We start from the raw sequence: 53,791 nt of genomic DNA on the forward strand, positions 1-53,791 counted from the left end.
CGGCCCACACCGCACCCCCAAAGCCCCCCACCCCCGCTTGGCCCTGTTATGGGTGCAATTACATCTATGCCCCCCCCCCACATCGCACCCCCCCGGTGCAGTTGGGCCGCGCCCCTTGGCGGAGCGCGCCACGGTCAGTTCAGGTCCTCAGTGCCCCAGCAGGTCGGGGGCGATCTTCTTGCAGGCGTCGACCAGGCCCTGCACGGCGCCGACCGACTTGTCGAACGCCTCGCGGTCCTTGCCGGCCAGTTCGATCTCGACGATGCGCTCGACACCCTTGGAGCCGATCACCACCGGCACGCCGACATACATGTCCTTGACGCCGTATTCGCCGGTGAGGTGCGCCGCGACCGGCAGCACCCGCTTCTTGTCCTTCAGATAGCTCTCGGCCATCTGGATCGCCGAGGCGGCGGGCGCGTAGAACGCCGAGCCGGTCTTGAGCAGGTTGACGATCTCGGCGCCGCCGTTGCGGGTGCGGTCGACGATCTCGTCGAGCCGCGCCTGCGAGGTCCAGCCCATCTTCACCAGGTCGGGCAGCGGAATGCCGGCGACGGTCGAATACTTCACCAGCGGCACCATGGTGTCGCCATGGCCGCCGAGCACGAAGGCGGTGACGTCTTCGACCGAAACGTTGAATTCGTCGGCCAGGAAGTAGCGGAAGCGCGCCGAGTCGAGCACGCCGGCCATGCCGACGACCTTCTTGGCCGGCAGGCCCGAGGCCTTCTGCAGCGCCCACACCATGGCGTCGAGCGGATTGGTGATGCAGATGACGAACGCGTCGGGGGCGTACTTCTTGATACCGGCGCCGACCTGCTCCATCACCTTCAGGTTGATGCTGAGCAGATCATCGCGGCTCATGCCCGGCTTGCGCGGCACGCCGGCGGTGACGATCACCACGTTGGCGCCTTCGATTGCTTCGTAGGAATTGGCGCCGGTCAGATTGGAGTCGAAGCCGTCCACCGGGGAGGATTCCGCGATGTCGAGCGCCTTGCCCTGCGGCACGCCCTCGGCAATGTCGAACATCACCACGTCGCCGAGCTCTTTCAGCCCGATCATGTGAGCCAGCGTGCCGCCGATCTGACCAGAGCCGATCAAAGCAATCTTGTTACGCGCCATGGGGAAACAGTCCTTTGAGCCCGAAGGAGGGAGGGGGTGGGAAATCCGCTTGGGTGGTTATCTCTTTCGACCGGAGCGTTCAAGTCGCGCTGCGTTCATTTCTTGGCCAGCCGCCCTGCCAGAGCCGCTCCTCATGTCTCGACGAGGCCGGTGGTCGCGCCGGTGGCGGCTGAGTCACTACGCCCGTGCGGCAGCGCCAGATACGATTCCGAACCCATTTCGATCAGCCGCGAGACAGTGCGGTTGAATTCCATCGCCTCGTAGCCGTCGGTGGCGCGGTAAAGATCAGCCGGCTCCGCGGCCGCCGAGGCCATCAGCTTGACGGCGTTATCGTAAAGCGTGTCGATCAGCGCGATGAACCGCTTGGCGGCGTTGCGGTCGGCATAGTCCATCACCGGAATGTGGTCGATGATCAGCGTGTGGTACTCATGCGCCAGCCGCAAATAATCCGAAGCGCCGAGCGGCTTCTGGCATAGATCGGCGAAGGTGAAGCGCGCGACGTGATGATCAGCTTTGGGAATGTGTAGCAGCCGCCCCTTGATCGAAATGTCGCGCGGCGCACCGGGCGCGTTGCCGGTGATGCGGTTCCAGGCGCGGTCGAGCGCCGCCGTCGCCTCAACGTCGTCAGGCGTCAGCCAGACCTTCATGCCGGCGAATTTTTCCAGCCGGTAATCGGTTCGCGCATCCAACCGGATCACCTGCATGTGCTGCTTGACCTGACCGATGAACGGCACGAACAGCGCCCGGTTGAGGCCGCCTTTGTAGAGGTCGTCGGGCGCAACGTTGGAGGTCGCCACCACCACGGTGCCGAGTTCGAACAGTTTGCCGAACAGCCGCGACAGGATCATCGCGTCGGCAATGTCCGTGACATGGAACTCATCGAAGCACAGCAGCCACGCCTCGTCGAAAATCGACGCGGCCGTCAGGGCGATGACGTCGCCGTCGGGGATTTCGCCGCGCTTGATGTTCTGCCGGAACGCGTTGATGCGCTCATGCGCTTCAGCCATGAATTCGTGGAAATGCGCCCGGCGCTTGTGCACCACTGGGCTGGCGTCGAAGAACAGGTCCATCAGCATGGTCTTGCCGCGACCGACTTCGCCGTAAACGTACAGCCCTTGCGGCGGCTCGGACTCGCTTCCGCCGAACAGCCGGCCGAGAAAACCCTGCTTTTTCGGAGGCTTATAACTGGCCAGCAGGATGTCCAGCGCCGCGAAGGCCTCGACGGCGCGGGCCTGGGCCGGATCGGCCTCGATGGCGCCGGAAGAGACCAGCGATTGATATTGGTGGCGGAACGAGCGCGGGGCGGACATGGACGTTCTTACCGCCCCACCGCGCTGCAAAAAGCAAGGACTGAATGTTGCTGAGAGCTATGCGGTGCGCAGGACCCGGCTGTCTTCGGCGGATTTCAGTTCGTAGGGCGCCTCGACCACGTACGGCCCGCCGCCGGTCGACGCACGCGACGAGAACAGCACGAAGCGCTCCGCGCGAAACGCGCGGGTGGGGAAATAGCCTCGGATCGACAGATATTGAGCGACGTCCTGGCAGGAGACGTCGCGCAGCCGCGCCAAGGTGACGTGCGGGGTGAATTTGCGCCCCTCCGGGTCGAGCCCGACCCGCTGCATCAGTCGCTCCAATTCGGCCTGCAGTTCCAGCAGGGGCCGGGACGGGACCACTGAAGCCACCACCGCACGAGGTTTGCGGCCGCCGAAGCTCGAGAGACCCTGCAGCTGCACCTCGAACGGCTTGCGATTGACCCGGAACAGCGTCGAGGCGATCTCGTTGGCGGTGGCGCCGTCGATATCGCCGATGAACCGCAGCGTCAGGTGGTAATTTTCCGGCTCCACCCAACGGGCGCCAGGCAGGCCGCCGCGCAGCATCGCCAGCGTCTGAGTGATGTCGGTGGGGATCTCCAGTCCAGTGAACAGGCGCGGCATCGGAACTCCCCTTTTTGGGCCCGATCGCGGCGGCGGCTGTCCCTGACGTCCGGGACTTTGCACTCCGCAATCGTCCGGCGAATCAACTGACCAATTGTGTAGCCGGTTTGTGTAACAACGCTACCTCGACAACTTTGGGAGGCTGAAAAAGTTGAGGGCAGTCCGGCCCTTAGGCAGACTATGCCGATTTTTCAGCGTTTCTGCTCAGCCACCGTTCGGAGAAATGCCTCGACGCTGGGCAGAATGTTCTCGACCACCCGGTCGACGCCCGCCGCGGTCGGGTGCAGGCCGTCGGGCTGGTTGAGCGTCGAAACCGCCGCGACACCGTCCAGGAAGAACGGATAGAGCGGCACGCCGTACTGCTTGGCGAGGTCCGGATAGATCGCGTTGAACTCGCGGGCGTAGTCTGGTCCGTAGTTCGGCGGTGCCAGCATGCCGGCGAGCAGCACCGGAATGTTGCGGGCCTTCAGCCGCTTCAGGATCTCCTCCAACGCCTGCCGCGGTACCTTGGGATCGGTGCCGCGCAGCGCGTCATTGGCGCCAAGCTCGAGGATCACCGCGTCCGCGTCCGGCGGCACCGACCAGTCGAGCCGCTCCAACCCGCCGCTGGTGGTATCGCCGGACACGCCGGCATTGATCATCGTGGTAGCAATGCCCTTGGCGGCGAGCGCCTTCTGCAGCTTGACCGGGAACGCCGCATCGGCTGGTAGCCCGTAACCGGCTGTCAGCGAGTCGCCCAACGCCACCACCTTCAACGGAGGCGTCTCTTGCGCCCAAACGCCGGAGCCCGGCACTATCATCGACAGCATTCCGATAACCACCGCCCACGCAAACGTGCGGCCAAGCCTCTCGACCGCAACGAAACAATTGCCATATGCAGCAGCCATGGACAGCTTCATCGAACCCTCGTCACGGCCCGGCCATCAGCCTGACACCATCTCCATTTCGAACGTCAATCTATCGCTGGGCAGCGGCGCCGCGCGGGTCCACATCCTCAAGGATATCAGCCTGCGCGTCGCCCAAGGCGAAGCGGTCGGCCTGATCGGCCCGTCGGGGTCGGGCAAATCCACCCTGCTGATGGTCATGGCCGGGCTGGAGCGGCCCGACAGCGGTGAGGTGGTAGTGAACGGCACGGCTTTCAATGGCCTCGGCGAGGACGCGTTGGCGCGCTTCCGCGGCCGCGAAGTCGGAATCGTCTTTCAATCCTTCCATCTGATTCCGACCATGACGGCGCTGGAGAACGTCGCGGTGCCGCTCGAACTGGCCGGCGCCGCCGACGCCGCGGCGCGCGCCGCGCGCGAGCTCACCTCGGTCGGCCTCGGCGAGCGGCTGCATCACTACCCGTCGCAGCTGTCCGGCGGCGAGCAGCAGCGCGTCGCTTTGGCGCGGGCGCTGGCGCCCGATCCGGCGATCCTGGTGGCGGACGAGCCGACCGGCAATCTCGACGAGGCGACCGGGCGGCAGATCGTCGACCTGTTGTTCACCAAGCATTCCGAACGCGGCATGACGCTGGTGCTGGTCACCCACGACACCGGCCTGGCCGACCGCTGCGACCGGGTGATCAGGTTGCGCTCCGGACGCATCGACACCGCGCAGCCCGGCCGCGCCAAGCGAGCCTCGGCATGAGCGGCGGCTCTTTACGTCCTTGCACAGCGTCAGCCCCGTCATTGCGAGCGCAGCGAAGCAATCCAGCGCTACGCGCGGGGCATGGATTGCTTCGCTGCGCTCGCAATGTCGGAGAGGCTATTTTGAAGGCCAAGCATCGATGAGCGTCATTGCCGAACCGGTCACACGGCCTCGCCGCCTTGGCCTGCCGTTCCGCTATGCGCTGCGCGAGATGCGTGGCGGGCTGAACGGCTTCTACGTGTTCATCGCCTGCATTGCGCTCGGCGTGATGGCGATCGCCGGGGTCGGCTCGGTAGCGGCGAGCCTCGGCGAAGGGCTGGCGCGTGAGGGGCGCACGCTGCTCGGCGGCGATGTGGCGTTCTCGTTAATTCAACGCGAGGCGACGCCTCAGGAGCTGGCTTACCTTCGCGAGCGGGCGCCGGTATCGGTGGCGGCGACGATGCGCGGCATGGCGCGGACGGCGGCCGGGCAGTCGGCGCTGGTCGAGATCAAGGCGGTCGACAATCTTTATCCGATGCTCGGCGAGTTGAAGCTGGCGCCGCCGATGCCGCTCGCGGATCTGTTGGCGGAGCGCGACGGCGCGTTCGGCGCCGCCGCCGATGCGGCGCTGCTGGCGCGGCTCGAACTCAAGGTCGGCGACCGGGTCAGCGTCGGCAGTGCCAATTTCCAGATCCGCAGCGTGGTGGAAGCCGAGCCGGACAAGCTCGCCGGCAATGTCGGCTTCGGACCGCGCTTTTTGATCAGCGAGGACGCGCTGCGCGCGACGCAGCTGCTGCAGCCCGGCAGCCTGGTGCGCTGGATCTACCGGGTGCGGCTGCCCGACAACCGCGCCGACGATCAGGCGGCGATCCGCTTCGCCGACGCCACCCGGGCGGCGCTGCCGCAGGCCGGCTGGGAAATCCGCAGCCGCGGCAATGCCTCACCGCAGCTCGAACGCACCATCACCCGGTTCACGCAATTCCTCACCTTGGTCGGCCTCGCCGCCCTGCTGGTCGGCGGCGTCGGCGTCGCCAATGCGGTAAAGAGCCATATCGACCGCCGCCGCGACGTGATCGCCTCGTTCAAGGCGCTCGGCGCCACCGGGCGCGACGTGTTCGCGATCTATCTGACGCAGGTGCTGGTGCTGGCGACGATCGGCTCGCTGATCGGACTGGCGCTCGGCGCCGCGCTGCCGTTCGCCATCGTCGGCCTGTTCGGCAAGCTGCTGCCGCTGCCGGTGGTGCCGGCGCTGCATTGGGGCGAACTCGGCCTGTCGCTGATCTACGGCCTGCTCACCGCGCTGGCGTTCGGACTGTGGCCGCTGGCGCAGGTTCGCGACGTGCCGGTCGCGACGCTGTTCCGCGAGGCCGCTACCGCCGACGCGCACCGCCCACGGCTACGCTACATCATCGGCATCGGCGCGGTGATCGCGCTGCTGCTCGCGGTGGTGATCGGGCTGGCTTACGACAAGCGTGTCGCGCTCGCCTTCGTGGTCGCCTCGGTGCTGGTGTTCGTGCTGCTGCGCGGCGTCGCCGCGGCCGTGATGGCGATCGCGCGCCGGCTGCCACGCTCGCGCCTCACCATGCTGCGGCTCGCCGTCGCCAACATCCACCGGCCCGGCGCGCTGACGCCGTCGGTGGTGCTGTCGCTCGGCCTCGGCCTCGCGGTGCTGGTGACGATCGCCCAGATCGACGGCAATCTGCGTCGGCAGTTCACCGCGGCGCTGCCCGAAAAGGCGCCGGCGTTCTTCTTCATCGACATTCCGTCGAGCGAGACCGAGCGGTTCGGCTCGTTTCTGAAACAGGTCGCTCCCACGGCGACGCTGGAGGACGTGCCGATGCTGCGCGGCCGGATTGTCGCGGCGCGCGGCGTGCGTGCCGAAGATCTCAAGCCCGCCCAGGACGCCGAATGGGTGCTGCAAAGCGACCGGGGGCTGACCTATGCGACCGATCTGCCGGCCGGCTCCAAAGTCGTCGAAGGCCATTGGTGGCCCAAGGATTACAGCGGCAAGCCGCTGGTGTCGTTCGACAAAAAACTCGCCGACGGGCTTGGCCTGAAAATCGGCGATCCGGTCACCGTCAACGTGCTGGGCCGCGAGATCAGCGCCACGATCAGCAATCTGCGCAGTGTCGACTGGCAGAGTCTCGGCATCAATTTCGTGCTGGTGTTCTCGCCCAACACGTTTCGCGGCGCGCCGCACACCCATATCGCCACGCTGACCGAAGCCGGCAGCACGCCGGAGAGCGACGCGGCCTTGATCAAGCAGGTGGCGGACAAATTCCCGATGGTTACGACCGTCCGGGTCAAGGAGGCGCTGGAGACGGTCGGCGGCGTGGTCAGCAATCTGGCGCTGGCGGTGCGCGGCGCCAGTTCGGTGACGCTGATCTCGGCCATCCTGGTGCTGGGCGGCGCGCTGGCCGCTGGCCATCGCCATCGCGTCTACGACGCCGTGATCCTGAAGACGCTCGGCGCCACGCGCGCCAGGCTGATCGGCGCCTTCGCGCTCGAATACATGATGATCGGCCTGGCAACCGCGGTGTTCGGGGTCATTGCCGGCTCGATTGCCGCGTGGCTCATCGTCACACGATTGATGTCGCTGAGCTTCGTCTGGCAGGCCGGTTCCGCGGCCGGCGTGGTCGCTGCGGCGCTGATCGTGACGGTCGGGCTTGGGCTGATCGGGACGCTGTTGGCGCTCGGCCAGAAGCCCGCGACCGTGCTGCGGAATCTCTGATCACCCGTCCGGCGGAAGGCGTTCCGTCCATCATTGGACAGAGCCGGCAGCCGTCGCGAAGGCTGCGCCTGAACCCCTCAGGCTGCGACCAAAGTCGCTGCCTGAGGCTTAACCCTGATGCTGCGGAGCGACATTCAGCCGCGCATAAACCCTTGCCCCTATTGTGTTAGTTTCCCACATATCGGAATGGGTCGGGCAGCACGCCGGCGACTGGACGGGTAATCGGGTTTGGTGACCCGAACTTAACGTCCGCCGCGCATCACTGTCCGGATAGTTTTCATCGGTCTCCGCCACCCTTCGCGAGGCCGAACCAACGCAGGATCTCGACCATGTCGGACTTGGACCGTAACTACGCCTCTCCCTTCGGCCGGGCCGCCGGTCGCGTCGACAGCGCGACCGTGGATGCCGGTCTGCGCGCCTATATGCTGCGCATCTACAACTACATGACGATCGGCCTGGCCATCACCGGCCTGGCCGCTCTGGGCGTCTACATGGGCGCCGTGACTACCGACAGCACCGCTGCCGCGGCGCGGGTCGGCAACACCATGCTGACCTCGTTCGGCGTGGCGATGTTCGTCAGCCCGCTGAAGTGGGTGTTCATCCTCGCCCCGCTGGCGATGGTGTTCGCCATCTCGTTCGGCATCAACCGGCTGAAGCCGCAGACCGCGCAGATCCTGTTCTGGGTATTCTCGGCCCTGATGGGTATCTCGCTGTCGTCGATCTTCCTGGTGTACACTCACACCTCGATCGTGCGGGTGTTCTTCATCACCGCCGCCTCGTTCGGTGCGCTGAGCCTCTACGGCTACACCACCAAGCGTGACATGACCGGCATGGGCTCGTTCCTGATCATGGGCCTGTTCGGCGTCATCATCGCCAGCGTGGTGAACCTGTTCGTTGCCTCGTCGATGCTGCAGTTCATCGTGTCGGTGGTCGGCGTGCTGGTGTTCGCGGGCCTCACCGCCTACGACACCCAGCGGCTGAAGAACGACTACATCTACGGCTACGCGTCGCAGGGCGGCGAAGTCGCCGAGCGTGCGGCGATCACCGGCGCGCTGTCGCTGTACCTGAACTTCATCAACCTGTTCACGCTGCTGCTGCAGTTGCTCGGACAGAAGGAGTAAGCACCTCTCCGGTGCCGACCATCAAAGCCCCGGCCTCGTGCCGGGGCTTTTTTGTTGGGTGGGACCGACTTCCACACCAGCGGAAATGCACGGCGCCTCACAAGTTGAAGGCCGTCATCGCCGGGCTTGGCCCGGCGATCGATCTTTTCGAAGAAGATGGATACGCGGGTCAAGCCCGCGTATGACGGCAGATATTGGCGATCCGCTTCGAGTCAATTCTGCATGTCCAACCTTCTCGTCCGCCCGGCGACGCCCGCCGACCTTCTCGCCATCACCGCCATCTACGACGAGGCGGTGCGCACCGGGACCGCGACGTTCGAGCTGACGCCGCCGGACCTCGCCGAGATGACGCGGCGGTTCGAGACGCTGATCGGCGGCGGCTTTCCTTATCTGGTGGCGTTGCTGCAGGGCAAAGTCTGCGGCTATGCCTATGCGGGCCCGTACCGGCCGCGGCCGGCCTACCGGTTCACCGTCGAGAACTCGGTATATCTGGCGCCGGCCGCACATCGCCGCGGCGTCGGCACTGCGCTATTGCGCGAGCTGATCGTCCAGTGCGAGGCGCGTGGCTTTCGCCAGATGATCGCGGTAATCGGTGATTCCGCCAACGCCGGCTCGATCGGCCTGCACCGCAAGACCGGCTTCGAGCTGATCGGCACCCATCGCAACGTCGGCCTCAAATTCGGCCGCTGGCTCGATACCGTGATGATGCAGCGGGCGCTGGGGGATGGCGGGGGGAGCGTGCCGGAGCAGAGCGGAGTTTAGATTGCGGCGTCAGCGCCACTCTCAGCCGTCACCCTTCGCGAAAGCGGAGGGCCCAATATTCCAGGGCGTAAGCGAGTAACACGAACGCTCTGGGATACTGGGTCGCCCGGACGAGCCGGGCGATGACCGGCACTACTTGGGGCCGGCCTTCCAGACAATGTGGGCGCCGGTCCAGACAGACCTCAAACCAGCGCCAGCTTGCGGTCGATCACCAGCAGGACGCGATCGAGCTCGTGGCCGCGGCGGAGGATTTGCCCGCTGGCGCCGACCACACTGTAGGCGCCCTGTTTGCGCGCCAGGCGCGGGTCCTTGACGATGCGGTAGAGCGGTACTTCGGAGGCACGGCGGAAGATTGAGAACACCGCCTGATCCTTGAGGAAGTCGATGGCATAGTCACGCCACTCGCCCTCAGCGACCATCCGCCCGTAGAGGTTGAGGATGCGGTTGAGTTCGAGGCGATTGAAGGTCACGCTGGGCGGCAGCGGAGCGACGCCCTGGCGCTCCGCTGCACGGCTCTCGCTGGGATCGCCCTCCCCGGAAGTCAAGCTCATTGGCGCCTCCTGTCACTGGGGCGACATGATTGCGCCGACCAGGGTGCGCCGCAAGGGGACCGAAAGCAGGAAATAGCGTGTCGCCGGCATGGTGCCCGTCCGGCCGGCCACCCTCACGGCATCGTTAAAACGAATCTTATTACCGCCCGAATTTCGCCCAGCGTTAGCCCACCGGTGCTGCGAGGTTACGTACACTGCGTTGGCTCGGTTTCTTCGGCTTCGGATTCCTCAGCCCCCAGCCCCCCGAGGCAGTCGAGACCGAGCCTGCGCAGCAGCCGAATCCCCAACCTGGACCGACGAAAGTTGGTCCTTTTTGTTTTTCGGTATGTGGGTGATGCAGCCCCAGCTGCGAGCGAAACGCCCTCAGCGTAAAGACGAGAACGCCGCCCCAAGCATCGGGCCAGGCCGATCCCGACTGCCGTCCTGAACGTAGACGGCGGCCGCATCGACGCCCTCATGGGCGATATTCTCAAGCGGCACCGACCAGCTGCCGGCCGCGCCGGTCCAGTCGCCGACCTTCAAGAGATTGCGGACGACGTTGTGATAGGTGACCTCGCGGCCGCGGTTCTCGCCGCGGTCGATCGCAATCGACACCGCTTTGGACACCGCGCAGATCCACACCTCGCCCTGCTGGACGCTGGCGCCGTTCGGCGCCGCGGAGACCGAAACCTTGATCTCCTTGCCATTGACCGCCATCGTCACCGGCACTGTCATGATGCCGGCGCCGGTATGGGTGGTCTTGATGGCCTCCTCGATGCCGCTGCGGTTGCTGCCGACCAGATGCGCCGAGCCGTTGACCACGACCTGCGGGGTGTAGACGTCGCGGTCGCCGCGCATCTGCGAGTACGCTTTCTGGCGCGCGCTGAAGCGAGCATCCGCCAGCGTATCCTTCCAGCCGAGATAGTCCCAGTAATCGATCGGCAGGCTCAGCGCGATCACCGAGGGGTCCTTGGCGAGATCGCCGATGATCTTGTCGGCCGGCGGGCACGACGAGCAGCCCTGCGAGGTGAAAAGCTCGACCACTGCGCGCGGCGCGCCAGCGGCCGACGCATGCGTCGTCGCGATCAGGGCGCATGCCGCGAAAGCGCCGGACCATCGCGAAAAGCCAGGAACTTGGATCATCGTCGCCTTTACCGGGAGCAGGCGACGGCTATGCGCCGCCGCTCGGGAGTGCCTTGAAAACCAAAAGGCGGCCCTTTGCATAGGCCGCCTTCCGTTCACCCGCCACTCACTTCGCAGTGAGGCTTTTGTGCAACTTTGGTGGTGCGCTTGCGCCTCAGGCGGCGAGCTTGCGCAGCACGTAATGCAGGATGCCGCCGTTGCGATAGTACTCGAGTTCGTCGAGCGTATCGATCCGGCAGAGCAGTGGCACGCGCGACACCTTGCCGGCCGACGACTTGATCTCCGCCTCGAGCATCTGCCGCGGCTTGAGATCGCCCTGCAGGCCCTTGATGGTGACCGTCTCGTCGCCCTTGAGGCCGATCGACGACCACGAGGTGCCCTCTTCGAAGGTCAGCGGCAGCACGCCCATGCCGACCAGGTTCGAACGGTGGATGCGCTCGAAGCTCTGGCAGATCACGGCGCGGACGCCGAGCAGGCGGGTGCCCTTGGCGGCCCAGTCGCGCGACGAACCGTTGCCGTATTCGGCGCCGGCGAACACCACGAGCGGCACCTTCTCGGCCTGGTACTTCATCGCGGCGTCGTAGATCGACATCTGCTCGCCGTCCGGCCAATGCTTGGTCAGGCCGCCTTCCGGGATGTTGCCGTCGGCGCCCTTGAGCATGAAGTTCTTGATGCGGATGTTGGCGAAGGTGCCGCGCATCATGACTTCGTGGTTACCACGCCGCGTGCCGTACTGATTGAAGTCCGCCGGGCGCACCTGGTGCTCCGACAGATACTTGCCGGCCGGCGAGGTCAGCTTGATCGAGCCGGCGGGCGAGATGTGGTCGGTGGTGATCTTGTCGCCGAACAGCGCCAGGATGCGGGCGTCGACAACGTCGACGATCGGCTCCGGCTGCATCTTCATGCCCTCGAAATACGGCGGGTTCTGCACGTAGGTCGAGCTCATGTTCCACTTGTAGGTCTCGCTGTCGACCGTCTTGATCTTGCGCCAGTTGGTGTCGCCCTTGAACACGTCGGCGTAGCGCGACTTGAACACCTTCGAGGTCACGTACTTCTTGACGAAGGCGTTGATCTCCTTGGTGGTCGGCCAGATGTCCTTCAAATACACCGGCTGGCCGTCCTTGCCGGTGCCGATCGGCTCGACCGCCAGGTTCTTGGTGACGGTGCCGGCCAGCGCATAGGCGACCACCAGCGGCGGCGACGCCAGGTAGTTGGCCTGCACGTCCGGCGAGACGCGGCCTTCGAAGTTGCGGTTGCCCGACAGCACGGCGGCGGCGACGATGCTGTTGTCGTTGATCGACTTCGATATCTCTTCCGGCAGCGGGCCGGAGTTGCCGATGCAGGTGGTGCAGCCGAAGCCGACCAGGTTGAAGCCGACCTTGTCGAGGTCCTTCTGCAGACCCGAATTCGCCAGATACTCGGCGACGACCTGCGAGCCCGGCGCCAGCGAGGTCTTCACCCACGGGGCCGACTTCAGGCCCTTGGCGGCGGCGTTGCGGGCCAGGAGGCCGGCGCCGATCAGCACGCTGGGGTTCGAGGTGTTGGTGCAGGAGGTGATGGCGGCGATCACCACGTCGCCGTGACCGAGGTCGAAGTTCTTGCCGTCGACCTTGTAGCGCGTGCCGTCCAGCGCCTTCTTGTATTCGGTCTCCATCGCGGCGGCGAAGCCTTCGGACACGCCCGACAGCGCGATGCGGCCTTCGGGGCGCTTCGGACCGGCCATCGACGGCTCGACCTTGGCGAGGTCCAGCGTCAGCGTCACGGTGAACACCGGATCCGGCGACGCCGAGGTGCGGAACAGGCCCTGAGCCTTGGCGTATTTCTCGACCAGCGCGACGCGCGCCGAAGCGCGGCCCGTGGTCTTCAGATAGTCGAGGGTTTCGGTATCGACCGGGAAGAAGCCGCAGGTCGCGCCATATTCCGGCGCCATGTTGGCGATGGTCGATTTGTCGGCGACCGAGAGGTGGTCGAGGCCGGGGCCGAAGAATTCAACGAACTTGCCGACCACGCCCTGCTTGCGCAGCATCTGGGTGACGGTGAGCACCAGGTCGGTGGCGGTGACGCCTTCCTTGAGGGCGCCCTTGAGCTTGAAGCCGACCACTTCGGGCAGCAGCATCGACAGCGGCTGGCCGAGCATCGCGGCTTCCGCCTCGATGCCGCCGACGCCCCAGCCGAGCACGGCGAGGCCGTTGACCATGGTGGTGTGCGAATCGGTGCCGACCAGCGAATCCGGATAGGCGACTTCGAACGTGCCCTTGGTGCGGCCGATCGTCATCTTCTCCTTCTTGGTCCAGACCGTCTGCGCCAGGTATTCGAGATTGACCTGGTGGCAGATGCCGGTGCCGGGCGGCACGACGGAGAAGTTCGAGAACGCCTTCTGGCCCCACTTCAGGAACTCGTAGCGCTCCTGGTTCTGCTTGTATTCCTCGGCGACGTTTTTGCTGAACGCCTTGTTGTCACCGAAGAAGTTGACGATCACCGAATGGTCGATGACGAGATCGACCGGGACCAGCGGGTTGATCTTCTCGGCGTCGCCGCCGAGCGCCTGCATGGCGTTGCGCATCGCCGCCAGATCGACCACCGCCGGAACGCCGGTGAAATCCTGCATCAGCACGCGCGCCGGACGGAAGGCGATTTCGTGCTCGAGCTGCTTCTTCCGCATCCATTTGGCGACCGCCATGATGTCGGCCTTCTTGACGGTGCGGTCGTCCTCGTTACGCAGCAGGTTTTCCAGCAGCACCTTCATTGAATACGGCAGGCGGGAGATGCCTTTCAGGCCGTTCTTCTCGGCGGTGGGCAGGCTGTAATAGACGTAAGACTTGCTGCCGACCTTGAGGATCTTCCGGCATTTGAAGCTGTCGAGCGAGGTCATGTAAGGCGGTCCCAGGATTTTTCGTTGTCGATGGGCAGGCGGCGGGCCGACGCCAGAACGAGAAGCAGTTCGGCTTGCGAGCGTCGATGGTGTGCTGCATCAAGTTCCGGCTTATAGAACCTTTCCAGATGCACCGCCAGTTCGACAATGACTAGCGGCGGCATCGTTTATGAGCAAGACGAACCCGCTGCGAGATAGCGAATAGGCGAGCGACGAATGCGGCTGCGTGGACTGGGCCTGCGATGCATCCGAGGCGGCCGCGAGGTATTCGACGGATTGGGGTTCGAGGTCGCGGATGGCGAAGCGCTGGCGCTCGTCGGGCAGAACGGCGCGGGCAAGACCTCACTGCTGCGGCTGATCGCCGGCCTGCTGCAACCGGCCGCTGGTAGCATCACGCTCGACGGCGGCGAGGCCGACACGCCGGTCGCCGAGCAGGCGCATTATCTCGGCCACCGCGACGCGCTGAAGCCATCGCTCAGCGTCACGGAAAATCTGGCGTTCTGGCGCGAGTTCCTCGGCGGCGAGACCACGGATCTTGCGGCTACGATCGACGCGGTCGGGCTGGCCCATGCGGCGGAGCTGCCGGCCGCGTATCTGTCCGCGGGGCAAAGGCGTCGCCTGTCAATCGCCCGGCTCTTGGTGGTGCGCCGGCCGATCTGGCTGCTCGACGAGCCGACCTCGGCGCTCGACGCCAAGGGGCAGGAGCTGTTTGTCAGCCTGATGCAGCACCACCTCGCCGGCGGCGGCCTGATCGTCGCGGCGACGCATCTGCCGCTTGGAATCGCCGCGCGCGAAATGCGGATCGGGGGGCGGGTATGAGTTCGTTTCGTCACGGGTTGATCACTTCGCCAATGCAGTGCCTGGGGACCCCCACCCCCGACCCCTCCCCGCAAGGGGGAGGGGGGAAGAGGCGCCGTGCTCTGTCGCTGCGGGGTGATTCTTACTGCATCTCGACATCCACTCCCCTCGCGGCTCCTAGGCTCCCCTCCCCCTTGCGGGGAGGGGTCGGGGGTGGGGGTGCTGCGGGGGATAGCGCCAGTGCAAATCCACGCGGCGCCGGAGCGCAGCCATGACCGCCCTCAAAGCCATCATCCGCCGCGACATCGCGATCGCGCTCCGGGTTGGCGGCGGCGCGCTGATCGGGGTGCTGTTCTTTCTTACAGTCGTGGTGCTGATGCCGTTCGCGGTCGGGCCGGATCTGCAGCTGTTGCAGCGGCTCGGTCCGGCGATCCTGTGGCTCGGGGCGCTGCTCGCCAGCCTGCTGACGCTCGACCGGCTGTTCACTGCCGACGCCGAGGACGGCTCGCTCGATCTGATCGCGATGAGCCGCACACCCTTGGAACTGACCTGCGCCGCCAAGGCGCTGGCGCATTGGCTGGCGGCCGGGCTGCCGCTGATCGTTGCCACGCCGGTGCTCGGCCTGCTGCTCAATCTCGATGGCAGCGCGTCGCTGGCGGTGATGGCGACGTTGCTGGCCGGCACCCCGGCGCTGACCTTCACCGGCATGATCGGCGCCGCGCTGGCGGTGACGCTGCGCCGCGGCGGGCTGCTGCTCGCCGTGCTCGTGCTGCCGCTGGCGATTCCGGTGCTGATCTTCGGGGTCGCCGCCTCGCAGGCCGCGATTGTCGGCCCTGTCCCATTCGGCACGCCGTTCTCGATCCTGTGCGCGATCTCGCTGATGAGCCTGGTGATTGGCCCCTTCGCGGCCGCCGCCAGCCTGCGGCAAGGGTTGGATTAGTCGTCGGCGGAACCACGCCGAGACCGCCGGCTTATCTTGTCTGAGAAAGAATTTTCTTATACTATTTCCATAGAAAGAGGAGCGGAGAGATGGTCGCTGTTTTAGATCGATCACCGGCTGCCCTTGATAAGGGGCGGGTGCTGACCAAGGCCACCCTCAAGGCGGCTGAGCGCCTCGGCCTGTCGCAAAAGGTATTGAGCAACGTCATTGGCCTATCGGAATCCGTGATCTCGCGGATGAAAAACGGCGACTACGTGCTCGGGGAAGGCAAAGCCTTCGAACTGGCGGCCTTGTTAGTCCGGCTGTACCGCTCGCTCGACGCCATCGTGGCCGGCGACGAAACCGCCGCGCGGGCATGGATGAAAGGCAATAACCTCGCGCTGCGCGGGGCGCCGATCGAGCTGATCCAGAGAATTCCAGGGCTATTTCATGTCGTCCAGTACCTGGATACGCGACGCGCTCCGGTCTGAGTCGGCGCGGCTCTCGGGACGGTTCTGGCGCATCGTCGAGGCGCAGCATCAATCGGCGACAATGAAGCTGACCGACTCGCTCGAAGAGCAAACGCTGCTCGAAGACATCATCGAGGACACCAAGCCGCCAGTGCCGGCGGACTGCGATGGCCTCGACTTCCTGCTGATGACGCCGTTCCGCTACAGCGCAACCAATCCATGGGGCTCGCGGTTTCGGCGGCCCAATGCCGAAGCGGGCGTCTTCTATGCGTCCGCTCAGCCGTCGACGGCAATCGCCGAGGTGGTGTTTCACCGCCTCCAGTTCTTCGGCGAATCGCCCGCCACGCCGTGGCCACAGAACCCGGCCGAATACACCGCCTTCGCGGTCGAACTGGCCTCCGAGCGCGTGCTCGATCTCATCGCGCGGCCGCCGGACGATCTCGCGATGATCATGCATCTGCAGACCTATGCCGCCGGACAATCACTCAGCGAAGCGGCGCGCATCGCCGGGGCGGAGATCATCAAATATCCCTCGGTCCGCGACCCGCAGCGCGGCGCCAACGGCGCGGTGCTGTCGCCGCGAGCGTTCCGCAGCAAGGCCCCGGTCGACCGCCAGAGCTGGCGTATCCATCTCGACCGCAATGGGGCGCGCGCATTCTGCGAAGCGCCGCGCGCCTCGCTCGGCCTTGGCCGCGACGCCTTCAATGCCGATCCGCGCATGCATGGATTCGTCTGGGATCGCTGATGCGCGGCCGCTACTTTGGTTTGGCCCGTTTCGTTTGGCGCGCCGTTCTCGATCCTGTGCGCGATCGCGCTGATGCGCCTGGTGATCGGCCCGCTCGCCGCCGCTGCCGGCCTGCGGCAGGAATGAGCCGCGCGGCGGCTCTTAGTATCGACCGGTGAACAAGACTCTAGTCGGGGCGCCCGACTTGCGGGGCCCATTTCCGCGTCGTCCGGCCTTTTTCGAAGACCGCGATGCTGTCGTAGAAATGCATCGACAGCGTCGAACTGGTGAATGCTGTCGGCTGCATCTCTCCACGCGCGTGATCGGCGTTCAGTTCGTCGATCAAGTCCTTACAGTGCTCGATAAAACTGGCCTTGCGCCTGAGCCCGCCTTCATATTCATCCCAATAGGCGGTGTGCAGATCTTCGACGAAGTACACGCCGTTCCGGCTGATGCGAGGATAGAGAAAGTCGAATGACGCCCTGATGTGAGACATCACGTGGCTGCCGTCATCCAGCACCGCATCGAACGGACCGAATTCGTCGATCAGGCTCTGCAGGAAGCCAACGTCGGACTGGTCGCCGATACGGACTTCGATCTGATCCCCATCGCCAAATGCTCGACAGCGGCTGTCGATGTCGATGCCGACAATGCGGGCGTGCGGGCCGAAATAGCGCTTCCAGAGCTCCAGCGATCCGCCGCGGCCGCAGCCAATCTCCAGAAAAACAACATCGGAATTCACGAACTTGGAAAAGTGCCGCTCATAGGCCGGGAAATAGTGCTTCCACTTGTGAACGATGCGGCCGTCATTGGTCAGGAAATCGCCCCAGAGCGGCATAAACATCGATCCTTGCTGCGTTTTTTCAAAGAACAACAAGCATTAGCCGCGCAATCTCGGCCGGTAAAGCGCTCAAAGCTCGCGGCGGGGGGCAGCCCGGCCTGCCGGGCCGCCGCTCCGATCAACTCGTTGCCCGATCCCACGCGGCGTCATTGCCTGCGGCCCTCAGCCCCGATATCAGGAACGCCATGACGCTGACCGAACTCGCCAATCCAACCCGGTTCCTGTCGCTGGCCGGCCGCCTGCTGCCATGGCTGGCCGGGCTGACGGCGCTGCTGCTCGGTGTCGGGCTGGTCCAGGCCATGCTGGCGCCGGACGATTACCAGCAGGGCGCCACCGTCAAGATTATGTTCGTGCACGTGCCGAACGCCTGGCTGGCGATGTTCGTCTGGGGCGTGATGAGCGTCGCCTCGCTCGGCACGCTGGTGTGGCGGCATCCGCTCGCCGACGTCGCCGCCAAGACCGCCGCCCCGATCGGCGCCGCCTTCACCTTCCTGGCGCTGCTGACCGGCTCACTGTGGGGCCGGCCGATGTGGGGCACCTATTGGGAATGGGACGCGCGGCTGACCTCGATGCTAATCCTGTTCCTGATGTATCTCGGCCTGATCGCGCTGTGGCGCTCGGTCGACGACCCGTCGCGCGCGGCGCGCGCCGCCGCGGTGCTGACGCTGGTCGGCGCCATCAACCTGCCGATCATCAAGTTCTCGGTCGACTGGTGGAACACGCTGCACCAGCCCGCCTCGGTGATGCGGATGGGCGGACCGGCGCTCGACAAATCCTTTCTGATCCCGCTCGTGGTGATGGCGATCGGCTTTTCGCTGCTGTTCGTCACCCTGCATGTCGCGGCGATGCGCAACGAGATCCTGCGCCGCCGGGTGCGCTCGCTGCAGATGATGCAGGCCAGCCGGTCCGAGGCGGCGTGATGTTCGGACGCTACGCGGAGTTCATCGTTTCGTCCTACGCGGCTACTCTTTTGGTGGTGCTACTGCTGATCGGCTGGGTGGTGATCGATTATCGCCGGCAGAAAGCGCGGCTGCGCGACCTCGAGGCCCGCGGCGCGACCCGGCGCTCCGGACGCAGCGCGACCGACATGTCCTGAGCAGACCCGCATGACCACGCCGCTCACCGATGCTCCTTCTCGCAAGCGCCGCTCCTGGCTGGTGGCGCTTCCGCTGCTGGTGTTTGCTGGGCTGGCGGTGTTGTTCTGGTTCAGGCTCGGCGACCGCGACATTGCGCGGATTCCTTCCGCGCTGATCGGCCGCGACGCGCCACAGACTGTGCTGCCGCCGCTCGACGAACTCGCCCGCGATGGCGCTGCGGTACCGGGCATTGCGCCGGCGCTATTTGCCGGCAAGGTCAGCGTCGTCAACGTCTGGGCATCGTGGTGCGTGCCCTGCCACGACGAGGCGCCGCTGCTCACCGCGCTCGGCGACGACAACCGGATTCAGATCGTCGGCATCAACTACAAGGACAAGCCCGACAACGCCCGCCGCTTCCTCGGCCGCTACGGCAACCCGTTCGCCGCCGTCGGCGTCGACGCCAATGGCCGCGCCGCGATCGACTGGGGCGTATACGGCGTGCCCGAGACCTTCGTGGTCGGCCGCGACGGCCGGATCGCTTACAAACTGGTCGGCCCGATCACCCCGGACAATCTCGACAAGGTGCTGAAGCCCGAGATCGAAAAGGCGCTGGCGAAGTCCTAGCCGCGTTCCTCCGCGGCCCCTCCCCGCCCGCCGCGCGCCCCCTCTCCCGCTTGCGGGAGAGGGTTGGGGTGAGGGCGACACAAACAGTGACTCAGCGACTCGTTGATAGGAGTGCCCTCACCCGGATCGCTACGCGATCCGACCTCCCCGCAAGCGGGGGAGGTTGCGCTGCGCCGCGGGGACAGGGCTCACCCCCGATAAATAATTACCAGCGTTTATCGCCGGTTCATTTGACGGCCTTGGACCCGCCATGAATCGGCGGCTAGCTTGGTTCCGTGACTAACAACGTCCGTGGAGGACACCCCCGATGCGTACTATCAAGCTGCGCCACCTCACCCTTGCCCCGCTCGCCGCCGCGCTGGCCTTCGGCCTGCTCACCGGGGCCCCGGCAATGGCCCAGGGCACCCAGACCGCGCCATCCGGCACCATGGCGCCGCCGCCCAAGGCAGACACCAAGATGGCGCCCGCCAAGGCGGAGAAGACCGAACTTCTGGACATCAACTCGGCCACCGCCGAACAGCTCGACGCGCTGCCCGGAGTCGGTAAGGCCTACTCGGCCGCGATCATCAAGGGCCGCCCCTACAAGGGCAAGGACGAACTGGTGCACAAGAAGATCGTGCCGGAAAAGACTTATAACGGCATCAAGGACAAGATCATCGCCAAGCAGAAGTAAGCGATGCGGCGTAGGGCGCCTGCCCCGAAGTACCACATCATGCCCGGGCTTGACCCGGGCATCCATCACCTGAAGAGGATGGATTGCCGGGTCAAGCCCGGCAATGACTTCTGGGAGATAGCGGGAAACAGCGAAGGCCCGCCCCGAGCCGTCATTGCGAGGAGGCGAAGCCGACGAAGCAATCCAGCTCCGTGCACTGCGCCTCTGGATTGCTTCGCTTCGCTCGCAATGACGGGGAGAGGGAGTCGGAAAAAATCGCCGCTACCGCCCCGACACATCGCCTTCATCCGCCGCGCTCTCGTCGAGTGTTGCGGGTTCGGCGGCGTAGCGTTTGGCGAGCGGCATCTGCAGCATGGCGAACGCCATGGTGAGCGGGATCATGCCGAACACCTTGAAGTTGACCCAGAAATCCGTCGACTGCGTCCGCCACACCGCCTCGTTCAGCACCGCCATGGCGGCAAAGAACAGCGCCCAGCGCGCCGTCAGCTTGCGCCAGCCCTCCGGCGTCAAATTGAACACCTGATCGAACAGCACGGCGATGAAGCTGCGGCCGAACAGCAGCCCGCCGCCCAATACGCCAGCGAACAGCGCGTACACGATGGTCGGCTTCATCTTGATGAAGGTCTCGTCGTGCAGCACCAGCGTCAGCGTGCCGAACACCAGCACCACCACGGCGGTGACGATCGCCATGATCGGCACGTGCCTGGTCACCACATAGGACGCGATGATGGCGACGATCACCGCGACCATGAAGGCGCCGGTGGCGGCGAACAGATTGAACTTGGCATTGACGAAGAAGAACACCAGCAACGGGCCGAGCTCGGTCGCCAGCTTGAACAGCGGGTGCGGCTGCTTCCTGTCGATCAGTTCGTCGCTCATGCGGCCTCCGTGCCGGCGATCGCCTTGGCGAAATCGCGCGCCGTGAACGGCGCCAGATCGTCGACGCCTTCGCCGACGCCGACGAAATGCACCGGCAGTTTGTGTTTCTCCGCGATAGCCACCAGGATGCCGCCACGCGCGGTGCCGTCGAGCTTGGTCATCACCAGACCCGTCACACCCGCGGTCTTGGTGAAGGCCTCGACCTGAGACAGCGCGTTCTGGCCGACAGTGGCGTCGAGCACCAGCAGCACGGCGTGCGGCGCGCTGACGTCGACCTTCTTGATGACGCGCACGACTTTTTCCAGCTCGCTCATCAGCTCGGCGCGGTTCTGCAGCCGGCCGGCGGTGTCGATCAGCAGCACGTCGCGGCCCTGCTCCTTGGCGGCGGTCAGCGCATTGAAGGCGAGGCCCGCGGAGTCCGAGCCCTGCGCGCCGGCGATCACCGGCGTGTTGGTGCGGTCGCCCCAGACCTTGAGCTGCTCGATCGCTGCGGCCCGGAAGGTGTCGCCGGCTGCCATCATGACGCTGCGGCCTTCCGCCGCGAAGCGCGCCGACAGCTTGCCGATCGTGGTGGTCTTGCCGGAGCCGTTGACGCCGACCACCAGCACCACGAACGGCTTGTGGGCCGTGTCGATCGTGAGGGGCCTCGCGACCGGCGCCAAGACCTTCTCGACCTCAGCGGCGACGATTTCCTTCACGTCGCTGGCTGCGATCATCTTGTCGTAGCGCCCCTCGCCGACCGCTGCGGCGATCCGCGCCGCCACCTCGGTGCCGAGATCGGCGCGCAGTAGCACGTCCTCGATCTCCTCGAGCATCGCCCGATCGAGCTTGCGCTTGGAGATCAGGTCGGTGAGCGCCGTGCCGATCTGGCTCGACGTTCGCTTCAGTCCGCTGGACAGCCGCCGCCACCAGCTGGTTTTGCCGTTTTCCGTGTCACTCATCAGGGCGCTGTGTTAGCCGTTTCGGATCATGAACGAAAGCCACGCAGATCAATTCGACGTGCCGGAACTGACGGCGGACGAGATCCAGGCACGGGTGCTGCATCGCGACGGCCTGATGCTGGTGATCGACAAGCCGCCCGGCCTGCCGGTGCATCGCGGCCCGAAGGGCGGGCCCAACCTCGAAGCCTCGTTCGAGTTCTTGCGCTTCGGCCTGCCGCGCCCGCCGGTGCTGGCGCATCGGCTCGATCGCGACACCTCCGGCTGTCTCGTGCTCGGCCGCCACCGCAAGGCCACCGCCACGCTCGGCCTGCTGTTCAAGCATTCGCGGATCTCGAAAACCTATTGGGCAATCGTCGAAGGCGGCCCGACCGAGGACCAAGGCGAGATCGACCTGCCGATCGCCCGCCTCAACGCCGAACGCGGCTGGTGGCAAAAGGTCGATCCAAGCGGGCTGCCGTCGCTGACGCGATGGAAGGTGATGGGAAGGTCAGGGGTATTGGCTAAATCAGCCCCAACACCCGACGCCGCGGAAAGTGGCTCCCCTCCCCCTTGCGGGGAGGGGTCGGGGGTGGGGGTCGACAACGGGACGCCATCTTTGGGGCGCCCTCACCCCAACCCTCTCCCGCAAGCGGGAGAGGGGGCTCGCTGTGCGGGCGGCGAGGGTGATGATCTGTCTCGCAAGCCGGGTGCGATCGTTGGCGCTCTGCCTCCGACGCATCTGACCTGGCTCGCGCTCGAGCCGATCACCGGGCGTACCCATCAGCTCCGCGTGCATTGCGCCGCGATGGGGTGGCCGATCGTCGGCGACAACATCTATGGCAACGGCCCGCGCTTCGGCGAACCCCGGCTGCATCTGCATGCCCGCGAAATCATCATCCCGCTGTCGCGCAACAAGCCGCCGGTGGCGGTGACGGCGCCCGCGCCGACTCACATGCACCCGCGACTGCAGGCGTGTGGATGGACGGACGATTAGTTCACTGCCCCCACCTCATCCTCCAATCGTCATCCCCGCGAAGGCGGGGATCCAGCATTCCAGAGCGCTGCTGTTAGTAAAAAGCGAACGCTCTGGAATACTGGGTCGTCCGGACAAGCCGGACGATGACGTCAGTGGATGAGGCAATGCCGTACTCACACGGTGAGCTTGGCTCCATCATGGCCGCGGATGGTCATCGCTCGCACTTCGCCCGGAACGTCGCCTTCGATCGCAACTGGTACGAAGTGCTCGGTTCGGCCCTGCGTCGTACTTTCTATCAGCACGGCGCGGGTCGCTCCCAACTCGGCGGCAAGCCGCCGCGCCAGCGCTGCCTCGCCTGCGGCGCGCAGCCTGCCCGCGCGCTCGCGGATGAGCCGGCCGTCGAGCTGCGGCATCCGGGCCGCCGGGGTGCCGGGGCGTTTGGAATAGGGAAAGACGTGCAGGAAGGTCAGGCCGCAGTCCTCGACCAGATCGAGCGAGCGCTGAAACATCTCATCGGTCTCGGTCGGGAAGCCGGCAATCAGGTCGGCGCCGAGCGCGATGTCGGGGCGCAGGCGGCGGACTTCGTCGCAGAACGATACGGCGTCAAGGCGGCTGTGGCGGCGCTTCATGCGCTTGAGGATCATGTCGTCGCCGGCCTGCAGCGACAGGTGCAGATGCGGCATCAGCCGATTGTCGTTCGCCAGCGCATCGAGCAGATCGCGGTCGGCCTCGATGGAGTCGATCGACGAGATCCGCAGCCGGCGCAGCTCGGGGACGTGGCGCAGAACCTTCTTGACCAACGTACCAAGCTTCGGAGCGCCCGGCAGGTCGGTGCCGTAGCTGGTGAGGTCGACGCCGGTCAGCACGATCTCAGCGTGGCCGCGCTCGGCGAGCGCCCGCGCCTGATCGACCACCGCGCCGACCGGCACCGAGCGCGAATTGCCGCGGCCGAATGGGATGATGCAGAAGGTGCAGCGATGGTCGCAGCCGTTCTGCACCTGCACGAACACCCGCGGCAGGCCGCTCTGGTAACCATCCAAGAGATGCGGCGCCATCTCGCGCACCGCCATGATGTCGGCGACCACGATCTTCTGCTCGCGACCGAGCCCGAACGGATTGTTATCAAAGGATGCCCGCGCCGCGCGCCAGGCCTCTCCGCGCATCTTCTCATCATTGCCGATGACGCGGTCGACTTCATCCATCGCCGCGAAGGTGGCGGGTTCGGTCTGCGCCGCGCAGCCGGTGACGACGATGCGCGCCTCGGGGCGCGCGCGCTTCAGCTTGCGGATCTGCTGGCGCGCCTGCGCGACGGCTTCGTTGGTGACGGCGCAGCTATTGACCACGATGGTATCAGCAAGCCCGGCGCCTTCCGCCTCGCGGCGGATCACTTCGGATTCGAACGCGTTGAGGCGGCAGCCGAAGGTGACGATCTCGACCGACATCAGGCCGGGCTGGAGCTGAGCGACGGCGCGAACAGCGCCGGATCGAACCGGCCCTCGAACTCGAATTCGGCGCCGCCGGTCATCAGCACGTGGTTATCGCGCTCGCGCCATTCGATGGTGAGCCGGCCGCCCGGCAGCGTCATCTCGACAACGCGCCCGGTCCGCTTCAGCCGCGCCGCCGCCACCGCTGTCGCACACGCGGCCGAGCCGCAGGCCTTGGTCAGCCCGGCACCGCGCTCCCAGGTCCGCATCGTGATGTGCTCGCGACCCACGATGTGGGCGAGCGTGATGTTGGCGCGCTCCGGGAAGATCGGATGGTTCTCGAGCAGCGGGCCGAACTTGCCGAGGTCGTAGGCCTCGATGTCGTCGACCCAGAAAATCGCGTGCGGATTGCCCATGCTGACGACCGACGGCGTATGCAGGATCGGCGCGTCGATCGGGCCGATCTGCAGCTCGATGCCACGGGTGTCGCGGAATTCCTCGGCGAGCGGAATGTCCTGCCAGCCGAATTTCGGCTCGCCCATGTCGACGGTGAACAGCCCCTCGGCCGGGCCGCGCCAGCAGTTCAAAAGCCCCGCGCGGGTCTCGAAGGTCAGGCCCTGCTGGTCGGTGCCGGCAAACATCTGTGAGGCGACGCAGCGCATGCCGTTGCCGCAGGCGCCGGATTCCGAGCCGTCATTGTTGTAGATGCGGACGAAAGCCTCGGTGCCCGGCACCCGTGCCGGCTGCAGCAGCATCAATTGGTCGTACGGCACATGCGCCGCCACCGCGCGGGCGTCGTCCGGCGTCACCGGCGCGCTCTGGTCGCGCAGGTCCACCACCACGATCTCGTTGCCGATGCCGTTCATCTTGGCGAACAGCCGGTTGTCCAGTGCGCTCATGCGTCGAACCTCGTCGTCTATATGGCGAAGCCCGGCGGTTTTGACCAGCCGCCACAGTCAAGCCACATGCTGATCGCAAGGGACGACAGCGCCGGCCGGATGCTAGAAGGGACGCGGGCGCCGATGATCCGCCGGGCGCATGCGGATCGCGGCGACCGGTAGCGCTGCGCTGCGGCCATGGAGAGATCTGGAATGAACCGGCACCGCTTGATCCGCCCCGTTTGGCTCGGGCTCAGCTCCGCCGCGTTGATGCTCGCCGCTTCCGGCGCGCTGGCGCAGACCGAAACCAAGCCGGCCGACCCGGCGCCGGCTCCTCCGGCTGCGGTGACGCCCGCTCCGGCAACACCAGCGGCTCCTGAGACGCCTGCCGCCCCGGCCGCCCCCGCAACTCCGGCAGCGCCCGCCACACCGCCCGCTGCAACCGAAACGCCGGCGACTCCGCCTCCTGCGGCCCAGGCGCCGACGGCCCCGCCCGCCAAGGTGCAGACCGCCGACCCATTCGGCGAGGAGATCACGCTGGAGCCTAAATCAGCGGTGATCCTCAAGGGCAAGGCGAGCTGGGATGCCGCCTTCGAAGCGCTGATGGAGGCGTTCAAGACCATCAAGGCGACGCTCGACAAGGCCGGCCTCAAGCCGAGCGGCAATCCGATGATCGTCTACACCTCGACCGACGACAACGGCTTCACCTTCGTGGCCGAGATGCCGGTGCCGGAGCCGCCGAAGAACCTGCCAAAGACCATGAGCATGGGCACCACGCCGGACGGCAAGGCGCTGAAATTCGTCCACCGCGGGTCGTACGACAACATGGACAACACCTACGAGGCGATCACCAACCACCTCGACGACAAGAAGATCGAGGCCAAGGACACCTTCGTGGAAGAGTACCTCACCGATCCGCTGACCACCGCGGAAGACAAGCTGATCATCAACGTCTATGTGCCGATGAAATGATGCGCGCCCTGCTCACTGCCTTCGTTCTCTCCACGCTCACAAGTGCCCCGCTGCTGGCGCAACCGGCGCCGCCGCCGCAGACGCAGCAGCCGGCCATCACGGTGATCGGCGAGGCGCACAAATCGGTCGCGCCGGATATCGCGCAGATCGAGGCCGGCGTCTCCAATATGGCCAAGACCGCCCGCAGCGCCGCCGAAGCCAACAATCTTGCGATGGGCAAGGTGCTGCTCGAGCTGAAGAATGCCGGCCTCGACGGCAAGGACATCCAGACCTCGCGGCTGTCGATCCAACCGCAATACGCGCCGTCCAACCGGCCGGGCCCGACCGACATCATCGGCTATCAGGCCAGCAACATGATCACCGTGCAGGTCCGCGATACCGCGCGCGTCGCCAGCCTGATCGACACGCTGGTGCAGGCGGGCGCCAATGAGATTCGCGGCATCGGCTTCCGCGTCGCCGATCCCTCCAAGGTACTCGACGACGTCCGCGCCGACGCGGTCGCCGACGCCCGCCGCAAGGCCGAGATCTACGCCCGCGCCGCCGGCGTCACCCTCGGCGCGCCGCTGGTGATCAGCGAAGATCCGCAGCCCGGCGCGATGCCGATGCGCAAGATGGCGATGGCGCAGTCCAGCAGCGCCCCGGTGTCCCCCGGCGAAGAGACGCTGAGCGTCACCGTGCTGGTGAGCTGGGGCATCAAGGCGCCGTAGCTGCGGCAGCTATTGATGATGGCTTAGCCCCAAGTCGTCATTGCGAGCGAAGCGAAGCAATCCAGAGCGCCGTGCACGACGCTGGATTGCTTCGTCGGCTGCGCCTCCTCGCAATGACGGAGATGCAGCCCGCGGGGAGACGATCAAATCTCGAATACCTGCCCCGGCTTCAGCACCGCAAATCGCTCGCGCGGGACGCCGGCAGCGTCGAGCGCGGCGTAAAGGTCCTGCTCCGGGGCATCCATCGCCTCGTCGGTGAGCTGGAAGGTGAAGTGGTGATTGGCGAGCGCCTGCGCGGCGCCGCAATCCGCCAGCGCCATCACCGCATCGGCCGGGTTCATGTGCTGGTCCTGCATGAACCAGCGCGGCTCGTAGGCGCCGATCGGCAGAATGGCGAGCCGCAGCGGCCCGTGCGCCGCGCCGACATTGCGGAAGTGCTTGCCCTCGCCATAGCCGGAATCGCAGACGACGTAGATCTTGCCGGCCGGCGTCTCCACCACGAAGCTCGCCCATAGCGCGCGATTGCGATCGAACGGGCCGCGCGCCGTCCAATGCCGGGTCGGCACCAGCGTCACCGCGACGCCGTTGCCGAGGTCGACGCGGTCGCTCCAGTCATAGGCTTCAGCGCGAATCGCTGCGTCATGGCCGATCATCGTCAGATCGTTGCCGAGCGGCGTGATCACCCGCGGCGCGGCGCGCGCGGCGAGCCGCGACAGCGTCGCCAGATCGAGATGATCGTAATGGCCATGCGACACCAGCACGATGTCGATCTTGGGCAGCTTGTCGAACACGATGCCGGGATCGTTGTGGCGCTTCGGCCCGGCGAAGCTGACCGGCGACACCCGCTCCGACCACACCGGGTCGATCAGGATATTGAGGCCGCCGGTCTGCAACAGCCAGCTGGCATGGCCGACATAGCTCAGCCGCGCTTTTGTTCCGGTGACTTGCGGCGGCGGAATATCGCTCGAGGCGTTCGGCACCCAGTCGGGCCACGTGGCCGGCTTGGTGGTGAAGCGCCAGCGCAGCACGTCCATCCAACCCTTCGGCGGCACGCCGTCGCGGTCGAAGAAGCGCTCACCGTCGAAATGATCGGTGATCGGGCCTTTATACGAGGTCATGCGGGATACCCAGAAGGAGGACAGACCAGCGGTGGCAGCAAGGCCGGCGAGGCTCGCCAGCAGACGGCGGCGGGTGATCAACGTCATGCGGTCATGCGCCGACCAGCCCGACGCCTTCGGCAATCGCCGCGCGCGCCAGCGCCTTGTCGAGCGTCGCCAGCCCGATCCCCTCGCGTTGCGCGAGTTCGAGATAGGCGGCGTCGTAGAAGGTCAGATGGTGACGCTGGGCAATATTGAAGAGGGCGTCCGACGATGATGGAAGACGATCAAATGTGATGGCTGCGCGATTGATGCGCTCCAGAACGCGCTTGATCTGCTGATTGTCGATGCGTCCTCGTCTCGACCCGACCAACAAGGTGTTCCGAAGTTCGAACCAGAACAGCGCGGGTGCTACCGCGGTTGCGCTGCCTTGGAGGCGCGCAAACGCGGCATCGGCGACGGGCTCATCCTCATCGTCGAAACAATAGGCCGCCGCGACAGAGGCATCGAGCACGAAGCGCATTCAGAACCGACGACCTTCGTCACGCCAGGCAATAATCTCTTCCGCCGTCGCCGGCCCAGACTTCTTGCGCAGTTCTTTCAGTTCTTCGATCGCTCGGCGGGCATCCTCGCGATTGCTTTCTTCAAACGGAGGCGCCACCGCAACCGACCGTCCTCCATCACGGCTGATCGTGATCGTCTCGCCGCGCTCGACTTCGTCGAGCAGCTCGGTGATGTTGGCGCGCGCATCCGCGAGGCTGACGTGCTTCATGACCTTCGACCTTTGTTAAGTCGCCGACATATAGCAATTTTCTGCTGTTTCGGCAGACCCGGCAAAAGCACAAAGCGCCGCAATTCTTGACTTCAGAGCACTGTCGCGTCTAGATGCCGGCGAAATCTCGAAAAGTCTTCTTTTCGATCCGCCGACCGGCCCTGTGAGGCCGGAGGCCAACGTCCGACAGCGCGATGCGCCCTCGGGCGCCATAAGTGTTTGCTTCTGTAGGCCTTTCACCGGAAGGCCGTCGCTGGAATTGGGCCGATGTTCGACAATCTGTCGGAAAAGCTGGGTGGCATTCTCGATCGGCTGACCGGGCGCGGTGCGCTCAGCGAGGCCGATGTCGATGCGGCGATGCGCGAGATCCGCCGCGCGCTGCTGGAGGCCGACGTCGCGCTCGAAGTGGTGCGCTCGTTCACCGACAAGGTCCGCGAGCAGGCGATCGGCGCCACCGTAGTCAAGTCGGTCAAGCCCGGCCAGATGGTGGTCAAGATCGTCAATGACGAGCTGATCGCCATGCTCGGCTCCGAGAGCCAGGCGATCGATCTCAATGCCGTGCCGCCGGTGCCGATCATGATGGTCGGCCTGCAGGGCTCGGGTAAGACCACCACCACCGCCAAGCTCGCCCGCCGGATGACCGAGCGCGACAAGCGCAAGGTGCTGATGGCCTCGCTCGACGTCTATCGCCCGGCCGCCATGGAGCAGCTCGCGGTGCTCGGCCGTGACCTCGGCATCGACACGCTGCCGATCGTCGCCGGCCAGAAGCCGCCGGATATCGCCCGCCGCGCCATGGAAGCCGGCAAGCTCGGCGGCTACGACGTCGTGCTGCTCGACACCGCCGGCCGCACCACGCTCGACGAAGACATGATGAGCGAGGCGGCCGAGATCAAAGCCGCTGCCAGCCCGCATGAAGTGCTGCTGGTCGCCGATAGCCTCACCGGTCAGGACGCCGTCAATTTGGCGCGCGCGTTCGATCAGCGCGTCGGCCTCACCGGCATCGTGCTGACGCGAATCGACGGCGATGGCCGCGGCGGCGCCGCGCTGTCGATGCGCGCCGTCACCGGCAAGCCGATCAAGCTGATGGGCACCGGCGAAAAGACCGACGCGCTGGAAGATTTCCATCCCAGCCGTATCGCCGGCCGCATCCTCGGCATGGGCGACATCGTCTCGCTGGTCGAGAAGGCCGCCTCGACGCTCGACGCCGAGAAGGCCGCCGCCGTCGCCGAGAAGATGCGCAAGGGCAAGTTCGACCTCGCCGACATGCGCGAACAGCTGCTGCAAATGTCCAAGATGGGCGGCATCGGCGGGCTGATGGGGATGATGCCCGGTATCTCCAAGATGAAGAACCAGATCGCTGCGGCCGGCGTCGACGACAAGATCCTGCTGCGCCAGGTCGCGATCATCGATTCGATGACCCGCGAGGAGCGCAAGAACCCCGACATCCTCAAGGCCAGCCGTAAGAAGCGCATCGCCGCCGGCGCCGGCATCAAGGTCGAGGACGTCAACAAGCTGCTGAAGATGCATCGCAACATGGCCGACATGATGAAGGCGGTCGGCCGCGGCAAAGGCGGCCCGATGGCCGGCTTCGCCAAGGCGATGGGATTCGGCGGCGGTATGCCGTCCCCGGACGAAATCCGCGCCATGCAGGAAAAGATGAAAGCCGAAGGCGGCGGCCTGCCCGGCGGTCTTCCCGAGCTGCCGAAGGATCTGCCGGCGTCGCTGCGCGGCGGCCTGCCCAATCTGCCCGGCCTCACCGGCCTGTCCGGCAAGCCGACGCTGCCGGGCCTCGGCGGCCTGTTCGGGAAGAAGAAATGAGGCTGAGCACTCCCCTCTCCGTCATTCCGGGGCGCCGCGCAGCGGCGAACCCGGAATCTCTCTCGCAGAACGCTTCGGGATTCCGGGTTCGCGCTACGCGCGTCCCGGAATGACGAACTAACTATTCACTGAAACACACCGAACCCCCACCTAAGGAGCTCACAATGTCCGTCGTCATCCGCCTCGCGCGCGCTGGTACCAAGAAGCGCCCGTTCTATCACGTCGTCGTCGCCGACTCGCGTTTCCCGCGCGATGGCCGCTTCATCGAGCGTCTGGGTTACTTCAACCCGCTGATGGCCAAGGACAACGAAGCCCGCCTCAAGCTCGACCTCGACAAGGTCAAGGACTGGCTCGCCAAGGGCGCTCAGCCTTCGGATCGCGTCGCCCGTTTCCTCGACGTCACCGGCGTCAAGAAACGCGAGCCGCGCAACAATCCCGAGAAGGCGGTGCCGCGCAAGGAGCGCAAGGCCGCCGAAGCCAAGTAAGCCGGCCGGCTGATGCCGTCCGGGCAGATCTGCGTGGCCCGGCAAGTCTGCGTCGCTCGAATCGGCGCGCCGCATGGCGTGCGCGGTGCGGTGCGGCTGTGGAGCTTCACCGCCGATCCGTTCGCTGTGACCGACTACGGGCCGCTCGCCACCAAAGACGGCGCGCGGTCGTTCGAGATCGCGACGGTGCGGCAGGCCAAGGACCATTTGGTGGTGACGCTGAAGGGCGTCACCACGCGCGACGAGGCCGAGCGCCTCAACGGCCTCGAACTCTACGTGCCACGCGACACGCTGCCGCCCACCGAGGACGATGAGTACTACCACGCCGATCTGATCGGCCTCGCCGCGGTCACCACCGCGGGCGAACCGCTCGGCCGCGTGGTGGCGCTGCATAATTTCGGTGCCGGCGACATCATCGAGATCGCGCCACCATCGGGGCCGACGCTGCTGTTGCCGTTCACCAACGCGGTGGTGCCGACAGTGGACTTGACGGCCGGCCAGGTGATTATCGAGCCGCCCAGCGAAATCGAAGGCGACACGCCGAACCATCCGGAGGCGTAAGCCTCGGAGCGCCCTTGTTTCGCCTGTTCGCCTCAATGCTTATTGTCGTCATCGCCGGGCTCGACCCGGCGATCCATCCTCTTGCGAAGACGATGGATGCCCGGATCAAGTCCGGGCATGGCGTCTGAATTCGCTGCACGGCCTTCTCATGACCTGGCGCGCCACCGTCCTGACCTTGTTTCCGGAGATGTTTCCCGGCCCGCTGGGCGTCAGCCTGGCGGGGCGGGCTTTGGCGTCCGGGGTGTGGGGGCTGGAGACGCGGGACATCCGCGCGTCGGCCACCGACCGGCATCGCAGCGTTGACGACACGCCGGCCGGCGGCGGGCCCGGCATGGTGCTGCGCGCCGATGTGCTGGCGGCGGCGATCGATGCGGTCGATGCTTCGTCGGATCGCCCCCGCCTGGTGATGAGCCCGCGCGGCCGGCCGCTGTCTCAGGCGCGCGTTGCGGAACTCGCCGCCGGCCCCGGCCCGCTGATCGTCTGCGGCCGGTTCGAAGGCATCGACCAGCGGGTGATCGACGCCCGTCAGCTCGAGGAAGTGTCGATCGGCGACTATGTGCTGTCCGGCGGCGAAATCGCCGCGATGGCGCTGATCGACGCCTGCGTCCGGCTGCTGCCGGGGGTGATGGGGAAGCTTGCCTCCTCGACTGAGGAGAGCTTTTCGGCCGGGCTGCTGGAATATCCGCAATACACCCGGCCACAAATGTTCGAGGGCCGGCCGATCCCCGACATCCTGACCTCGGGCGACCACGCCAGGGTCGCGGCGTGGCGCCAGGCCGAGACCGAGGCCCTGACCAGGGCCCGCCGGCCGGATCTTTGGGCGCTGCGGCCGGTGCAAATCACGGGTCCGAAAAGCGAATCGCGAAAAACACCAAAAAACAAGACGGACGGGTGACAAACCCCCAGGATTGCCGTATAGCACCGGCAAATCCGTGCAATGGCAGGACAATGGATCTTCGCGCAGCCCGCGCCGGGATGGTCGGGCGCGCCGCCGATGGAGAATTACCGATGAACCTCATTCAGACGCTCGAAAAAGAGCAGTTCGACAAGCTGTCCGCCGGCAAGACGATTCCGGAGTTCGGTCCCGGCGACACCGTGATCGTCAACGTCAAGGTCGTCGAAGGCGAGCGCTCGCGCGTGCAGGCCTATGAGGGCGTGTGCATCGGCCGCTCCGGCGCCGGCATCAACGAAAGCTTCACCGTGCGCAAGATCTCGTACGGCGAGGGCGTCGAGCGCGTGTTCCCGCTGCTGTCGCCGATGATCGACTCGATCAAGGTGGTGCGCCGCGGCAAGGTGCGTCGCGCCAAGCTGTACTACCTGCGCAACCTGCGCGGCAAGTCGGCCCGCATCGTCGAGAAGAAGCAGGACCGCCCGGCCGCCGCGGCTGCTGCCAAGTAACCAGCTTCTCCGAAATCCGGAATTCTAAAGCGCGGCCTTTGGGTCGCGCTTTTTTGTTGCGGCTGCGTTGCGCGCTGGCTGGCCGCGCGAAACATTGTCGGCTCGCGGCGACGTGCTATATGGATGGAATGTTTCCAGATCGCACCACGCTTGCGCCCGCGCGCGTCGTCCTCGACGACCGCAGCCGCCTGCCGTGGCGGTTCTTCGGGCGGCTCACCACAGCCGCGCTGATTAGCTGATCCGCCGGCGCCGCGCCGCGCGATCCTGCTTCCACATCGACAATTCAAAGATCCTTGCGAAGGACCGACATCATGTCCGCCAATCCCACCACGCTGTACGACAAGATCTGGAACGACCATCTGGTGCACGAGGCCGACGACGGCACCTGCCTGCTGTATATCGACCGCCATCTGGTGCACGAAGTGACCTCGCCGCAGGCCTTCGAAGGCCTGCGCACCACCGGCCGCAAGGTCCATGCACCCGAGAAGACCCTGGCGGTGGTCGACCACAACGTGCCGACCAGCGATCGCTCCAAGCCCAATCCCGATCCGGAGAGCGCCGAGCAGATCGCCGCGCTGGCCGAGAACGCCCGCGACTTCGGCGTCACCTACTACAACGAATTCGACAAGCGGCAGGGCATCGTCCACGTCATCGGCCCGGAGCAGGGTTTTACGCTGCCCGGCACCACCATCGTGTGCGGTGACAGCCACACCTCGACGCACGGCGCGTTCGGGGCGCTGGCGCACGGCATCGGCACCTCCGAGGTTGAGCACGTGCTCGCGACCCAGACGCTGATTCAGAAGAAGGCCAAGAACATGCGTGCGACCGTCGACGGGCAACTGCCCGACGGCGTCACCGCCAAGGACATCATCCTGGCGATCATCGGCGAGATCGGCACCGCAGGCGGCACCGGCTACGTGCTGGAATACGCCGGGGACGCGATCCGCGCGCTGTCGATGGAAGGCCGCATGACGGTCTGCAACATGTCGATCGAAGGCGGCGCCCGCGCCGGCCTGATCGCGCCCGACCAGAAGGCCTACGACTTCCTGAAGGGCCGTCCGCTGGCGCCGAAAGGCGAATTGTGGGACGCGGCGATCCGCTATTGGGAGACGCTGCGCTCCGACGAGGGCGCGCATTTCGACCACGAGATCCGGCTCGACGCCGCCAAGCTGCCGCCGATCGTGACCTGGGGCACCAGCCCCGAGGACGTCATCTCGATCACCGGCAAGGTGCCGAACCCGGCCGACATCGCCGACGAAGCCAAGCGGCTCTCCAAGGAGCGCGCGCTGCATTACATGGGCCTGACGCCGGGCACTAAGATCACCGACATCAAGCTCGATCGCGTCTTCATCGGCTCCTGCACCAACGGCCGCATCGAGGACCTGCGTGCCGCCGCCAAGGTCGCCGAGGGCAAGACCGTGAACGGCAATGTCAACGCCATGATCGTGCCGGGCTCCGGCCTGGTGAAGGAACAGGCCGAGGCCGAGGGTCTGGACAAGATCTTCATCAAGGCCGGCTTCGACTGGCGCGAGCCGGGCTGCTCGATGTGCCTCGCCATGAACCCCGACAAGCTGGCGCCGGAAGAGCGCTGCGCCTCGACCTCAAACCGTAACTTCGAAGGCCGCCAGGGCTTCAAGGGCCGCACCCATCTGGTGTCCCCCGCAATGGCCGCAGCGGCGGCGATCGCCGGGCATTTCGTGGACATTCGCGACTGGCACTAAGTCCGCAGCGAAGTCATCACCACGTCATTGCCGGGCTCGACCCGGCAATCCATCCTTCGAAGACGATGGACCGCCGGATCAAGTCCGGCGGTTACGATCAGCGGACCAATCGGAAATGTAAACAGGCGCCTCATCGGGCGCCTGTTCTGTTTTGCGATAGCAATTACCAACTTGGTGACACACTCAGTCATCGAGGTTCGGCACCACCTCTCCGCTCGTCATGCCCGGCCTTGTGCCGGGCATCCACGCCTTGCAGCGCCGCAACCTTCGAAGGCGTCATGGCCGGGACAGGCCCGGCCATGACGACGGCGAGTGTCTGTGTAGACTGCGCCGGAGTGGTGAGCTGAACCAGGGCTGCTTTCGACCTTGCAGCTGACGAAACGTCGCCAACTACACGCCGCCCGGCTCAAGAGCGCTTACCAGGACGGCTGAAAGCCGTAGCCACCGAAGCCGAAGGGGAAGAACGGGGCCATGCCGTTTGCGCGATACCCATAGGGCTGCGCGCCGTAAGCGGGAGCCGCCCGTGCGCCGCGGTGGCGGTGACTGACGCGATATTTGTGGCCGCGCACTGCGCGCTGCTTGTGAGCATGGCCGCGATGCCGCGCGCTGAAGTCGGTAATGGCACGATCCTGGCCGAGTTGCGCCGTGATGAGGCTCGGCATATCCGACGCCTGCACCACCGCGGGAGTAAGCACTCCGAGCGCACACGCTACGACCGCGGCGCCGATCCATGTTCGCATCGCTTTATTCTCCTCGACTGTCGGCTGCGCAGATGTTAGCGCGTCGTAGCCGCAGGCGACAGGCCAAACAAAAACAGGCCCGTAAAACGGGCCTGTTTGCTGAACAATGCGTTGCGATCAGCGCCAGTGGCGATGATGGCCACGGAAGTGGCGATGATGGCCATAGGCACGGTGCGGGCGATGCCAGTGGCGATGCGCACGCGGGTGATGACGATAGCCGCGGTGATGGCGATAGCCATGACGATGGTGGCGATACTGCACTTCGCTCACGTTCGGCACGACATCGCGCTGCACGCTGCTGGCAATGCCCGCAGCCGCAACCGGCGCGGCCTCGGCATGCTTGGCCGGCGCTGCGATCAGCAGCAGGCCCGCGATAGCAGCCAGGCCGGAAAGTTTCCAAAAGTTCATGATGAGTTCCTTAGTTGAGATGCGCTTCATCCGATGATGCGGACTTGTTAGTAACAGGTCCGCAGAGCGACGGTGCCGCTTGTGATCATGCTGAAGCGCGGGACGTGAATGCGAAGTGAATGCGTCTGCATGCTCGAATAAATGCCGCTGCGTCCCGGTCGTTCCAGAGCCGCGGTTATTTACTTCGCACGCTGGGAAACAAACGACCGCTTTGCGCGTATTTGCTGGCATTCGGCGTAAGGAGACCAACATGACGCAGGCAGGCTGGGGACGAAGCGTCGCAGCAGCGATGGTCGCGATCTGCGGCATCGTGGCGCTTGGCGCAAACGTCGCGGCCGCGTCTCCCGCCATTGCGGCGCCAGCCGCCGGCGAGCCGGTCGAAACCGCGATGGCCTTCATGGTATACGGATCGATGGCGGTCGGAGTCGTCGCTGGTTTGATCACCCGGGCGCAGCGCTAATCGCGCGGTTCGGCGGCGTCGCGCAATGTAAGCGCAGCTCAGCCGCGCTGCCGCCAGAAGCAGTTCATCCGCGGCGTGATCACGGTGCCGCTCGGCCGATATTCCTGCACATAGGTGGCGGTGCAGTCGCGCACCGCGTTCGGCCCGGGATTGAAGCGCGGATAGACGTCGTCGCCCGGCGCGACGCGCGGATAGATCCGCAGCTGCCGCGGCCTGCGGCGCTGCTGCGCCGACAGATCGGTGGTGGTGGCCGAGGCTGACTGCGCGACCATCTGGGACTGCGCCTGCGCAGCATCCGGCATCTGCGCAAACAGCAGCGCCGCGCCGAGCCCCGCCGCCGTCGTCATCCGTCCGATCATCGCCGCCGTCCCATCCCATTGGTCCTCGCCGGCACCGTCCCCGATCAGGCCGCTGCCGTCAACCGCAACCGCTTGCCGGCTTTGCCGAACGCGCCGTCATCCCCTACAACACGCGGATGTGGACCACCGCCAAAGCGCCCTCGCTCGCCGATTTCGAACAGATGGCGCACGACGTCTACGGCAAGCTGCCGGACGAGTTTCGCGCGCTGTGCGAGGGCGTCATCATCCGGGTCGACGATTTCCCGACCGACGAGGTGATGGACGAGTTGCAGGCGCAGACCGAATTCGACCTGCTCGGCCTGTTTCAGGGCGTCGGCCTGCCGCAGCAGTCGAGCCAGGACATCGCCCCGATGCCCAACATGATCTGGCTGTATCGCCGCCCGATCCTCGACTATTGGGCCGATCACGACGACACCCTGGGCGAGATCGTCCGCCACGTCCTGATCCACGAAATCGGCCACCATTTCGGCCTGTCCGACGCCGATATGGAGGCGATCGAGGCGCAGGCCGAGGGGTGAGACCCTCCACGTCATTGCGAGGAGGCGAAGCCGACGAAGCAATCCAGCTCCGCATGCCTGGCTTCTGGATTGCTTCGCTTCGCTCGCAATGACGAATGGGCAGGGCCACCTGCGCAACAAACGCCTTGGAACGCCGCCGCGGGCCGGCTAGAACCCGGGCTCAATCTGGGAAAATCGCCATGGACAAGTTCACCACGCTGGAAGGCGTCGCGGCGCCGCTGAAGATCATCAATGTCGATACCGACATGATCATTCCGAAGCAGTACCTGAAGACCATCAAGCGCACCGGCCTCGGCAAGGGCCTGTTCTCCGAGCAGCGCTACAACGACGACGGCAGCGAGAACCCGGAGTTCGTGCTGAACAAGCCGGCCTATCGCAAGGCGTCGATCCTGGTCGCCGGCGACAATTTCGGCTGCGGGTCGAGCCGCGAGCACGCGCCCTGGGCGCTGCTCGATTTCGGTATCCGCTGCGTGATCTCGACCTCGTTCGGCGACATCTTCTACAACAACTGCTTCAAGAACGGCATCCTGCCGATCCGCGTGTCACAGGACGAGCTCGACAAGCTGTTCGACGACGCCGAGCGCGGCGCCAACGCCACCGTGACGATCGACCTCGCGGCGCAGGAAATCCGTGGCCCGGACGGCGGCACGATCAAGTTCGAGATCGACCCGTTCCGTAAGCACTGCCTGATCAACGGCCTCGACGACATCGGCCTGACGCTCGAGAAGAAGGCGTCGATCGACAGCTACGAAGACAAGCTCAAGACCGAACGCGCCTGGGCGTAAGATCGCCCCACCCACCGTCATTCCGGGGCGCTCGCGCAGCGAGCGAACCGGAATCCGGATGGGTTCTGCGACTCTAGCGTTTCCACAATCTCTGGATTCCGGGTTCGCCCGCAAAGTGCGGGCGCCCCGGAACGACGGTGCCTGGGGTTAGCTGAATGACGGTGTCTGGGGTTTAGCTGTTGAGCGGCAGCTACGAGACAAACTCGAGACCAGGCGCGCCTGGGCGTGAGGCCCTTGCCCCAGGCAGTCATTCCGGGGCGCGCGCAGCGCGAACCCGGAATCCCGATGGGTTCTGCGACTCCGCCGTTTCCACAACTGCGAGATTCCGGGTTCGCGAGCTGTGCTCGCGCCCCGGAAGGACGGTGCCTGGGGCTGGCCCGACGCTAGTCCAGCACTGGCGAGTCAGGGGCGACTCGCCTGTTTTGCAGGCCGCTTACTTCCCCGCCCGCGCGATCGCGTCGGCGATCGCAATGGTCTTTTTGGCGATTTCGGCGTGCAGCCGTTCGACCATGCGGCCGTCGAGCTGGATCGCGCCGCGTCCCTGGTTTTCCGGGCGTTCGAACGCGGTGAGGATGGCACGGGCCTGGGCGATGTCATCGGCCGGCGGCGTAAACGCCGCGTTGCAGGCGTCGATCTGGCCAGGGTGGATCAGGGTCTTGCCGTCAAAGCCGAGATCGCGCGCCTGCGCGCACTCGGCCGCGAGCCCGTCGACATTGGCGATATCGCCATAGGGGCCGTCGAGCGCGACGAGGCCGTGGACGCGCGCGGCCAGCACGCAGTTCAGCATCATCGGCAGCATCGTCGAGCGGCCCGGCAGCATGCGGATGCCGGTCTCGCGCGCAATGTCGTTGGGGCCGAACACGAAGCCGGCGAGCCGGTTCTCCGCATTCTGCGCTTGCGAGGCCAGCTCTTCGGCGTGCAGCACACCGCGCGCGGTCTCGATCATGATCCAGACCCGGATCGCCGGGTCGGCGTTCAGCGTGGACAGCTGCGACGCGATCGTCGCGATGTCCTCGACGCTCGACACCTTCGGCACCAAAATGCCGTCCGGCTTGACCTTGGCGGCCATCGCGATGTCGTCCCGCCACCACGGCGAATCCAGTGCGTTGATCCGCACCAGCACCTCGCGATGGCCGAAGCCCTTGGCCGCCACCGCCGCGGCGATCTGCTCGCGCGCCTGCGCCTTGGCGTCCGGCGCCACCGCGTCCTCGAGGTCGAGGATCAGACCGTCGGCCGGCAGCAGCCGGGCCTTCTCCAGCGCCCGCGCGTTGGATCCCGGCATGAACAGCAGGCTGCGGCGCGGTCGGATCATCTCTGCCCCCAATTCAGGAAAATCGGCCGAGCGGATAACATTTCGCCGCTTGCGCCGGAAGGCTTGTTCGTCGCGACATCCTGTGATTATGCGTGCGGGATCAGGCGCGCGCGGATCCCTGGTCGCATCACGTCACCGCATCCGCGCAAACATTCGCAAGCTCAAGATCCTCCAGCCTAAGAGAGACCGCGCCGATGGCCGCCTTCCCGACCTCCCTGATCTCCGGATACGAAGCGTTCCGAACCCAGCGGCTGCCGACCGAACAAAGCCGCTTTCGCGAGCTCTCCGAGCGCGGCCAGTCGCCCGAGGTGATGCTGATCGGCTGCTGCGACTCGCGGGTGTCGCCCGAAGTAATTTTCGACGCCGGCCCGGGCGAAATGTTCGTGGTCCGCAATGTCGCCAATCTGGTGCCGGTGTACGAGCCCGACGGCGGCGCGCACGGCGTCTCGGCGGCGCTGGAATTCGCCGTGCAGGTGCTGAAAGTGAAGCACATCGTGGTGCTCGGCCATGCGCAATGCGGCGGCATCCGCGCTTTCGTCGAGAAACCGGCGCCGCTAACGCCGAGCGACTTCATCGGCCGCTGGATGTCGATGTTCACCAAGCCGGGCGAAGTGGTCGAGCAGCGCGAAGCCGAAACCATGCAGGAGTTCATCACCCGCGTCGAGAAAGCCGCGGTGTTCCGCAGCCTTGAAAACCTCATGACCTTCCCGTGCATCAAGATCCAGGTCGAGCGCGGCAAGATCCAACTGCACGGGGCCTATTTCGGCGTGGCCAACGGCGAACTCTCGGTGCTCGATCAGGAAACCAAGCAGTTCGTGCCGGCCGTGAAGGCGAAGTAAGTCCCTTGGCGACTACAGCTATCGCGGCGTCTCACAAATCCGTCATGGCCGGGCTTCCCGGGCATGACGGCGTGGCGCAATTCGGAACAGAGCGTGAACTTCGTGCGTTGTCGATACAGCACAGGAGCTCAGCGATGGACAATCCGAAAACGACCACGGCTTCGAACACCGAGAAGGATCCGGACGACTGGGTCAGTGGCGACGAGCCGATGACCGGTGCGCAGGCATCTTATCTCAAGACGCTGAGCGAGCAGGCGCACGATCCCGACGCTTATCAGGACGATCTCAGCAAGGCCGAGGCCTCGAAGCGGATCGACGCATTGCGCGAGAAGGCGGGAGTCGCGAAGTAGCGTTTCGCCCACCAGCACGCCGGCTCGCTTACGCGAAGCCGGCGCCTACTCCATCACGGCTGCATGATCGGGCGCCTGGCTCTGCTTGCGCAGCGCCGCCTTGGACGAGCCGATGATCAGCGCCATCGGCACCGCGCAGATCGTCACCAGCATGATCAGCTGATAGTCGAGCCCGAAGGCGATGATCGAGGCCTGCAGGGTCACGATCGCGTCCATCATCGCCTTGCCGGTGTCGGTCGCCATGTTGATGACGCCGGCGACGTTGGGCATCTGCAGCGCGTCGTTGAACGGCGTGACGTGCTCGACCAGCACCGCATGCGCCATTCGGGTGTTCGAGGTGAGCTGGGCGATGACGATCGAGATGCCGACCGAGCTGGCGACGTTGCGCAGCAGCGTCAGCATCGCGGTGCCGTCGGTGCGCAGATGGCCGGGCAGCGTCAGGAACGCCACCGTCGACAGCGGCACGAATACCAGGCCGAGGCCGAACCCTTGCGCCACGCTGACGACGATGAACTCCGTGACACCGGTCTGATCGGTCCATTTCGAGGTGAAGTACATCGTCACGGTCAGCAGTGTCATGCCCGACATGATCAGCGTGCGCGCTTCGATGTAGCGCATGATCCGCCCGACCAGCATCATGGCCACGAAGGTGCCGGAACCGCGGGTGGCGAGCAGCAGGCCGGCGGTCAGGATCGGATAGCCGATGACGTTCTGCAGGAACGGCGACGACAGCGCCATCGTCGAATACAGCACCAGCCCCATCACGCACATGAAGATCGCTCCGCCGACGAAGTTCTTGTCCCTGAAGATGGCGAACTGGATGAACGGCCGCGACGTCGTGAAGGAGTGGGCGAAGAAGTAGTAGAACCCGACCACCGCGACGATCGACTCGAGGATGATCTCTTTGGACTCGAACCAGTCGAGCTGCTCGCCGCGATCGAGCGCGAGCTGCATCGAGCCGATGCCGACGGCGAGCGCCGCGAAGCCGAACCAGTCGAATTTCATCTCGTGGTTGAGCTCGGTCTCGTCCATGAACAGCATCAGCCCGGCCACCGTGACGATGCCGAACGGCAGGTTGACGAAGAACACCCAGTGCCACGAATAGGTCTCGGTCAGCCAGGCGCCGAGCGATGGGCCCATGATCGGGCCGAGCATCACGCCCATGCCCCAGATCGACATCGCCTTGGCGCGCTCGTGCAGCGCGTACATGTCGAGCATCACGGTCTGCGACAGCGGCACCAGAGCGGCGCCGAACACGCCCTGCAGCAGGCGGAACAGCACCATCTGGGTGATGTCCTGGGCGAGGCCGCACATCACCGAGGCGATGGTGAAGCCGGCCGAGCAGATGATGAAGATGCGCTTGCGGCCGAACCGATTGGCGATGAAGCCGACCGGCGCCGTCATGATGGCGGCGGCGACGATGTAGGAGGTCAGCACCCAGTTGACCTGATCCTGCGAGGCCGACAGCGAACCCTGCATATAGGGCAGCGCGACGTTGGCGATGGTGGTATCGAGCGCCTGCATGATCGTCGCCGTCATGGCGCAGACCGTCACCATGGTCCGGCGCAGGCCGGGGACCGCAGCCGGATGGGCGGCGCTCGACATCGCTTACTTCGCCTCGGCGGCGTGCTCGGACGGGGCGGCCTTGGCCGGGCCGAAGCCGAACAGGCCGGCCAGCGATCGGGTGTGATGGGTGTCGATCGCGACGTTGACGCTCATGCCGGCTTTCAGCCGGCGCACCATCGGGTCGTTGTCGTCGAACGCGATCCGCAGCGGCACGCGCTGCACCACTTTGACGAAATTGCCGGTGGCATTCTGCGGCGGCAGCACGGCGAATTGCGCGCCGGTGCCGGGCGAGAGCGACGACACCGTGCCGACGAACTGATGATCCGGGAAGGCGTCGACGTCGAGCGTCACCTTCTGGCCGACCGCGACGTAGGTGAAGTCGCTTTCCTTCGGATTGGCGTCGACCCACGGCGCCGAGGTGTCGATGACGCTGAACACCGGCGTGCCGGCGGCGACGAAGCGGCCGAGCTGGATGTTGTCGACCTGGGTCGCGGTGCCGTTCATCGGCGCCCGAATGGTCGCGAGGTCGAGATTGCGCTGGGCGTCGTCGAGCGCCGCTTTGGCCTGCATGTAGGCGGGGAATTGCTCGAGGGGCAGATCCGGATCGCCGAGCAGTTGATTGAGCGCGGTCGAGCGCTGCTGCATCACCAATTGCAGCTGCGCCTTGGCGGTGACCAGCGCGGTGGCGGAGTTGTCGAGGTCGAGCTGCGAGCCGGCGCGGCTCTGCACCAGCGACGATTTGCGGTCGACATCGCGCTGCTTGAGGTCGATGCCGGCGTTCACCAGCTCGACGGTCTGGCCGTAGATCTTGACGTTGGCGACGAGATTATCGTGCGTGGTCTTGGCGTCGGCGAGCTTGGCCTGGGCTTGCGCCAGCGCCAGCCGGAACGGCACCGGATCGATCTGGAACAGCTGATCGCCGGTCTTGACGTGCTGACCTTCCTTGACGGTGACGCTGACGATCTTGCCGGCGACGTCGGGCGTGATCAGCACCTTCTGGGCGCCCACATAGGCGTCGTCGGTGGTGACGTAGCGGCCGCCCGACAAATAGAACGCGATGCCGCCGATCAGCACCACGAGCGGCAGCACCACCAGCAGCAACGGTCGCCGATAGCGGCGCAGCGTGCCACCGAGGCCGCGCTTCGGCTCGCGGCCGACGGCGGCGTCGACATCGCCAGCACCTTTCTGCTCGGCAGGAAATTTGAGGACGGGATCAGCCATAACGCTGTTCCTTTCGAGTCTGGTCCGTCTGACAGGATTGTTGAATGGCGGTGCGGACGTTTTCCTTGATGGTTTCCATCTGCGTCAGCAGCCGCTGCGCATCCGCCGGACTGATGCCGGCGAGCGCGGTCTCGGTGAGTTCGGAGCGAAGCCCGGCCAATTTGGCCAGCAGCGGACGGGCGGCCTCGCACAAATGCAGCCGCTTGACGCGCCGGTCGCTGTCATCGCTGCGGCGCTCCAGCCAGCCGTTGTCGCACAGCTTGTCGATCAGCCGCGTCAGCGTGATCGGCTGCAGATCCATCTGTTCGGCGAGTTCGGACTGTTTCAGGCCTTCGCACCGCTCGACCTTGGCCAGCACCGCCCACTGCGCCCGCGTGATGCCGTGGCGCGCCGCCTGCCGGTCCGCATAAGCGCGCAGCAGCCGTTGCACCTCGCCCAACGTGAACATGAAATGTTGATCGACAGACCCGCGGGTCATCGGACGCTTCACTCCCTAAGCTTGGCTAAAGTAAGCTAGCTTATGATTTACAGCAGTACCGTTGTCCGCATGAGGCGTTGTGACGCGTGCATGGCTTTGCCACCGCGGAACCCCGGCGGTCCGAACGAGACATGCCGGCCAAAGCGGCGTAGACTGATCGCCTCGCTCGTCGCTCCGGGGACCGCGGCCATGCTGCAGCGGAAAGGCTCATCGATGACAGCTGTGAAGCCGGCGTTTCCAGCGCCTGATCATGATCACGACCGTTGCGCGGCCGAAGGTCTCGAATATGCCGAGCGGATCTGTGCCGACCGCTCGCAGAACCTGACCCCGATCCGCCGCCACGTGCTGCGTGCACTATTGTCGAGCCATCGGCCGCTCGGCGCCTATGAGGTGATCGAAGAGCTGGCGCGGGTGATGCCGCGGCCGGCGCCGATCACGGTGTACCGCGCGCTCGACTTTCTGATGCAGAACGGCCTGGTGCACCGCATCGAAAGCCGCAACGCGTTTCTCGCCTGCGGGCGCGAGCACGACGATGCGTCCGCAGTTGCATTCCTGATCTGCGAAAGCTGCGGCTCGGTCGGCGAAATCCCGGCAGCGGCCGTGGCGCAGAGCCTTAGCGAGGCCGCGCGCCAGACCGGCTTCACCCCGAGCCTGTCGGTCGTGGAGATCACCGGCCTTTGCGGGCATTGCCAATCCCCCTGACGCGGTCTACGCCTCATTGATCGGGAGGAGCGCTGCTCGCATCGCGAGCGCGCCCCAAGCAACACGGCGATAAGCCGGAGGCACCATGTCATCCTCGATCGATCATTTACGCCTGCAAACGCCGGTCCGATGGCGCAACCGGTAAGTGCTGCGGTCGGCCGGCCGCTGTCCGCCGGCGCTATCCTGCTCATGCTGGTGTGCTGTTTCAGCTGGGGCTTCAACCAGATCGCCATCAAGCTGGTGATGGCTGAGATTCCGCCGTTCCTGCAGGCGGCGATCCGCTCCAGCGCCGGCATGGTGGTGCTGCTGATCATCATTTGGGCGCGCGGCGTGAAGCTGTTCCAGCGCGACGGCACGCTGAAGGCCGGGCTGTTTGCCGGCGTGCTGTTCGGCCTGGAATTCGTGCTGATCTACAGCGGCCTGATGCTGACCACCGCGACGCGCGGCGTGGTCTTTCTCTACTCCGCGCCGTTCATCGTGGCGCTCGGCTCCTACCAGTTCCTCGGCGAGCGGCTGAGCGCCGTGCAATGGACTGGCCTGGCGCTGAGCTTCGTCGGGGTCGCCGTGGCGATCGGCGTGCCGCAGCCCGACGTCGATGCCAAAGTCCTGCTCGGCGACCTGTTGCTGGTCGCCGGCGGCGCGATGTGGGGCGCCACGACGCTGATCGTCAAAGGCAGTCGCCTACAGACGGCCCCGGCCGAGAAGGGCTTGGCCTACCAGATCGCCGTCTCGATCCCGATCCTGTTCGGCGCGGCGCTGGTTTCGGGCGAATCCATCGCCAAAATGCCAAGCCTCGGCACCGTGAGCCTGATGGCCTACCAGTCGATATGGGTGGTCGGCCTGACGTTTCTGCTCTGGTTCGGCCTGGTGAAGACCTATTCGGCCAGCAAATTGTCGGCTTTTTCATTCATTACCCCTTTATTCGGGGTGGTGGCAGGCTATGTCATCATGCACGACCCGCTGACCCCGGCCTTCGGCTTCGCGGCGTTGCTAGTGATCGCCGGCCTGTACCTGGTCAATCGGCCCGCCAAAGCGGCTTGAGGCCGAGGTCCGGGTTCCTGCGCCGATTGATCGATTGCTGAATGTCATCGAAATCTGATATTTGGACGCCATGAACAAGCTCGAAAATCCGCTGCTGAACGACGTCGCCGGCCCCGCGCCGCGGCACAGAACCACCCAGGTCATGGTCGGCGATATCGCCGTCGGCGGCGGTGCGCCGATCGTCGTGCAGTCGATGACCAACACCGACACGGCGGATATCGAAGGCACCATCAAGCAGGTCGCGGCGCTGGCCCGCGCCGGCTCCGAAATGGTCCGGATCACGGTCGACCGCGAGGAGGCCGCCGCGGCCGTCCCGCACATCCGCGACGGCCTGCGCAAGCTCGGCCTGACCACGCCGCTGATCGGCGACTTCCATTATATCGGCCACAAGCTGCTGGCCGACTATCCCGCCTGTGCCGAGGCGCTCGACAAGTACCGCATCAACCCGGGCAATGTCGGCTTCAAGGCCAAGCGCGACACCCAGTTCGCCGACATCGTCGAAATCGCTATCAAGAACAACAAGGCGGTCCGGATCGGCGCCAATTGGGGCTCGCTCGACCAGGAGCTGCTGACCCGGCTGATGGACGAGAACGCCGCCAGCGCCAATCCGCGCGACGTCCGCGCCGTCACCCGCGAGGCGATGGTGCAGTCGGCGCTGCTGTCGGCCGCCCGCGCCGAAGAGATCGGCCTGCCGAAAAACAAGATGATCCTGTCCGCCAAGGTCTCGGCCGTGCAGGACCTGATCGCGGTCTACCAGGACCTTGCTGCCCGCTCCGACTATGCCATCCATCTCGGCCTGACCGAGGCCGGCATGGGCAGCAAGGGCATCGTCGCCTCCTCGGCGGCGCTCGGCATCCTGCTGCAGCAGGGCATCGGCGATACCATCCGGATCTCGCTGACGCCCGAGCCCGGCGGCGATCGCACCAAGGAGGTGCAGGTCGCGCAGGAACTGCTGCAGACCATGGGCTTCCGCACCTTCGTGCCGCTGGTCGCGGCCTGCCCCGGCTGCGGCCGCACCACCTCGACGACGTTCCAGGAACTGGCGCGCTCGATCCAGGACTTCATCCGCGACGAGATGCCGACCTGGCGCAGCCAGTATCCGGGCGTCGAGAACCTCAACGTCGCGGTGATGGGCTGCATCGTCAACGGCCCCGGCGAGAGCAAGCACGCCAATATCGGTATCTCGCTGCCCGGTACCGGCGAAACCCCGGCCGCCCCGGTGTTCGTCGACGGCGAGAAATTCCGCACCCTGCGCGGCGAAAACATCGCGGCCGACTTCAAGGCGCTGGTGATCGACTACATCGAACAGCGCTACGGCGCTGCCCCGAAGCCCAGCGTGGCGCAGATGGTGCCGGCGGCGGAGTAATCCGCCGGGATGCTCAATCGGCGCTGGTGATCTCGCGTCGCGCGGTATGACGGATGCTGACGATAACGACTTCGTCAGCGACGTCATCCACGACGTGGAAGATGACGAACGGATAGCGTACGACCGAAAGCGCGCGAACGTTCTCCACGTCTGTCTTGTGCCCTGCGAGCGGAAATTGTTCGAGCAACCGGACTCGGTCCTGAATCCGGCGGGCGACGCCCGCTGAAGCGCTCGGCTGATGCGCAGCAATGTAAGACAAAATGGCGTCGAGTTCCTGGACCGCATGATCGGACCAGCGGACTTTCATCCTTGGTAGCGGTCGAACAGCGCCGTTACGGTTTCGTCACTGGCCAGACGTCCGGCGCGCATATCTTCCAGTCCCCGCCGGATCGCAGCGCGGTCTGCGTCTGTTACGCGATAGACCAAGTCATGGCGCGCCTCGATGTCCGCAACGGAAGCCAGTAGCTCGTTCTGAGCCTCGGGCGGCCATGCGGAAACGCGATCGAGCAGCAGGTCGAAATCAGCCTTGGTCATCACGCGATGATAGCAGATTCCCGGTCCGGCGACAGCGGATAGGCTTGATTGATCGAGTACCACTCACTCCTGCCGCGTCGCAAACTCCCTATTCGCCAGACTCGCCTCCTCCAGATCGAGATCGCGCTCGATGCGGCGCCGAGCTTCGTCGGTGATCTTGCCGTCGCGAAGCTGCCGATGGATGAATTTGCGCTCGACCGCGATCAGCTCGCGCACCAGTGCGCGGGCGTTGGCGCTGGCCTCGTAGGCATCGTCGTCGAGCGAGGACGGCAGTTGGTTGGCGCGGCTTTCGTGCCGGGCGCGCAGCAGCTTGATCACTTCGTCCGATAGATCGCGATCGTTGGTCATTGCGCTCAACGACGCATAAGCCGCGTCGAGCGCATCGCGCCGCGCGGCGATCTCGTTCTCGTGTTCGAAGATGTGCTCGCTCTGGCCGTCGCGCGCGATGCCGAGCGCCCTGACGAGCGCCGGCAGCGTCAGACCAAGGCCGACCAGGGTGATCAAGATCACCCCGAAGGCAACGAACAGAATCAGGCCGCGATCAGGGAAGAAGCTGCCGTCCGGCAGCGTGAACGGCAGGGCCAGCGCGGTCGCGAGCGAGACGGCGCCGCGCACCCCGGTGAAGCCGACCACAAAGGTCGCGCGCCACGACGGCGCGGTTTCGCGGGCCCGCACCCGCGGGCTCAGCAAGTGCGGCAGATAGGTCGCCGGATAGACCCAGAGGAAGCGCGCCAGAATGACGATCGCGGCAACCAGCACGGTCGCGACGAGGACATCGTCGAGCGGAAACTCCTTCGATCGCTCGAGGATCGCCCGCAACTGGAATCCGGTGAGCAGAAACAGCAACCCCTCGATCAGATAGATCACCAAGTCCCAGAAGAACACGCCCTGCAGCCGGGTCGCCGCCGAGATCAGCAACGGGCCGTTCCATGAGATGTACAGGCCGCACGCCACCGTGGCGATCACGCCGGAGCCGCCGAGGTGCTCCGGGATCCAATAGGCGATATAGGGCGTCAGCAGCGACAGCGTGATTTCGATTTGCGGATCGCGCGCCCAGCGCCGAAGCCGCAGGCTGAGCCAGCCGATCGCGATGCCGAACACGATTTCGCCCGCCAGGATCGTCACGAAAGTGAGCGAGGCCTTCGGCAGCGAGAATGCCCCGGTCATGATCGCCGCCAGCGCAAACCGGTAAAGAATCAACGCGGTGGCATCGTTGGCGAGCCCCTCGCCTTCCAGCACCACCACGATCCGGCGCGGCAGGCCGAGCCGGCGCGCAATCGCCAGCGGCGCGACGACATCCGGCGGCGCCACGATGGCGCCGAGCAGAAAGCCGACCGCCCATGGCAGCCCGATCAAGTAATGCGTCGCCACCGCGACCGCACAGGCGGTAAAGATCACGCAGCCGATCGCCAGGAGACCGATGGCGCGCAGGTTGAAGCGGAATTCGCGCCAGCTCATCGCCACGCTCGACGAATAGATCAACGGCGGCAGCACCAGCAGCAGGATCAGATCCGGCGGCAGCTCGATCGCCGGCATGCCGGGAATGAACGCCAGTGTGATTCCAATCAGCATCAGCAGGATCGCCGGCGCAACCTGGAGGCGCCGGGCCAGCAGCGAGGTTCCGGCCAGCACCGCAAGCAGGATCAGAAAGATCTGGAATTTGGCTTCCACGGGACCGCGATGTTGGTGAGCCGGCTCCGATCTGTCACCCGAGTACCGAATGAGGTCAAGCCGGCCAGGCGATCAAGCCGTGCAATCCAAGTGCGCGGCTTTTGATTCAACGACGTATCAGCTCTGCGCACCGGCGCTAACCGGCCATTGACTCTCGGCCGACGGGAATACCTCTGGTTATAGCTTTGGCAAGATTCGCGCGCTTTGCTGCATGCATGGGATCGGCGGGCTCCATTACACAGACTGGGAAGGCGCGTTCACGGACGCGGGCCGCACCGCGCCGGGTGTCGGCCAAGCAGGCGGCCGGACTGGCGCTGTCGGCCTTCACCACGATCGACTCCGGCCTGGCGATGATCGCGCCCGATGGCCGGATGCTGATGAGTAATCCGGCGTTCGCGCGGCTGTTCGGTGAGATCTCGTCGGACGATCTGCTGGCACGGCTGCAGCTCTCGGCGTGGGCCGAGGCCAGCGTTGCTACGCCGCTGCTGTCGGTGAACGGCCGCACCGTGCGGATCCGGGTGACGGCACTGCCGGAAGGCTACGTCCTCGATTGCGAAGACATGACCGATCAGTTCGACCGGATCGCGCGGGACGCCAAGCGAGCCCGCACCGACCGTCTGACCGAGCTCGGCAACCGGCTGCTGCTGCGCGAGCGGTTGCAGGATCTGCTCGCCGGCCCCGCCGCGGTCCGCAACGATTGCGCGCTGTTGACCATCGATCTGGATCGCTTCAAGGCGATCAACGACACGCTCGGCCGTAATATCGGCGACGCCTTGCTCGGGCTGGTGGCGCGCCGGATTCGCGCCACGGTGACGGACGAGGACGTCGTCGTTCGGCTCTACGGCGATCAGTTCGCCATCATCCAGCACGCCCGACCGCAGCCGCAGTCCGCCATCAATCTGGCCAAGCGGTTGCGCGACCTGCTGAGCCGGCCCTATATGCTGGAGGGACAACTGATCGACGTCACCGCCAATGTCGGGATTGCGCCGCTGGCGCAGGCAGTGGCCGACGTCGATCAGGCGATCAAGCATGCCGACCTGGCGCTGCGCCGTGCCAAGCAGGATCACTCCGTCGATTACTTCGTGTTCGAGTCCAGCCTGGACGAGACTGTAAGGGCGCGCCGGGCGCTCGAGACCGATCTGCGCCGGGCGCTGGCGCTGCGCGAATTCGCGCTGGTGTATCAGCCGCAATTCGACCTGCAGAGCGGCCGCGTCACCGGCGTGGAGGCGCTGCTGCGCTGGAATTCGCCGACTCGCGGTCCGGTATCGCCGATGGACTTCATCCCGCTTGCCGAAGAGACCGGCATCATCAGTCCGATCGGCGAATGGGTGCTACGCACCGCCTGCCGCGACGCAGCAAACTGGCCGGACGACATCACCGTGGCGGTCAACATCTCGGCCGTGCAGTTCGCCAACCGGGCGCTGGCCAGCGCTGTGTTGTCGGCGCTGTCGGACAGCGGGCTGGATCCGCGCCGGCTCGAACTCGAGATCACCGAAAGCGTGATGCTCGACGCGCGCGGCACCGCGCTTGGTGTGCTGCAGCAGCTGCGGGCGACCGGCGTACGCGTCTCGCTCGACGACTTCGGCACCGGCTATTCATCGCTCGGCTATCTGCGCAGCTTTCCGTTCGACAAGATCAAGATCGATCAGAGCTTCGTCCGCGGCACCTCCGAGGACCCTGGCAACCGCGCGATCGTGCGGGCCATCGCCTCGCTCGGTCAGAATCTCGGCATGGCCACGGTCGCCGAGGGGGTCGAGACCACCGAGCATATCGAGCGGGTCAGCGCCGACGGCTGCACCCATGCGCAGGGCTATCTGATCAGCCGGCCGTTGCCGGCCGAACAGGTTGAACCGTTTCTGGCGCGTAGCGACGTCGCGCCCGAACTCGCTCTGTCCGACAGCGTCAAGGTGGCGTAGTGCCGATCCGGCCGTATCGCTGCGTCTATTGGAGCAAGAACCGGATCGATGGCGAAGCCGACGCGCTCGGCGCCGGCCTCGCGTCGATTCTCGACTCGGCCCGCCGCAACAACAAGCTGCTCGGCGTCACCGGCGCGCTGGTATCCGATCGGGGGCTGTTCGCCCAGCTGCTGGAAGGCGAGATCCGCGCCGTGGAACGGGTGTTCGAAAACATCCAGCGCGACGAGCGCCACGGCGACATCCAGGTGCTGTCGTTCGGCCTCGCCACCGAGCGCGCGTTTCGTCCGTGGCCGATGGCCTTTCTCGGCCGCACGCCCGAGGAGCATGTCCGGTTCGCCGATCGCGACGACGAGACCGGCGCCAGCATCCGCCGGCTCGAAGCCGAGCGGCTGCGCGACATCGTCCGCGTGCTCGGCGGCGAAGGCCCGCTGCAACGCGGCTGATGCTCACAACGCGCTGGCGGCGATGTTGACCATCAGGGCGACCAGCGCGGTGTTGAACACGAACGACGCTACGCCATGCGCGGTCGCGGTGCGGCGAATCGTCTTGTCGGTGATACCGACGTCGGATACCTGCGCGGTCATGCCGATCACGAACGAGAAGTACACGAAATCCCAATAGTCGGGCTCGGCGGAGTCGTCGCCGTTGCCCGGAAATGCCAGGCCGCCGACCTGACTGCCGCGGTAGTACTCGTGCGCGTAATGCAGCGCGAAGGTGGTATGCACCGCCGCCCAGGACAGCGCGATGGTGACGATCGCCAGCACCAGCTCGGCTTTGCCGCGATGGCCGCCGCCGAGTTCGAACACGATCGCGGCGATGCTGGCGAAGGCACCGGCGGCCGTCACCAGCAGGATCAGGAAGCGGCCGTCATCCTGCCACACCGCGTTGCGGCGGATGTAGTCGACGCCGCAGCGTGCCATCATGGCGAAGGCCAGCGTCAGATACACCACGATCGACACGTCCCAGGCGATCAGCGCCTTTGTCACCGGCCGCAGCCACGCCGGCAACAGCAATGCCGACACGACGCCGACCGCGATCGAGATGAACAGCCGCGGCCGGGAATACACCACGCGGACGGCGCGAGGCAGTTTGCGAAAGCGCAGGAGGCGGCTGTCCTCGGGCGCCGCGCGGCTCATCCGGCGATCAGCTCTTGCGCTCGGCCACGAACCGGGCAGCAGCGCGCAGCACGTCGCCCTTAGCCCCGAACGGCGCCAGCGCCTCGTCGGCTCGCGCAATCAGGTCGCGCACCCGCTGCTTGGCGCCGTCGACGCCGAGCTGGGTGACGAAGGTGGTCTTGCCGAGCGCGGCATCGGCGCCGGCCGGCTTGCCGAGCGCTTCGGCATCGCCTTCGACGTCGAGCAGATCGTCAGCGATCTGGAAGGCCTCGCCGAGCGCGCGGCCGTAATCGTCGAGCGCGCGATACTGATCGGCCGTCGCCTGGCCCAGGATGGCGCCGGAGATGCAGCCGTAGCGCAGCAAGGCGCCGGTTTTCATCTGCTGCAACTTTGCCACGTCGACCGGCTCGCGGTCGCCGAACCGGCCTTCGCCGGCGAGATCGAGCATCTGGCCGCCGACCATGCCGCCGAGCCCGGCGCAGCGCGCCAGCACACGGTTGAGATCGAGCCGCACCTTGGCATCGTGATGCACCTCGTCGCGGGTGATGATGTCGAACGCCAGCGTCAGCAGCGCGTCGCCGGCCAGGATCGCTGTGGCATCGTCATAGGCCTTGTGCAGCGTCGGCCGGCCGCGGCGCAGATCGGAATTGTCCATCGCGGGCAGATCGTCATGGATCAGCGAATAGCAATGGATGCATTCCAGCGCCGCGCCGACCAGCAGCGCGCCGGCCCGGTCCACTCCGAACACCGCTGCGCTCTCCACCGCCAGAAACGGACGCAACCGCTTGCCGCCGCCGAGCGTCGAATAGCGGATCGCCTCCATCAGCCGGCGGGGACGGGCGATCTCATCCGGCAGCAGATCATCGGACAACAGCCGTCCGAGCAGGGCTTCGGTCTCCTCGGCGGTGGCGTCGAGCCGTTTGGCGAAATCGATCGTGGACGTGCCGGTGGCCATTCGAAAGTGCTCCAGATAAAACTCGGCCGGACCATTTCACCATGGCGCCGGCTTCGTCAATTCGGCGGTGTGCGGGGCGGGGTTTCAGGGGAGCCGATCCGATGCCGGTCTTTAGGATAGTGGCGGCCTCGCGTTGTGGCCGGGCCGCGGGCGCCGCCGCATGAGGCGTCTGATCCGCGCGGTTTTCTTGGTGCTGCTGCTGCTGCTCGTGGCGCCCTATGTACTGGCGCTGATGTACAGCGCCGGCCATCCGGTCTCCACCCTCATGATCTGGCGCAGCCTGACCGGCGCGGCCGTGACGCGCGACTGGATCGATATCGAGCGGATTTCGCCGGCGCTGCCGCGCAGCGTCGTCGCCTCCGAGGATGCCAAATTCTGCAGCCATCACGGCATCGACTGGGATTCGGTGCGTGACGTGATCGACGACATGCAGGACGGCGAAGCGACCCGCGGCGGCTCGACCATCACCCAGCAGGTCGCCAAGAACCTGTTCCTATGGCCGGGCCGCAGCGTGGTTCGCAAGGCGCTGGAGTTTCCGCTGGCGTTATGGATCGACTTCGTGCTGTCCAAGCAGCGCATCCTCGAACTGTATCTGAACATCGCCGAATGGGGTCCCGACGGCCAATTCGGTGCCGAAGCGGGCGCCGAATATGCGTTCGGCGGCTCGGCAGCCCGCCTCACTGCGCAGGAGGCGGCGCTGATGGCAGCGATCCTGCCCAATCCGCGGATCCGCAGCGCCAAAAAGCCCGGACCCGGCGTGCGCCGGTTGGCCGCGACCTACGTGGCGCGGGCCCGGTCCGCCGAACTGCAGGCGTGCTGGCGTGAAAATAGCGGAGCCTGAGGCGATTTAGGCCGCGCGGTGGTCTAGCCATTCTCCACAGCTTCCGTTATAAGCCCGGCCTTAGCTT

The 53,791-nt window shown here is 65.8% G+C and carries 59 protein-coding genes and 1 pseudogene; 33 read left to right on the plus strand and 27 right to left on the minus strand.

From position 1 onward, the window contains the following. Positions 1-147: 147 nt before the first annotated feature. The 4 genes from mdh to D4Q52_RS08155 all read right to left on the minus strand — a co-directional run bounded on the left by mdh (position 148) and on the right by D4Q52_RS08155 (position 3,859). Positions 148-1,116 (minus strand): malate dehydrogenase, encoded by a 969-nt coding sequence (gene mdh, locus D4Q52_RS08140; protein WP_119856057.1) that lies wholly within the window; start codon positions 1,114-1,116, stop codon positions 148-150. A gap of 131 nt (positions 1,117-1,247) precedes the next feature. Then, entirely contained in the window at positions 1,248-2,426 is a 1,179-nt protein-coding gene (gene zapE, locus D4Q52_RS08145; RefSeq protein WP_119856058.1) for a cell division protein ZapE, read from the minus strand. A gap of 57 nt (positions 2,427-2,483) precedes the next feature. Then, on the minus strand, positions 2,484-3,050 hold the full coding sequence (gene thpR / locus D4Q52_RS08150) for an RNA 2',3'-cyclic phosphodiesterase (protein WP_119856059.1): 567 nt from the start codon (positions 3,048-3,050) through the stop codon (positions 2,484-2,486). A 191-nt stretch (positions 3,051-3,241) separates the two neighbouring features. Then, on the minus strand, positions 3,242-3,859 hold the full coding sequence (locus D4Q52_RS08155) for an arylesterase (protein ID WP_234831120.1): 618 nt from the start codon (positions 3,857-3,859) through the stop codon (positions 3,242-3,244). Positions 3,860-3,935: 76 nt separating this feature from the next. On the opposite strand from D4Q52_RS08155, the gene D4Q52_RS08160 reads away from it, so the two are divergent. The 4 genes from D4Q52_RS08160 (at position 3,936) to D4Q52_RS08175 (ending at position 9,269) form a co-directional block, all read left to right on the plus strand. Then, a complete protein-coding gene (locus D4Q52_RS08160) occupies positions 3,936-4,676 on the plus strand; it encodes an ABC transporter ATP-binding protein (protein ID WP_119856061.1) in 741 nt (246 codons plus the stop codon). A gap of 139 nt (positions 4,677-4,815) precedes the next feature. Further along, a complete protein-coding gene (locus D4Q52_RS08165; protein ID WP_119856062.1) occupies positions 4,816-7,386 on the plus strand; it encodes an ABC transporter permease in 2,571 nt (856 codons plus the stop codon). A gap of 329 nt (positions 7,387-7,715) precedes the next feature. Then, a complete protein-coding gene (locus tag D4Q52_RS08170) occupies positions 7,716-8,507 on the plus strand; it encodes a Bax inhibitor-1/YccA family protein (protein ID WP_119856063.1) in 792 nt (263 codons plus the stop codon). Positions 8,508-8,729: 222 nt separating this feature from the next. Beyond that, positions 8,730-9,269 carry a GNAT family N-acetyltransferase gene (locus tag D4Q52_RS08175; RefSeq protein WP_119856064.1) on the plus strand — a complete coding sequence of 180 codons (540 nt, stop codon included), beginning with the start codon at positions 8,730-8,732 and terminating at the stop codon, positions 9,267-9,269. Between the two features lie 182 nt (positions 9,270-9,451). On the opposite strand, the gene D4Q52_RS08180 is transcribed toward D4Q52_RS08175, so the two are convergent. The 3 genes from D4Q52_RS08180 to acnA all read right to left on the minus strand — a co-directional run bounded on the left by D4Q52_RS08180 (position 9,452) and on the right by acnA (position 13,814). Next, positions 9,452-9,820 (minus strand): DUF2794 domain-containing protein, encoded by a 369-nt coding sequence (locus tag D4Q52_RS08180; RefSeq protein WP_119856065.1) that lies wholly within the window; start codon positions 9,818-9,820, stop codon positions 9,452-9,454. A gap of 363 nt (positions 9,821-10,183) precedes the next feature. Then, complete coding sequence (locus tag D4Q52_RS08185) at positions 10,184-10,942, minus strand: DUF1223 domain-containing protein (protein ID WP_182915270.1); 759 nt, start codon at positions 10,940-10,942, stop codon at positions 10,184-10,186. A 154-nt stretch (positions 10,943-11,096) separates the two neighbouring features. Continuing rightward, on the minus strand, positions 11,097-13,814 hold the full coding sequence (gene acnA, locus D4Q52_RS08190; protein ID WP_119856067.1) for an aconitate hydratase AcnA: 2,718 nt from the start codon (positions 13,812-13,814) through the stop codon (positions 11,097-11,099). Positions 13,815-14,030: 216 nt separating this feature from the next. Between acnA and ccmA the strand changes: the two genes are divergently transcribed. The 5 genes and pseudogenes from ccmA to D4Q52_RS08215 all read left to right on the plus strand — a co-directional run. Beyond that, positions 14,031-14,633, plus strand: a complete 603-nt coding sequence (gene ccmA / locus D4Q52_RS08195) for a heme ABC exporter ATP-binding protein CcmA (RefSeq protein ID WP_119856068.1) — start codon at positions 14,031-14,033, stop codon at positions 14,631-14,633. Positions 14,634-14,883: 250 nt separating this feature from the next. Next, positions 14,884-15,552: a heme exporter protein CcmB gene (gene ccmB / locus D4Q52_RS08200; protein WP_119856069.1), complete on the plus strand. Its 669-nt coding sequence runs from the start codon at positions 14,884-14,886 to the stop codon at positions 15,550-15,552. Positions 15,553-15,641: 89 nt separating this feature from the next. Next, a complete protein-coding gene (locus tag D4Q52_RS08205) occupies positions 15,642-16,022 on the plus strand; it encodes an antitoxin Xre/MbcA/ParS toxin-binding domain-containing protein (RefSeq protein WP_119856070.1) in 381 nt (126 codons plus the stop codon). Next, on the plus strand, positions 15,982-16,746 hold the full coding sequence (locus tag D4Q52_RS08210; protein ID WP_119856071.1) for an RES family NAD+ phosphorylase: 765 nt from the start codon (positions 15,982-15,984) through the stop codon (positions 16,744-16,746). The genes D4Q52_RS08205 and D4Q52_RS08210 overlap by 41 nt, the downstream gene beginning before the upstream one ends. A 24-nt stretch (positions 16,747-16,770) precedes the next feature. After that, positions 16,771-16,872: pseudogene (locus D4Q52_RS08215) on the plus strand (heme exporter protein CcmB); the annotation flags it as partial. Positions 16,873-16,912: 40 nt separating this feature from the next. On the opposite strand, the gene D4Q52_RS08220 reads toward D4Q52_RS08215, so the two are convergent. Beyond that, positions 16,913-17,569 (minus strand): class I SAM-dependent methyltransferase, encoded by a 657-nt coding sequence (locus D4Q52_RS08220; protein ID WP_234831121.1) that lies wholly within the window; start codon positions 17,567-17,569, stop codon positions 16,913-16,915. Between the two features lie 182 nt (positions 17,570-17,751). Between D4Q52_RS08220 and D4Q52_RS08225 the strand changes: the two genes are divergently transcribed. The 4 genes from D4Q52_RS08225 (at position 17,752) to D4Q52_RS08240 (ending at position 19,939) form a co-directional block, all read left to right on the plus strand. Beyond that, positions 17,752-18,486 (plus strand): heme ABC transporter permease, encoded by a 735-nt coding sequence (locus D4Q52_RS08225; protein ID WP_119856073.1) that lies wholly within the window; start codon positions 17,752-17,754, stop codon positions 18,484-18,486. Next, on the plus strand, positions 18,486-18,662 hold the full coding sequence (gene ccmD, locus D4Q52_RS08230; RefSeq protein ID WP_119856074.1) for a heme exporter protein CcmD: 177 nt from the start codon (positions 18,486-18,488) through the stop codon (positions 18,660-18,662). Before D4Q52_RS08225 ends, ccmD begins: the two co-directional genes overlap by 1 nt. A gap of 10 nt (positions 18,663-18,672) precedes the next feature. Further along, positions 18,673-19,266 carry a DsbE family thiol:disulfide interchange protein gene (locus tag D4Q52_RS08235; RefSeq protein WP_119856075.1) on the plus strand — a complete coding sequence of 198 codons (594 nt, stop codon included), beginning with the start codon at positions 18,673-18,675 and terminating at the stop codon, positions 19,264-19,266. Between the two features lie 307 nt (positions 19,267-19,573). Further along, entirely contained in the window at positions 19,574-19,939 is a 366-nt protein-coding gene (locus D4Q52_RS08240) for a ComEA family DNA-binding protein (RefSeq protein ID WP_119856076.1), read from the plus strand. 261 nt (positions 19,940-20,200) lie between these two features. Here the strand turns inward: D4Q52_RS08240 and D4Q52_RS08245 are convergent, their stop codons facing one another. Together D4Q52_RS08245 and ftsY are read right to left on the minus strand one after the other, a co-directional pair. Then, positions 20,201-20,803: a septation protein A gene (locus D4Q52_RS08245; protein WP_119856226.1), complete on the minus strand. Its 603-nt coding sequence runs from the start codon at positions 20,801-20,803 to the stop codon at positions 20,201-20,203. Positions 20,804-20,814: 11 nt separating this feature from the next. Beyond that, the gene (gene ftsY / locus D4Q52_RS08250) at positions 20,815-21,759 is read right to left on the minus strand and encodes a signal recognition particle-docking protein FtsY (RefSeq protein ID WP_119856077.1); all 945 of its coding nucleotides are present in this window, start codon (positions 21,757-21,759) and stop codon (positions 20,815-20,817) included. Between the two features lie 28 nt (positions 21,760-21,787). Here ftsY and D4Q52_RS08255 point away from each other — a divergent pair, with 28 nt between their 5' ends. Beyond that, the gene (locus tag D4Q52_RS08255) at positions 21,788-22,732 is read left to right on the plus strand and encodes an RluA family pseudouridine synthase (RefSeq protein WP_119856078.1); all 945 of its coding nucleotides are present in this window, start codon (positions 21,788-21,790) and stop codon (positions 22,730-22,732) included. A gap of 155 nt (positions 22,733-22,887) precedes the next feature. On the opposite strand, the gene mtaB is transcribed toward D4Q52_RS08255, so the two are convergent. Next, the gene (gene mtaB / locus D4Q52_RS08260; RefSeq protein ID WP_119856079.1) at positions 22,888-24,156 is read right to left on the minus strand and encodes a tRNA (N(6)-L-threonylcarbamoyladenosine(37)-C(2))-methylthiotransferase MtaB; all 1,269 of its coding nucleotides are present in this window, start codon (positions 24,154-24,156) and stop codon (positions 22,888-22,890) included. After that, entirely contained in the window at positions 24,156-25,037 is an 882-nt protein-coding gene (dapF, locus tag D4Q52_RS08265; RefSeq protein ID WP_119856080.1) for a diaminopimelate epimerase, read from the minus strand. The genes mtaB and dapF overlap by 1 nt, the downstream gene beginning before the upstream one ends. A gap of 192 nt (positions 25,038-25,229) precedes the next feature. Here dapF and D4Q52_RS08270 point away from each other — a divergent pair, with 192 nt between their 5' ends. Both D4Q52_RS08270 and D4Q52_RS08275 read left to right on the plus strand, forming a co-directional pair. Further along, complete coding sequence (locus D4Q52_RS08270) at positions 25,230-25,988, plus strand: GyrI-like domain-containing protein (protein WP_119856081.1); 759 nt, start codon at positions 25,230-25,232, stop codon at positions 25,986-25,988. After that, positions 25,985-26,695 (plus strand): SIMPL domain-containing protein, encoded by a 711-nt coding sequence (locus tag D4Q52_RS08275; protein ID WP_425328463.1) that lies wholly within the window; start codon positions 25,985-25,987, stop codon positions 26,693-26,695. Before D4Q52_RS08270 ends, D4Q52_RS08275 begins: the two co-directional genes overlap by 4 nt. A 143-nt stretch (positions 26,696-26,838) precedes the next feature. Here D4Q52_RS08275 and D4Q52_RS08280 read toward each other — a convergent pair whose 3' ends face one another. Genes D4Q52_RS08280 through D4Q52_RS08290 form a run of 3 tightly spaced genes read right to left on the minus strand, consistent with a single transcriptional unit; the run spans position 26,839 to position 28,564 of the window. Next, positions 26,839-27,900 (minus strand): MBL fold metallo-hydrolase, encoded by a 1,062-nt coding sequence (locus D4Q52_RS08280; RefSeq protein ID WP_119856082.1) that lies wholly within the window; start codon positions 27,898-27,900, stop codon positions 26,839-26,841. Between the two features lie 4 nt (positions 27,901-27,904). After that, the gene (locus D4Q52_RS08285; RefSeq protein WP_119856083.1) at positions 27,905-28,315 is read right to left on the minus strand and encodes a type II toxin-antitoxin system VapC family toxin; all 411 of its coding nucleotides are present in this window, start codon (positions 28,313-28,315) and stop codon (positions 27,905-27,907) included. After that, positions 28,316-28,564 carry a type II toxin-antitoxin system Phd/YefM family antitoxin gene (locus D4Q52_RS08290; RefSeq protein ID WP_119856084.1) on the minus strand — a complete coding sequence of 83 codons (249 nt, stop codon included), beginning with the start codon at positions 28,562-28,564 and terminating at the stop codon, positions 28,316-28,318. Positions 28,565-28,831: 267 nt separating this feature from the next. On the opposite strand from D4Q52_RS08290, the gene ffh reads away from it, so the two are divergent. From ffh to leuC, 6 genes are all read left to right on the plus strand, one after another. Beyond that, the gene (gene ffh / locus D4Q52_RS08295; RefSeq protein WP_119856085.1) at positions 28,832-30,382 is read left to right on the plus strand and encodes a signal recognition particle protein; all 1,551 of its coding nucleotides are present in this window, start codon (positions 28,832-28,834) and stop codon (positions 30,380-30,382) included. A gap of 164 nt (positions 30,383-30,546) precedes the next feature. Continuing rightward, positions 30,547-30,867 (plus strand): 30S ribosomal protein S16, encoded by a 321-nt coding sequence (gene rpsP / locus D4Q52_RS08300; RefSeq protein WP_054165179.1) that lies wholly within the window; start codon positions 30,547-30,549, stop codon positions 30,865-30,867. Positions 30,868-30,879: 12 nt separating this feature from the next. Next, complete coding sequence (gene rimM / locus D4Q52_RS08305; RefSeq protein ID WP_119856086.1) at positions 30,880-31,428, plus strand: ribosome maturation factor RimM; 549 nt, start codon at positions 30,880-30,882, stop codon at positions 31,426-31,428. A 148-nt stretch (positions 31,429-31,576) separates the two neighbouring features. Continuing rightward, positions 31,577-32,323 (plus strand): tRNA (guanosine(37)-N1)-methyltransferase TrmD, encoded by a 747-nt coding sequence (gene trmD, locus D4Q52_RS08310; protein ID WP_119856087.1) that lies wholly within the window; start codon positions 31,577-31,579, stop codon positions 32,321-32,323. A 113-nt stretch (positions 32,324-32,436) separates the two neighbouring features. Next, positions 32,437-32,826 carry a 50S ribosomal protein L19 gene (gene rplS / locus D4Q52_RS08315; protein ID WP_119856088.1) on the plus strand — a complete coding sequence of 130 codons (390 nt, stop codon included), beginning with the start codon at positions 32,437-32,439 and terminating at the stop codon, positions 32,824-32,826. A 311-nt stretch (positions 32,827-33,137) separates the two neighbouring features. Then, the gene (gene leuC / locus D4Q52_RS08320; RefSeq protein ID WP_119856089.1) at positions 33,138-34,547 is read left to right on the plus strand and encodes a 3-isopropylmalate dehydratase large subunit; all 1,410 of its coding nucleotides are present in this window, start codon (positions 33,138-33,140) and stop codon (positions 34,545-34,547) included. Between the two features lie 416 nt (positions 34,548-34,963). Here the strand turns inward: leuC and D4Q52_RS08325 are convergent, their stop codons facing one another. Further along, positions 34,964-35,287 carry a hypothetical protein gene (locus D4Q52_RS08325; RefSeq protein ID WP_119856090.1) on the minus strand — a complete coding sequence of 108 codons (324 nt, stop codon included), beginning with the start codon at positions 35,285-35,287 and terminating at the stop codon, positions 34,964-34,966. A gap of 117 nt (positions 35,288-35,404) precedes the next feature. Beyond that, positions 35,405-35,725, minus strand: a complete 321-nt coding sequence (locus D4Q52_RS08330) for a hypothetical protein (protein ID WP_234831122.1) — start codon at positions 35,723-35,725, stop codon at positions 35,405-35,407. A gap of 220 nt (positions 35,726-35,945) precedes the next feature. On the opposite strand from D4Q52_RS08330, the gene D4Q52_RS26215 reads away from it, so the two are divergent. Then, positions 35,946-36,155, plus strand: coding sequence for a hypothetical protein (locus tag D4Q52_RS26215; protein WP_147407775.1), 210 nt, complete (start codon positions 35,946-35,948; stop codon positions 36,153-36,155). A gap of 38 nt (positions 36,156-36,193) precedes the next feature. On the opposite strand, the gene D4Q52_RS08335 is transcribed toward D4Q52_RS26215, so the two are convergent. Further along, the gene (locus D4Q52_RS08335; RefSeq protein ID WP_119856091.1) at positions 36,194-36,514 is read right to left on the minus strand and encodes a hypothetical protein; all 321 of its coding nucleotides are present in this window, start codon (positions 36,512-36,514) and stop codon (positions 36,194-36,196) included. Positions 36,515-36,630: 116 nt separating this feature from the next. Here D4Q52_RS08335 and D4Q52_RS08340 point away from each other — a divergent pair, with 116 nt between their 5' ends. Beyond that, positions 36,631-37,032 (plus strand): metallopeptidase family protein, encoded by a 402-nt coding sequence (locus tag D4Q52_RS08340; protein ID WP_119856092.1) that lies wholly within the window; start codon positions 36,631-36,633, stop codon positions 37,030-37,032. 179 nt (positions 37,033-37,211) lie between these two features. Beyond that, complete coding sequence (gene leuD, locus D4Q52_RS08345) at positions 37,212-37,817, plus strand: 3-isopropylmalate dehydratase small subunit (protein WP_119856093.1); 606 nt, start codon at positions 37,212-37,214, stop codon at positions 37,815-37,817. A gap of 433 nt (positions 37,818-38,250) precedes the next feature. Here leuD and D4Q52_RS08350 read toward each other — a convergent pair whose 3' ends face one another. Beyond that, positions 38,251-39,129, minus strand: coding sequence for an HpcH/HpaI aldolase/citrate lyase family protein (locus tag D4Q52_RS08350; RefSeq protein WP_119856094.1), 879 nt, complete (start codon positions 39,127-39,129; stop codon positions 38,251-38,253). A 194-nt stretch (positions 39,130-39,323) separates the two neighbouring features. Here D4Q52_RS08350 and D4Q52_RS08355 point away from each other — a divergent pair, with 194 nt between their 5' ends. Continuing rightward, positions 39,324-39,968, plus strand: coding sequence for a carbonic anhydrase (locus D4Q52_RS08355; protein ID WP_119856095.1), 645 nt, complete (start codon positions 39,324-39,326; stop codon positions 39,966-39,968). A 134-nt stretch (positions 39,969-40,102) separates the two neighbouring features. After that, on the plus strand, positions 40,103-40,318 hold the full coding sequence (locus D4Q52_RS08360) for a DUF3072 domain-containing protein (protein WP_119856096.1): 216 nt from the start codon (positions 40,103-40,105) through the stop codon (positions 40,316-40,318). 45 nt (positions 40,319-40,363) lie between these two features. Here D4Q52_RS08360 and D4Q52_RS08365 read toward each other — a convergent pair whose 3' ends face one another. The 3 genes from D4Q52_RS08365 to D4Q52_RS08375 are packed head-to-tail and all read right to left on the minus strand — an operon-like array spanning position 40,364 to position 43,583. Next, entirely contained in the window at positions 40,364-41,923 is a 1,560-nt protein-coding gene (locus tag D4Q52_RS08365) for a DHA2 family efflux MFS transporter permease subunit (protein ID WP_119856097.1), read from the minus strand. Between the two features lie 3 nt (positions 41,924-41,926). Continuing rightward, on the minus strand, positions 41,927-43,105 hold the full coding sequence (locus tag D4Q52_RS08370) for an HlyD family secretion protein (RefSeq protein WP_119856098.1): 1,179 nt from the start codon (positions 43,103-43,105) through the stop codon (positions 41,927-41,929). Next, the gene (locus D4Q52_RS08375) at positions 43,098-43,583 is read right to left on the minus strand and encodes a MarR family winged helix-turn-helix transcriptional regulator (protein ID WP_119856229.1); all 486 of its coding nucleotides are present in this window, start codon (positions 43,581-43,583) and stop codon (positions 43,098-43,100) included. The genes D4Q52_RS08370 and D4Q52_RS08375 overlap by 8 nt, the downstream gene beginning before the upstream one ends. A 213-nt stretch (positions 43,584-43,796) precedes the next feature. Between D4Q52_RS08375 and D4Q52_RS08380 the strand changes: the two genes are divergently transcribed. From D4Q52_RS08380 to ispG, 3 genes are all read left to right on the plus strand, one after another. Beyond that, positions 43,797-44,285, plus strand: a complete 489-nt coding sequence (locus D4Q52_RS08380; protein ID WP_119856230.1) for a Fur family transcriptional regulator — start codon at positions 43,797-43,799, stop codon at positions 44,283-44,285. Positions 44,286-44,414: 129 nt separating this feature from the next. Beyond that, entirely contained in the window at positions 44,415-45,326 is a 912-nt protein-coding gene (locus D4Q52_RS08385) for a DMT family transporter (RefSeq protein WP_119856099.1), read from the plus strand. Between the two features lie 70 nt (positions 45,327-45,396). Next, positions 45,397-46,692, plus strand: a complete 1,296-nt coding sequence (gene ispG / locus D4Q52_RS08390) for a flavodoxin-dependent (E)-4-hydroxy-3-methylbut-2-enyl-diphosphate synthase (RefSeq protein ID WP_119856100.1) — start codon at positions 45,397-45,399, stop codon at positions 46,690-46,692. Positions 46,693-46,705: 13 nt separating this feature from the next. On the opposite strand, the gene D4Q52_RS08395 is transcribed toward ispG, so the two are convergent. The 3 genes from D4Q52_RS08395 to D4Q52_RS08405 form a co-directional block, all read right to left on the minus strand. Beyond that, positions 46,706-46,999: a type II toxin-antitoxin system RelE/ParE family toxin gene (locus D4Q52_RS08395; protein ID WP_119856101.1), complete on the minus strand. Its 294-nt coding sequence runs from the start codon at positions 46,997-46,999 to the stop codon at positions 46,706-46,708. Next, positions 46,996-47,226, minus strand: coding sequence for a hypothetical protein (locus tag D4Q52_RS08400; RefSeq protein WP_119856102.1), 231 nt, complete (start codon positions 47,224-47,226; stop codon positions 46,996-46,998). The genes D4Q52_RS08395 and D4Q52_RS08400 overlap by 4 nt, the downstream gene beginning before the upstream one ends. A 63-nt stretch (positions 47,227-47,289) precedes the next feature. Then, entirely contained in the window at positions 47,290-48,897 is a 1,608-nt protein-coding gene (locus D4Q52_RS08405; RefSeq protein ID WP_119856103.1) for a Na+/H+ antiporter, read from the minus strand. A 284-nt stretch (positions 48,898-49,181) separates the two neighbouring features. Here D4Q52_RS08405 and D4Q52_RS08410 point away from each other — a divergent pair, with 284 nt between their 5' ends. Together D4Q52_RS08410 and D4Q52_RS08415 are read left to right on the plus strand one after the other, a co-directional pair. Next, positions 49,182-50,813, plus strand: a complete 1,632-nt coding sequence (locus D4Q52_RS08410) for a bifunctional diguanylate cyclase/phosphodiesterase (RefSeq protein ID WP_349627408.1) — start codon at positions 49,182-49,184, stop codon at positions 50,811-50,813. Continuing rightward, the gene (locus D4Q52_RS08415) at positions 50,813-51,256 is read left to right on the plus strand and encodes a BLUF domain-containing protein (RefSeq protein ID WP_119856105.1); all 444 of its coding nucleotides are present in this window, start codon (positions 50,813-50,815) and stop codon (positions 51,254-51,256) included. The genes D4Q52_RS08410 and D4Q52_RS08415 overlap by 1 nt, the downstream gene beginning before the upstream one ends. Before the next feature lie 3 nt (positions 51,257-51,259). Here D4Q52_RS08415 and D4Q52_RS08420 read toward each other — a convergent pair whose 3' ends face one another. Together D4Q52_RS08420 and D4Q52_RS08425 are read right to left on the minus strand one after the other, a co-directional pair. Continuing rightward, positions 51,260-51,949, minus strand: coding sequence for a DUF1345 domain-containing protein (locus D4Q52_RS08420; protein WP_119856106.1), 690 nt, complete (start codon positions 51,947-51,949; stop codon positions 51,260-51,262). Positions 51,950-51,956: 7 nt separating this feature from the next. Continuing rightward, positions 51,957-52,883 (minus strand): polyprenyl synthetase family protein, encoded by a 927-nt coding sequence (locus D4Q52_RS08425; protein WP_119856107.1) that lies wholly within the window; start codon positions 52,881-52,883, stop codon positions 51,957-51,959. A gap of 160 nt (positions 52,884-53,043) precedes the next feature. On the opposite strand from D4Q52_RS08425, the gene mtgA reads away from it, so the two are divergent. After that, positions 53,044-53,724 carry a monofunctional biosynthetic peptidoglycan transglycosylase gene (gene mtgA, locus D4Q52_RS08430; RefSeq protein WP_119856231.1) on the plus strand — a complete coding sequence of 227 codons (681 nt, stop codon included), beginning with the start codon at positions 53,044-53,046 and terminating at the stop codon, positions 53,722-53,724. Positions 53,725-53,791 lie beyond the last annotated feature (67 nt).

It is taken from the genome of Rhodopseudomonas palustris (assembly GCF_003591005.1).
In the GTDB taxonomy this organism is placed as follows: Bacteria; Pseudomonadota; Alphaproteobacteria; order Rhizobiales; family Xanthobacteraceae; genus Rhodopseudomonas; species Rhodopseudomonas palustris_K.

Coding starts and splice junctions, on each gene's coding strand:
- mdh (WP_119856057.1), bottom strand. CDS start 1,116: ATGGCGCGTAACAAGATTGCTTTGATCGGCTCTGGTCAGATCGGCGGC.
- zapE (WP_119856058.1), bottom strand. CDS start 2,426: ATGTCCGCCCCGCGCTCGTTCCGCCACCAATATCAATCGCTGGTCTCT.
- thpR (WP_119856059.1), bottom strand. CDS start 3,050: ATGCCGCGCCTGTTCACTGGACTGGAGATCCCCACCGACATCACTCAG.
- D4Q52_RS08155 (WP_234831120.1), bottom strand. CDS start 3,859: ATGCTGTCGATGATAGTGCCGGGCTCCGGCGTTTGGGCGCAAGAGACG.
- D4Q52_RS08160 (WP_119856061.1), top strand. CDS start 3,936: ATGGACAGCTTCATCGAACCCTCGTCACGGCCCGGCCATCAGCCTGAC.
- D4Q52_RS08165 (WP_119856062.1), top strand. CDS start 4,816: ATGAGCGTCATTGCCGAACCGGTCACACGGCCTCGCCGCCTTGGCCTG.
- D4Q52_RS08170 (WP_119856063.1), top strand. CDS start 7,716: ATGTCGGACTTGGACCGTAACTACGCCTCTCCCTTCGGCCGGGCCGCC.
- D4Q52_RS08175 (WP_119856064.1), top strand. CDS start 8,730: ATGTCCAACCTTCTCGTCCGCCCGGCGACGCCCGCCGACCTTCTCGCC.
- D4Q52_RS08180 (WP_119856065.1), bottom strand. CDS start 9,820: ATGAGCTTGACTTCCGGGGAGGGCGATCCCAGCGAGAGCCGTGCAGCG.
- D4Q52_RS08185 (WP_182915270.1), bottom strand. CDS start 10,942: ATGATCCAAGTTCCTGGCTTTTCGCGATGGTCCGGCGCTTTCGCGGCA.
- acnA (WP_119856067.1), bottom strand. CDS start 13,814: ATGACCTCGCTCGACAGCTTCAAATGCCGGAAGATCCTCAAGGTCGGC.
- ccmA (WP_119856068.1), top strand. CDS start 14,031: ATGCGGCTGCGTGGACTGGGCCTGCGATGCATCCGAGGCGGCCGCGAG.
- ccmB (WP_119856069.1), top strand. CDS start 14,884: ATGACCGCCCTCAAAGCCATCATCCGCCGCGACATCGCGATCGCGCTC.
- D4Q52_RS08205 (WP_119856070.1), top strand. CDS start 15,642: ATGGTCGCTGTTTTAGATCGATCACCGGCTGCCCTTGATAAGGGGCGG.
- D4Q52_RS08210 (WP_119856071.1), top strand. CDS start 15,982: ATGTCGTCCAGTACCTGGATACGCGACGCGCTCCGGTCTGAGTCGGCG.
- D4Q52_RS08220 (WP_234831121.1), bottom strand. CDS start 17,569: ATGTTTATGCCGCTCTGGGGCGATTTCCTGACCAATGACGGCCGCATC.
- D4Q52_RS08225 (WP_119856073.1), top strand. CDS start 17,752: ATGACGCTGACCGAACTCGCCAATCCAACCCGGTTCCTGTCGCTGGCC.
- ccmD (WP_119856074.1), top strand. CDS start 18,486: ATGTTCGGACGCTACGCGGAGTTCATCGTTTCGTCCTACGCGGCTACT.
- D4Q52_RS08235 (WP_119856075.1), top strand. CDS start 18,673: ATGACCACGCCGCTCACCGATGCTCCTTCTCGCAAGCGCCGCTCCTGG.
- D4Q52_RS08240 (WP_119856076.1), top strand. CDS start 19,574: ATGCGTACTATCAAGCTGCGCCACCTCACCCTTGCCCCGCTCGCCGCC.
- ftsY (WP_119856077.1), bottom strand. CDS start 21,759: ATGAGTGACACGGAAAACGGCAAAACCAGCTGGTGGCGGCGGCTGTCC.
- D4Q52_RS08255 (WP_119856078.1), top strand. CDS start 21,788: ATGAACGAAAGCCACGCAGATCAATTCGACGTGCCGGAACTGACGGCG.
- mtaB (WP_119856079.1), bottom strand. CDS start 24,156: ATGTCGGTCGAGATCGTCACCTTCGGCTGCCGCCTCAACGCGTTCGAA.
- dapF (WP_119856080.1), bottom strand. CDS start 25,037: ATGAGCGCACTGGACAACCGGCTGTTCGCCAAGATGAACGGCATCGGC.
- D4Q52_RS08270 (WP_119856081.1), top strand. CDS start 25,230: ATGAACCGGCACCGCTTGATCCGCCCCGTTTGGCTCGGGCTCAGCTCC.
- D4Q52_RS08275 (WP_425328463.1), top strand. CDS start 25,985: ATGATGCGCGCCCTGCTCACTGCCTTCGTTCTCTCCACGCTCACAAGT.
- D4Q52_RS08280 (WP_119856082.1), bottom strand. CDS start 27,900: ATGACGTTGATCACCCGCCGCCGTCTGCTGGCGAGCCTCGCCGGCCTT.
- D4Q52_RS08285 (WP_119856083.1), bottom strand. CDS start 28,315: ATGCGCTTCGTGCTCGATGCCTCTGTCGCGGCGGCCTATTGTTTCGAC.
- D4Q52_RS08290 (WP_119856084.1), bottom strand. CDS start 28,564: ATGAAGCACGTCAGCCTCGCGGATGCGCGCGCCAACATCACCGAGCTG.
- ffh (WP_119856085.1), top strand. CDS start 28,832: ATGTTCGACAATCTGTCGGAAAAGCTGGGTGGCATTCTCGATCGGCTG.
- rpsP (WP_054165179.1), top strand. CDS start 30,547: ATGTCCGTCGTCATCCGCCTCGCGCGCGCTGGTACCAAGAAGCGCCCG.
- rimM (WP_119856086.1), top strand. CDS start 30,880: ATGCCGTCCGGGCAGATCTGCGTGGCCCGGCAAGTCTGCGTCGCTCGA.
- trmD (WP_119856087.1), top strand. CDS start 31,577: ATGACCTGGCGCGCCACCGTCCTGACCTTGTTTCCGGAGATGTTTCCC.
- rplS (WP_119856088.1), top strand. CDS start 32,437: ATGAACCTCATTCAGACGCTCGAAAAAGAGCAGTTCGACAAGCTGTCC.
- leuC (WP_119856089.1), top strand. CDS start 33,138: ATGTCCGCCAATCCCACCACGCTGTACGACAAGATCTGGAACGACCAT.
- D4Q52_RS08325 (WP_119856090.1), bottom strand. CDS start 35,287: ATGCGAACATGGATCGGCGCCGCGGTCGTAGCGTGTGCGCTCGGAGTG.
- D4Q52_RS08330 (WP_234831122.1), bottom strand. CDS start 35,725: ATGAAGCGCATCTCAACTAAGGAACTCATCATGAACTTTTGGAAACTT.
- D4Q52_RS26215 (WP_147407775.1), top strand. CDS start 35,946: ATGACGCAGGCAGGCTGGGGACGAAGCGTCGCAGCAGCGATGGTCGCG.
- D4Q52_RS08335 (WP_119856091.1), bottom strand. CDS start 36,514: ATGATCGGACGGATGACGACGGCGGCGGGGCTCGGCGCGGCGCTGCTG.
- D4Q52_RS08340 (WP_119856092.1), top strand. CDS start 36,631: ATGTGGACCACCGCCAAAGCGCCCTCGCTCGCCGATTTCGAACAGATG.
- leuD (WP_119856093.1), top strand. CDS start 37,212: ATGGACAAGTTCACCACGCTGGAAGGCGTCGCGGCGCCGCTGAAGATC.
- D4Q52_RS08350 (WP_119856094.1), bottom strand. CDS start 39,129: ATGATCCGACCGCGCCGCAGCCTGCTGTTCATGCCGGGATCCAACGCG.
- D4Q52_RS08355 (WP_119856095.1), top strand. CDS start 39,324: ATGGCCGCCTTCCCGACCTCCCTGATCTCCGGATACGAAGCGTTCCGA.
- D4Q52_RS08360 (WP_119856096.1), top strand. CDS start 40,103: ATGGACAATCCGAAAACGACCACGGCTTCGAACACCGAGAAGGATCCG.
- D4Q52_RS08365 (WP_119856097.1), bottom strand. CDS start 41,923: ATGTCGAGCGCCGCCCATCCGGCTGCGGTCCCCGGCCTGCGCCGGACC.
- D4Q52_RS08370 (WP_119856098.1), bottom strand. CDS start 43,105: ATGGCTGATCCCGTCCTCAAATTTCCTGCCGAGCAGAAAGGTGCTGGC.
- D4Q52_RS08375 (WP_119856229.1), bottom strand. CDS start 43,583: ATGACCCGCGGGTCTGTCGATCAACATTTCATGTTCACGTTGGGCGAG.
- D4Q52_RS08380 (WP_119856230.1), top strand. CDS start 43,797: ATGACAGCTGTGAAGCCGGCGTTTCCAGCGCCTGATCATGATCACGAC.
- D4Q52_RS08385 (WP_119856099.1), top strand. CDS start 44,415: ATGGCGCAACCGGTAAGTGCTGCGGTCGGCCGGCCGCTGTCCGCCGGC.
- ispG (WP_119856100.1), top strand. CDS start 45,397: ATGAACAAGCTCGAAAATCCGCTGCTGAACGACGTCGCCGGCCCCGCG.
- D4Q52_RS08395 (WP_119856101.1), bottom strand. CDS start 46,999: ATGAAAGTCCGCTGGTCCGATCATGCGGTCCAGGAACTCGACGCCATT.
- D4Q52_RS08400 (WP_119856102.1), bottom strand. CDS start 47,226: ATGACCAAGGCTGATTTCGACCTGCTGCTCGATCGCGTTTCCGCATGG.
- D4Q52_RS08420 (WP_119856106.1), bottom strand. CDS start 51,949: ATGAGCCGCGCGGCGCCCGAGGACAGCCGCCTCCTGCGCTTTCGCAAA.
- D4Q52_RS08425 (WP_119856107.1), bottom strand. CDS start 52,883: ATGGCCACCGGCACGTCCACGATCGATTTCGCCAAACGGCTCGACGCC.
- mtgA (WP_119856231.1), top strand. CDS start 53,044: ATGAGGCGTCTGATCCGCGCGGTTTTCTTGGTGCTGCTGCTGCTGCTC.